51 protein-coding genes and 1 pseudogene are annotated in these 56980 nt (G+C 69.7%); 10 read left to right on the top strand and 42 right to left on the bottom strand.

Translation table 11 applies throughout. The features are described from left to right. Positions 1-84 precede the first annotated feature (84 nt). From FCK90_RS11685 to FCK90_RS11670, 4 genes and pseudogenes are all read left to right on the top strand, one after another. Positions 85-1485, top strand: a pseudogene (locus tag FCK90_RS11685) (oligosaccharide MFS transporter). 114 nt (positions 1486-1599) lie between these two features. Further along, positions 1600-3111: a glycoside hydrolase family 32 protein gene (locus tag FCK90_RS11680; RefSeq protein WP_158034478.1), complete on the top strand. Its 1512-nt coding sequence runs from the start codon at positions 1600-1602 to the stop codon at positions 3109-3111. A 102-nt stretch (positions 3112-3213) separates the two neighbouring features. Beyond that, complete coding sequence (locus FCK90_RS11675) at positions 3214-3549, top strand: MmcQ/YjbR family DNA-binding protein (RefSeq protein ID WP_158034477.1); 336 nt, start codon at positions 3214-3216, stop codon at positions 3547-3549. A gap of 299 nt (positions 3550-3848) precedes the next feature. Then, positions 3849-5387: an NCS1 family nucleobase:cation symporter-1 gene (locus FCK90_RS11670; RefSeq protein ID WP_158034476.1), complete on the top strand. Its 1539-nt coding sequence runs from the start codon at positions 3849-3851 to the stop codon at positions 5385-5387. A gap of 38 nt (positions 5388-5425) precedes the next feature. Here the strand turns inward: FCK90_RS11670 and FCK90_RS11665 are convergent, their stop codons facing one another. The 6 genes from FCK90_RS11665 to argC form a co-directional block, all read right to left on the bottom strand. After that, positions 5426-5929, bottom strand: a complete 504-nt coding sequence (locus FCK90_RS11665) for an arginine repressor (protein ID WP_158034475.1) — start codon at positions 5927-5929, stop codon at positions 5426-5428. Beyond that, entirely contained in the window at positions 5926-6882 is a 957-nt protein-coding gene (argF, locus tag FCK90_RS11660) for an ornithine carbamoyltransferase (RefSeq protein ID WP_158034474.1), read from the bottom strand. Before argF ends, FCK90_RS11665 begins: the two co-directional genes overlap by 4 nt. Positions 6883-6891: 9 nt before the next feature. Then, positions 6892-8163, bottom strand: coding sequence for an acetylornithine transaminase (locus FCK90_RS11655; protein WP_158034473.1), 1272 nt, complete (start codon positions 8161-8163; stop codon positions 6892-6894). Next, positions 8160-9098, bottom strand: a complete 939-nt coding sequence (gene argB, locus FCK90_RS11650; protein ID WP_158034490.1) for an acetylglutamate kinase — start codon at positions 9096-9098, stop codon at positions 8160-8162. Before argB ends, FCK90_RS11655 begins: the two co-directional genes overlap by 4 nt. A 67-nt stretch (positions 9099-9165) precedes the next feature. Next, complete coding sequence (gene argJ / locus FCK90_RS11645; RefSeq protein ID WP_158034472.1) at positions 9166-10389, bottom strand: bifunctional glutamate N-acetyltransferase/amino-acid acetyltransferase ArgJ; 1224 nt, start codon at positions 10387-10389, stop codon at positions 9166-9168. Then, positions 10386-11438 carry an N-acetyl-gamma-glutamyl-phosphate reductase gene (gene argC, locus FCK90_RS11640; RefSeq protein WP_158034471.1) on the bottom strand — a complete coding sequence of 351 codons (1053 nt, stop codon included), beginning with the start codon at positions 11436-11438 and terminating at the stop codon, positions 10386-10388. Before argC ends, argJ begins: the two co-directional genes overlap by 4 nt. A 140-nt stretch (positions 11439-11578) precedes the next feature. On the opposite strand from argC, the gene FCK90_RS11635 reads away from it, so the two are divergent. After that, entirely contained in the window at positions 11579-12538 is a 960-nt protein-coding gene (locus tag FCK90_RS11635) for a quinone oxidoreductase family protein (RefSeq protein WP_158034470.1), read from the top strand. Here the strand turns inward: FCK90_RS11635 and FCK90_RS11630 are convergent. The 3 genes from FCK90_RS11630 to pheS form a co-directional block, all read right to left on the bottom strand. Then, positions 12528-13268, bottom strand: a complete 741-nt coding sequence (locus FCK90_RS11630) for a hypothetical protein (protein ID WP_158034469.1) — start codon at positions 13266-13268, stop codon at positions 12528-12530. The genes FCK90_RS11635 and FCK90_RS11630 overlap by 11 nt on opposite strands. 229 nt (positions 13269-13497) lie before the next feature. Next, positions 13498-16077, bottom strand: coding sequence for a phenylalanine--tRNA ligase subunit beta (gene pheT / locus FCK90_RS11625; protein ID WP_158034468.1), 2580 nt, complete (start codon positions 16075-16077; stop codon positions 13498-13500). A gap of 1 nt (position 16078) precedes the next feature. Continuing rightward, a complete protein-coding gene (gene pheS / locus FCK90_RS11620; protein ID WP_158034467.1) occupies positions 16079-17200 on the bottom strand; it encodes a phenylalanine--tRNA ligase subunit alpha in 1122 nt (373 codons plus the stop codon). 473 nt (positions 17201-17673) lie between these two features. Between pheS and FCK90_RS11615 the strand changes: the two genes are divergently transcribed. Further along, entirely contained in the window at positions 17674-18747 is a 1074-nt protein-coding gene (locus tag FCK90_RS11615) for a hypothetical protein (RefSeq protein WP_158034466.1), read from the top strand. 4 nt (positions 18748-18751) lie between these two features. Here the strand turns inward: FCK90_RS11615 and FCK90_RS11610 are convergent, their stop codons facing one another. The 5 genes from FCK90_RS11610 to infC form a co-directional block, all read right to left on the bottom strand. Continuing rightward, entirely contained in the window at positions 18752-19243 is a 492-nt protein-coding gene (locus tag FCK90_RS11610; RefSeq protein WP_158034465.1) for a (deoxy)nucleoside triphosphate pyrophosphohydrolase, read from the bottom strand. Positions 19244-19286: 43 nt separating this feature from the next. Further along, positions 19287-20213: a TrmH family RNA methyltransferase gene (locus FCK90_RS11605; protein ID WP_158034464.1), complete on the bottom strand. Its 927-nt coding sequence runs from the start codon at positions 20211-20213 to the stop codon at positions 19287-19289. 11 nt (positions 20214-20224) lie between these two features. After that, positions 20225-20611, bottom strand: a complete 387-nt coding sequence (gene rplT / locus FCK90_RS11600; protein WP_158034463.1) for a 50S ribosomal protein L20 — start codon at positions 20609-20611, stop codon at positions 20225-20227. A gap of 101 nt (positions 20612-20712) precedes the next feature. Then, positions 20713-20907, bottom strand: coding sequence for a 50S ribosomal protein L35 (rpmI, locus tag FCK90_RS11595; RefSeq protein ID WP_047692783.1), 195 nt, complete (start codon positions 20905-20907; stop codon positions 20713-20715). A 154-nt stretch (positions 20908-21061) separates the two neighbouring features. Then, complete coding sequence (gene infC / locus FCK90_RS11590; RefSeq protein WP_246180225.1) at positions 21062-22225, bottom strand: translation initiation factor IF-3; 1164 nt, start codon at positions 22223-22225, stop codon at positions 21062-21064. Positions 22226-22665: 440 nt separating this feature from the next. Here infC and FCK90_RS11585 point away from each other — a divergent pair, with 440 nt between their 5' ends. Beyond that, positions 22666-23145 (top strand): DUF1844 domain-containing protein, encoded by a 480-nt coding sequence (locus FCK90_RS11585; RefSeq protein ID WP_181954303.1) that lies wholly within the window; start codon positions 22666-22668, stop codon positions 23143-23145. On the opposite strand, the gene FCK90_RS11580 is transcribed toward FCK90_RS11585, so the two are convergent. The 7 genes from FCK90_RS11580 to FCK90_RS11555 form a co-directional block, all read right to left on the bottom strand. Beyond that, positions 23142-24011, bottom strand: coding sequence for an SseB family protein (locus tag FCK90_RS11580; protein WP_158034461.1), 870 nt, complete (start codon positions 24009-24011; stop codon positions 23142-23144). The genes FCK90_RS11585 and FCK90_RS11580 overlap by 4 nt on opposite strands. After that, positions 24011-24799, bottom strand: a complete 789-nt coding sequence (gene priA / locus FCK90_RS11575) for a bifunctional 1-(5-phosphoribosyl)-5-((5-phosphoribosylamino)methylideneamino)imidazole-4-carboxamide isomerase/phosphoribosylanthranilate isomerase PriA (RefSeq protein ID WP_158034460.1) — start codon at positions 24797-24799, stop codon at positions 24011-24013. The genes FCK90_RS11580 and priA overlap by 1 nt, the downstream gene beginning before the upstream one ends. A 58-nt stretch (positions 24800-24857) precedes the next feature. Then, positions 24858-25025, bottom strand: a complete 168-nt coding sequence (locus FCK90_RS15425; protein WP_181954302.1) for a hypothetical protein — start codon at positions 25023-25025, stop codon at positions 24858-24860. Beyond that, positions 25022-25861, bottom strand: coding sequence for an imidazole glycerol phosphate synthase subunit HisH (gene hisH / locus FCK90_RS11570; protein ID WP_158034459.1), 840 nt, complete (start codon positions 25859-25861; stop codon positions 25022-25024). Before hisH ends, FCK90_RS15425 begins: the two co-directional genes overlap by 4 nt. Further along, complete coding sequence (hisB, locus tag FCK90_RS11565; RefSeq protein WP_425481704.1) at positions 25861-26517, bottom strand: imidazoleglycerol-phosphate dehydratase HisB; 657 nt, start codon at positions 26515-26517, stop codon at positions 25861-25863. The genes hisH and hisB overlap by 1 nt, the downstream gene beginning before the upstream one ends. A 107-nt stretch (positions 26518-26624) precedes the next feature. Beyond that, complete coding sequence (locus FCK90_RS11560) at positions 26625-27752, bottom strand: histidinol-phosphate transaminase (RefSeq protein WP_158034457.1); 1128 nt, start codon at positions 27750-27752, stop codon at positions 26625-26627. A 155-nt stretch (positions 27753-27907) separates the two neighbouring features. Next, on the bottom strand, positions 27908-28393 hold the full coding sequence (locus tag FCK90_RS11555) for a LysM peptidoglycan-binding domain-containing protein (protein ID WP_158034456.1): 486 nt from the start codon (positions 28391-28393) through the stop codon (positions 27908-27910). Between the two features lie 320 nt (positions 28394-28713). Between FCK90_RS11555 and lexA the strand changes: the two genes are divergently transcribed. Next, positions 28714-29550: a transcriptional repressor LexA gene (gene lexA, locus FCK90_RS11550; protein ID WP_158034455.1), complete on the top strand. Its 837-nt coding sequence runs from the start codon at positions 28714-28716 to the stop codon at positions 29548-29550. Positions 29551-29575: 25 nt separating this feature from the next. Here lexA and FCK90_RS11545 read toward each other — a convergent pair whose 3' ends face one another. After that, complete coding sequence (locus FCK90_RS11545; protein WP_158034454.1) at positions 29576-31675, bottom strand: ATP-dependent DNA helicase; 2100 nt, start codon at positions 31673-31675, stop codon at positions 29576-29578. 15 nt (positions 31676-31690) lie between these two features. After that, a complete protein-coding gene (gene hflX, locus FCK90_RS11540; RefSeq protein ID WP_158034453.1) occupies positions 31691-33412 on the bottom strand; it encodes a GTPase HflX in 1722 nt (573 codons plus the stop codon). Positions 33413-33555: 143 nt separating this feature from the next. On the opposite strand from hflX, the gene FCK90_RS11535 reads away from it, so the two are divergent. Next, positions 33556-34257, top strand: a complete 702-nt coding sequence (locus FCK90_RS11535; RefSeq protein WP_158034452.1) for a class I SAM-dependent methyltransferase — start codon at positions 33556-33558, stop codon at positions 34255-34257. Here the strand turns inward: FCK90_RS11535 and dapF are convergent. The 18 genes from dapF to rpsO form a co-directional block, all read right to left on the bottom strand. After that, complete coding sequence (gene dapF, locus FCK90_RS11530) at positions 34238-35167, bottom strand: diaminopimelate epimerase (RefSeq protein WP_158034488.1); 930 nt, start codon at positions 35165-35167, stop codon at positions 34238-34240. The genes FCK90_RS11535 and dapF overlap by 20 nt on opposite strands. A gap of 90 nt (positions 35168-35257) precedes the next feature. Continuing rightward, the gene (gene miaA / locus FCK90_RS11525; protein ID WP_158034451.1) at positions 35258-36214 is read right to left on the bottom strand and encodes a tRNA (adenosine(37)-N6)-dimethylallyltransferase MiaA; all 957 of its coding nucleotides are present in this window, start codon (positions 36212-36214) and stop codon (positions 35258-35260) included. Positions 36215-36236: 22 nt separating this feature from the next. Beyond that, positions 36237-37775, bottom strand: coding sequence for a tRNA (N6-isopentenyl adenosine(37)-C2)-methylthiotransferase MiaB (gene miaB, locus FCK90_RS11520; protein WP_246180246.1), 1539 nt, complete (start codon positions 37773-37775; stop codon positions 36237-36239). Between the two features lie 89 nt (positions 37776-37864). Further along, the gene (locus FCK90_RS11515) at positions 37865-38530 is read right to left on the bottom strand and encodes a regulatory protein RecX (protein WP_158034450.1); all 666 of its coding nucleotides are present in this window, start codon (positions 38528-38530) and stop codon (positions 37865-37867) included. Between the two features lie 128 nt (positions 38531-38658). Further along, positions 38659-39756, bottom strand: coding sequence for a recombinase RecA (gene recA, locus FCK90_RS11510; protein ID WP_158034449.1), 1098 nt, complete (start codon positions 39754-39756; stop codon positions 38659-38661). Between the two features lie 278 nt (positions 39757-40034). Continuing rightward, positions 40035-40256: a DUF3046 domain-containing protein gene (locus FCK90_RS11505; RefSeq protein WP_158034448.1), complete on the bottom strand. Its 222-nt coding sequence runs from the start codon at positions 40254-40256 to the stop codon at positions 40035-40037. Between the two features lie 182 nt (positions 40257-40438). Further along, complete coding sequence (locus tag FCK90_RS11500; protein ID WP_181954301.1) at positions 40439-40828, bottom strand: helix-turn-helix domain-containing protein; 390 nt, start codon at positions 40826-40828, stop codon at positions 40439-40441. Positions 40829-40990: 162 nt separating this feature from the next. Further along, a complete protein-coding gene (locus FCK90_RS11495) occupies positions 40991-41509 on the bottom strand; it encodes a CinA family protein (protein WP_158034446.1) in 519 nt (172 codons plus the stop codon). 14 nt (positions 41510-41523) lie between these two features. Then, complete coding sequence (gene pgsA / locus FCK90_RS11490) at positions 41524-42150, bottom strand: CDP-diacylglycerol--glycerol-3-phosphate 3-phosphatidyltransferase (RefSeq protein WP_158034445.1); 627 nt, start codon at positions 42148-42150, stop codon at positions 41524-41526. A gap of 4 nt (positions 42151-42154) precedes the next feature. After that, complete coding sequence (locus FCK90_RS11485) at positions 42155-45106, bottom strand: FtsK/SpoIIIE family DNA translocase (RefSeq protein ID WP_158034444.1); 2952 nt, start codon at positions 45104-45106, stop codon at positions 42155-42157. A gap of 51 nt (positions 45107-45157) precedes the next feature. Then, on the bottom strand, positions 45158-45481 hold the full coding sequence (locus FCK90_RS11480; RefSeq protein ID WP_158034443.1) for a hypothetical protein: 324 nt from the start codon (positions 45479-45481) through the stop codon (positions 45158-45160). A gap of 156 nt (positions 45482-45637) precedes the next feature. Beyond that, positions 45638-47338, bottom strand: coding sequence for a ribonuclease J (locus FCK90_RS11475; RefSeq protein WP_158034442.1), 1701 nt, complete (start codon positions 47336-47338; stop codon positions 45638-45640). Between the two features lie 42 nt (positions 47339-47380). Further along, entirely contained in the window at positions 47381-48295 is a 915-nt protein-coding gene (gene dapA, locus FCK90_RS11470; protein WP_158034441.1) for a 4-hydroxy-tetrahydrodipicolinate synthase, read from the bottom strand. Between the two features lie 9 nt (positions 48296-48304). Beyond that, positions 48305-48988 (bottom strand): hypothetical protein, encoded by a 684-nt coding sequence (locus FCK90_RS11465; protein WP_246180223.1) that lies wholly within the window; start codon positions 48986-48988, stop codon positions 48305-48307. Beyond that, the gene (gene dapB, locus FCK90_RS11460; protein WP_158034440.1) at positions 48985-49785 is read right to left on the bottom strand and encodes a 4-hydroxy-tetrahydrodipicolinate reductase; all 801 of its coding nucleotides are present in this window, start codon (positions 49783-49785) and stop codon (positions 48985-48987) included. Before dapB ends, FCK90_RS11465 begins: the two co-directional genes overlap by 4 nt. 60 nt (positions 49786-49845) lie before the next feature. Then, positions 49846-51243, bottom strand: coding sequence for a M16 family metallopeptidase (locus tag FCK90_RS11455; protein WP_158034439.1), 1398 nt, complete (start codon positions 51241-51243; stop codon positions 49846-49848). 158 nt (positions 51244-51401) lie between these two features. After that, on the bottom strand, positions 51402-53660 hold the full coding sequence (locus tag FCK90_RS11450) for a polyribonucleotide nucleotidyltransferase (RefSeq protein ID WP_158034438.1): 2259 nt from the start codon (positions 53658-53660) through the stop codon (positions 51402-51404). A 377-nt stretch (positions 53661-54037) separates the two neighbouring features. After that, positions 54038-54307, bottom strand: a complete 270-nt coding sequence (gene rpsO, locus FCK90_RS11445) for a 30S ribosomal protein S15 (RefSeq protein ID WP_158034437.1) — start codon at positions 54305-54307, stop codon at positions 54038-54040. Positions 54308-54590: 283 nt separating this feature from the next. On the opposite strand from rpsO, the gene FCK90_RS11440 reads away from it, so the two are divergent. Next, the gene (locus FCK90_RS11440) at positions 54591-55559 is read left to right on the top strand and encodes an aldo/keto reductase (protein WP_343029897.1); all 969 of its coding nucleotides are present in this window, start codon (positions 54591-54593) and stop codon (positions 55557-55559) included. A 66-nt stretch (positions 55560-55625) separates the two neighbouring features. Here FCK90_RS11440 and FCK90_RS11435 read toward each other — a convergent pair whose 3' ends face one another. Next, on the bottom strand, positions 55626-56594 hold the full coding sequence (locus tag FCK90_RS11435; protein ID WP_158034436.1) for a bifunctional riboflavin kinase/FAD synthetase: 969 nt from the start codon (positions 56592-56594) through the stop codon (positions 55626-55628). Positions 56595-56980 lie beyond the last annotated feature (386 nt).

The raw sequence follows: 56980 nt of genomic DNA, 5'->3' as shown, positions 1-56980 counted from the left end.
CTCCGCGGGACTGCGCGAGGCCTCCGACCTCTTCAGAAAAATGATGGACCGGACATCCGGGCCATGCTAACTTGCACGTGCTAAATGCATTTAGCACTTCACTATCTCGAACGGGTTTCGGCAGAGGTTTCCAAGCGGCGCTGCCAGGATTCGCCGGACCGGTTCCCGAAGGCCAATGGAGGTCTTGGTATGGCAATCAGCGGGCGGCTGTTGAAGAACGGCGCGTACTTGCAGAGTTCGACGACCCTGTTCGTCTTCTTCGCCGGCTGGGGTATCTGGTGGTCCTTCTTCGCGGTCTGGCTCGAGCACGGTCTCGGGCTCAGCGGCGGCCAGATCGGCACCGTCTACTCGGTGAACTCGTTCACGACGATCGTGGCACTCCTGTTCTAGGGCATGATGCAGGACCGCCTGGTCCTGAAGCGGAATCTCGTCATCGTGGCCTCGTCGGTCATGGCGTGCCTGGCTCCGTTCGTCCTCTTCATCTATCAGCCGCTGCTGCAGAACGCGTTCGGCTGGGGCGTGCTGGCCGGGGCCATCTACCTGCCGTTCGGCTACACGGCCGCGGTCGGGCTGCTCGAGGCCTTCTCGGAGCGCATGAGCCGCACCTACGGCTTCGCCTACGGTCAGGCGCGCGGCTGGGGATCCCTCGGCTACGGCGTGGCTGCGCTCTTCACGGGCTTCATCTTCACCGTCAACCCGGCGATCAACTTCTTCCTCGGCTCGGCGCTCGGCGTTCTCTGCCTGCTCGTGCAGATCTTCTGGAAGACCGACCACGTTCCCCTGGCACCGGGTCACACCGAGCACCCGCCTGCGCCGACCCTGCGCGAGATGGCCGACGTCCTGAAGCTCAAGGGTCTCTGGGTGGTCATCGGCTTCGTGATCTTCAGCTGGACGTTCTACAACCTCTACGACAACCAGATGTTCCCCAACTTCTACGCGGGCCTGTTCGAGAACGAGGACGTGGGCATCCACACCTACGGCATCCTGAACTCCGTGCAGGTCTTCGCAGAGGCCGGCTGCATGATGCTCGTCCCGCTGATCATGCGCAGGGTCGGGGTGCGCAACATCCTGCTCATGGGCGTCTCCTTGATGTGCCTGCGCATCCTCGGCTCGGCGGTCTTCGACGATCCCGTGGTCATCTCCTGCGTGAAGATGCTGCACGCGATCGAGGTGCCGCTGTTCGTGCTCGGCATCTTCCGCTACCTCACGCTGCACTTCCCCGCCGCGCTCTCGGCCACGCTGTACATGGTCGGCTTCGAGATCGCCGCGCAGCTCGGCAACGTGTTCTTCGCGACCCCGTTCGGATACATCCGCGACGCCATCGGCTTCCAGTCCACGTTCCTGGTGATCGCCGGCGTGGTCGCCTGTGCGGGTCTCTGGGCGTTCTTCGCCCTGAAGAAGGACGATCAGGACGTCGAGGGCGATCCGTTCATCCGCTCCGGCCGTTCCGGCGTGACCGGCGTCGTCAAGACAGTGCGACAGTGACATCCGGGATCCCCCGTCGAGTTCGCCCCGCGGGCGAACTCGACGGGGGATCCCGCATTCCGGGGCGGAATCCTCGTCGCCCCGGCCCGCTTCTTCGTCCCGGAACCTGGAGCCATGAACAGCCTGCACTTCTCCCCGCGCCGCAACTGGATGAACGACCCGAACGGGCTCCTCTTCCACGGCGGCCGCTACCACCTCTACTTCCAGTACAACCCTCTCGGTGTGGGGCATGGGAACCTCAGCTGGGGGCACGCCTCGAGCAAGGATCTCGTGGTCTGGGAGGAGCACCCCGTGGCCATCCGGTTCGACGATGACGAGGAGATCTTCTCCGGCTCGATCGTGGTCGACGCCGAGAACACCACGGGATTCGGCTCGGTCGAGGCGCCGGCCCTCGTGGCCTGCTACACCTCGGAGTCGAAGCACGCCGCCCATCAGGCGCAGTCGCTCGCCTACAGCCTCGACGGCGGACTGAGCTGGACCAAGCACGCCGGGAATCCCGTGCTCGACCGCCGCTCGACGGACTTCCGGGATCCGAAGATCATCCGGTGGGACGGCGGGCCGGAGGGAGCCGAGGGCTCCTACTGGGTCATGGTGGCGGTGGAGGCGAAGCAGCAGGAGGTCGTGCTGTACCGCTCGGACGATCTGCTCTCCTGGACCTACCTGTCCTCCTTCGGTCCCGCCGGCGCCGTGGGAGGGGTGTGGGAGTGCCCGGATATCTTCCCCTTGCGCCTCGAGGGGACCGACGAGGTGCGCTGGGTCCTGCTCGTCAGCCTCTGGCCGGGCGGGATCGCGGGCGGTTCGGGGACCCAGTATTTCGTGGGCGGGTTCGACGGGCGGACGTTCACGCCCGATGTCCACCGGGAGCCCGTCGAGGTCTCGGATGAAGCGGGCCTGGCCGGACTCGACTGGTTCGACTACGGTCGCGACTGCTACGCCGGCGTGACCTTCGCGGGACTCCCCGACGATCAGCGCACTCTCATCGCATGGATGGGCAACTGGGAGTACGCCAAGCAGATGCCCGTCGACGCCGAGGCGCCCAGGCGCGGGAGCATGACGCTGGCCCGCCGCCTGTCGCTGACCACGGTCGACGGGCGCCCGCGCCTGCGCCAGAGCCCCGTCGGGCCGGCGCTGACCCCGTCGGGCCATGCGGAAGACGTCGTCGTCACGGAGCCGGAGGGGTTCTCGACGCCGGTGCCGTCCCGAGGGCGCATCGATCTGGCGATCGCCCTGCAGGAGGCGGAGGGCGTCTCGCTCCGGCTCGAGGGCGACGAGGGCCATGCGGTGGTGATCGGCTACGACAGGGCCACCGCGGAGCTCAGCTGCGACCGGCGCGAGGCTGCTGTGGGGTATCCCGAGGGCTTCGCGAGCGTTCAGCGTATGCCGCTCGAGACCACCCCGACGCTCGAGCTGACCCTCTGGCTGGACGAGGAGTCGATCGAGATCTTCGCCGCGGGGGGCACACGGGTCCTCACGGACCTGATCGGGCCGCTCCGCTCGCCGGACCTTCGCGTCACGGGTATCGACGGTGCTGTGAGCCTCGTGCGCCTCTCCACCAGGGCCGCGTGCGACGGCGAGGGTGAGCGGGGCGCAGAGACAGCGCGCACCGCCGAGACTATGCTCCGATAGACGGGCGGGCTCGATGCCCGGCGTTCTGCGCTGGCAGGGGCCGAGCATCCGGCCGCCGTCGTCAAGAGGCGACCGCGCCTTCACCGCAGGGAGGAGAGGCCGATGAGCACCGAGGACGACGTCCGCCGGCTGGCCACCGCCCTGCCCGAGGTCGCCGAACGAACCTCCTACGGCACGCCGGCCTTCTACGTCGCGGGCAAGATCTTCGCCCGGATCCACGAGGAACCCGATGTCCTGATCTGCTGGCGCGAGAGCGTGGATGAACGCCAGGCGCTGCTCGCCGCGGACCCGGAGAAGTTCTTCACGACCCCCCACTACTCGGGACACGCCAGCGTCCTGGTCCGCCTCGACCGGATCGGCGCCGAAGAGCTCTCCGAGCTCCTCACCGAGGCCTGGGAGGCACGCGCCCCCGGGCGGCTCACCAGAGCACCCGAATAGGCCGCCCAGCACTCCGCAGCTCTACTCCGCAGCTCCACTCCGCAGCGCTGAGGGAACCCGGGGATACCCCCGGCAACCCGTTGCATCCCCTCATAGACGGCCGGCTGTCTCACCAAGGCGCCGCATCCTGGCAACCCCGCATGAGGAAACGCTGCTTTTACACAGCGGCAATCCCCCGTCCCACCCCGCCGGATAGCTTCGTGTCACGTTGCGGTCCGAAGCGGCACCACCCGCTTTCGCGACGCCGTGATCACACAGTTCCGGGCTGCGGAGCTGCCATCGAGAGCTGGAGCGCACCCATGACCGTCTCCCTTCCGGGCGCCCCCGCGGGCCTTCCCGATCCCGACTCCTTCGCGGGCACCGCCCCGCATCCGTCCCTCCACAACGAAGACCTGGCCCCGCTGCCGAAGGACAGACGCCGCTGGGGAGCCTTCGAGATCTTCAACGTGTGGACCAATGACGTGCAGAGCCTGGCGGGCTACACGCTGGCGGCCAGTCTCTTCATCACCGCCGGCATCAGCGGCTGGTGGGTGTTCGCCGCCATCGTCCTGGCGGGGCTGATCGTGAACTGGCTGGTGAACCTCATCGGCCGGCCGAGCGTGAAGTACGGCATCCCGTACGCGCCGATGGCCCGCGCGGGCATGGGCGTTCGGGGTGCTCAGCTGCCCGCACTCGTTCGCGGCATCGTCGGGATCTTCTGGTACGGCGCGCAGACCTACTTCGCCTCGACCGCCGTGGCCATGGCGCTGAATGCGATCCTGGGCGATCCCGTCACCCCCGCATTCCTCGAGATGGACCTCATCGACTGGGTCTCCTACGCGATCGTCGCGGGCCTGCAGATCCTGTTGTTCGTACGGGGCATCGTCTGGATCGAGAGATTCCTGAACTTCGCCGGCCCTGCCGTGTACGTCGTCATGGTCGTCCTGCTCATCGCCATCTGGTTCCAGGCCGGTGACCGGCTGCTGCCCGCCGTCGGCGGCCTCTTCGCGAACGACGACCGGACCGGGTGGGGCGCCGTCGTCGCCTTCATCGGCGTCGTCGGCACCATGATCGCGTACTTCGCGGCCGTCATCATCAACTTCGGCGACTTCGCACGGTACTCCAGGAGCGAGCGCTCGATGAAGCTCGGCAACTTCACCGGTCTTCCGGTGAGCCTGACCTTCTTCACCTTCCTGGCGCTGTTCATCACGGCGGGGGCCTACATCGTGCTGCAGGACGGTCAGGGCGAACCGCTGACCAACCCGGCGGATATCGTCGGGCTCGTCGGCAACACGGCACTGACCGTGGTCGCAGCGATCACCTTCCTCCTGGCCACCGTCGGCATCAACCTCGTGGCGAACTTCATCCCGCCCGCCTACGACCTGTCGAACCTGGCTCCCCAGCGGATCAGCTTCAAGATGGGCGGGTACCTGACCGCGGCCATCGGTTTCGTGGTCGGGGCCCTGTGGGTGGCCACGATCAGCAATATCGGCCTGCCGGCTTTCGTGGACACGCTCGGCGCGATCCTCGCACCCCTCTATGGCGTTCTCGTGGCCGACTACTACGTCATCCGGCGCCAGCGGATCAAGGTCGAAGACCTGTTCACGATGAACCCCGAGGCTCGCTACTACTACGAGAGTGGCTGGAACAGGAGAGCGATCATCGCCGTCGCGGTGGCCGCGGTGTTCGCGGTCGCGGCCGTCTGGGTGCCCGTGCTCACCGGCCTGAGCGGGTTCGCCTGGCTGATCGGCGCCGCACTGGGCGGGGGCCTCTACATCGCGCTGATGTGGCGGCATCGCCCCGAGCCGACGGACGACGCCGCGGTGCCCGTCGCCGTCCGCGAGCAGCAGCCCGCCTGAGGATCCGCCGTCCTCGGCGACCTGCACGGCCTCGTCCGTCAGTCTTTCGTGGTCAGGGCCAGGAACCGGTCGGCCAGCTCCTGGCCGCCGGCGGGGTCGCGTGAGACCACCATGATGGTGTCGTCACCCGCGATGGTGCCCAGCACCTGCGGGATCGTGGACTGGTCGATCACGGAGGCGAAGTACTGGGCGGCGCCGGGCGGGGTGCGGAGCATGACCAGGTTGCCCGAGGCCTCGGCCGTGACCAGCAGTTCCTTGCACAGACTGCCGAGACGGGCGTCCAGGGACTCCGCGATCTCCTCGCCGCCCACCACGACGTCATGCGTACCCGGCTGGGGAACCGCGTAGACCAGCGAGCCGGAGTTGTTGCGCACTCGCACCGCCCCGAGTTCCACCAGGTCCCGTGACAGGGTGGCCTGCGTGACCTGCAGGCCGTCCTCGGCCAGCAGCTCGGCCAGCTCGGCCTGCGAGTGCACCGCCCCCGTGGTCACCAGGGCGACGATGCGGGCCTGACGGGCGGTCTTGGTGGCGGGAATGCTCATGAGATCCGCCCGGTATCCAGGTCGTATCGGTCCGCCTGGGCCAGAAGCCAGATCATCAGCGCCTTCTGGGCGTGCAGCCGGTTCTCCGCTTCGTCGAAGACCACCGACTGCGGCCCGTCGATCACCTCCGCCGTGACCTCGCAGCCCCGGTAGGCCGGGAGGCAGTGCATGAAGACGGCGTCCGGTTCGGCGCGTTCCATAGCGGCCCGGTCGACGGTATAGGGCTTGAAGACCTCCGCGCGGTCGCCTTTCTCGTCCTCCTGGCCCATCGAGATCCAGGTGTCCGTGCACACCACGTCGGCGCCCTCCAGGGCCAGGGCCGGATCCGTGGTGACCAGGACCGCCGCACCGGTCTGCTCCGCCCGCTTCTCCGCGGCCTCCACCACGGCGGGGTCCGGCAGGTAGCCCTCGGGACCGGCGATCCGGACATCCATCCCGGCCGTGACCATACCGAGCAGGTAGGAGTTGGCCATGTTGTTGGCGGCGTCCCCCAGGTAGGCGAAGGACAGACCCCGGGTGTCTCCCTTGTGCTCCCGAATGGTCATCAGGTCCGCGAGGATCTGGCACGGATGGTATTCGTCGGAGAGGGCGTTGATCACGGGGACGGTGGCGTGCTCGGCCATCTCGTCCACCCCGGACTGGGCGAAGGTCCGCCACACGATCAGGGAGACCATGCGCGAGAGCACTTTCGCGGTGTCGGAGATGGACTCCTTGACCCCCAGCTGCGCCTCCCCCGGATTGACCACCAGCGGTTGACCGCCCAGATCGGCGATCCCCGCCGCGAAGGAGAACCGCGTCCGGGTGGAGGTCTTGTCGAAGATCACCGTGGCGGTCTGCGGTCCGGCCAGCGGCCGGTGGGCCCAGCGGTCGGCCTTGACCCGGTCCGCGAGGCCCAGGACCTCGGACTGCTCGGACGGCGTGAGGTCGGTGTCCCTCAGGAAATGGCGCAGCACATGCACTCCTTAGGCGTTCGCGGCCTGGCGGGCCTGGTCGAGGATCTCGGGAAGGGCGGCCAGCAGGTCCTCCGCCTGGGCCTGGCTGACGATCAGAGGCGGCGCCAGCCTGATCGTGGTGGGCCCCGTGGCGTTGAGGAGGAACCCGGCCGACCGGGCCGCCGCGACCACGGCGGCACCGAGCGGCGCCGAGGCCTGCGCCTCGGCGTCCCGCTCGTCGGTGACGTCGAATCCGATCAGGAAGCCGTGCGCCCGCACCGTGGTCACGTCCTGCATTCCGGTCAGCCCGTCCGTCAGGACCTTGCTCACAGAACGAACATTCGACATCAGATCGTCGTCCTCGATGATCTGCAGAGTCGCCAGAGCGGCGGCGGTGGCCAGGGGGTTTCCCCCGAAGGTCGTCCCGTGCTGTCCAGCGCTCAGCAGGCCCGAGACCTCGGAGCCGACGGTGATCATGGCGCCGATGGGGAAGCCTGCGCCCAGCCCCTTGGCCAGGGTGATGGCATCGGGCAGTTCCCCGGGGGCCAGCTGCTCGGTGAACGCGAACCACTGCCCGGTGCGGCCGATGCCGGTCTGCACCTCGTCGAGGATCAGGAGGGCACCGTGCTCGCGGGTCAGCTCCCGGGCGCGCTGCAGCCAGCCGTCGGGGAGGGCGTGAACCCCCTGCTCGCCGCGCACGGGTTCGACGATCAGCGCGGAGACGCCGTCGTCGATGGCCCCCTCGAGCGCCTCGACCGTGGGCGCGATATGGACGACGCCGCCGGGCAGCGGCTCGAACGGCTCGCGGTAGGCCGCCTTGGCCGTCAGCGCGAGGGAACCCATCGTCCGCCCGTGGAAGGAGCCGTCCACGGCGACCACCGTGGACCTGGGGCCGAGCGGGCCGGGGTTCTCCCGGCCCTGGCGGCGCGCCAGCTTGAACGCGGCCTCGTTGGCCTCGGAGCCGGAGTTGGCGAAGAAGACGCGTGATCCCCCCGGGGCGCCGGCCAGTTCGAGCAGCTTCTCCGCGAGCGCGATCTGCTGCGGCGAGGTGAACAGGTTGGAGATATGCCCCAGGGTCTGTGCCTGTTCGCTGACCGCCTGGACCCACCGCGGATGGGCGTGGCCCAGGGCGTTGACCGCGATGCCGCCCAGGAAGTCCAGGTAGGCGTTGCCGTCGGCGTCCCATACACGCGCCCCCTCACCGCGGACCAGGACCGCCTGAGGGGTCCCGAAGACCCCGAGCAGGTGTTCCTGGTACTCCCGCAGAAGGCTGGTCTGAGCGGATTGCGGTAAGGCCGTCATGAGTTCGCTTTCGGGGTGTTGAAGGACAGGGGATGCTCCAGCCGGGGTGAGAGCACCGCCGGGGGCTGGGCCGGGGCGGTGCCGTCCGGGCGGACCTCGGTGCCGAAACCACGGTCGGTGAAGATCTCCAGGAGCACGGAGTGGGCTTCGCGTCCGTCCACGATGGTCGCCCTGCTCACGCCTCCCTGCACCGCCCTCAGGGCGGCCTCCATCTTGGGGATCATCCCGGACTGCAATGCCGGCAGGAGGCTGTGGAGCTCCGAGACGGTGAGCGACTCGATCAGGGAGCCGCGATCGGGCCAGTTCGCGTACAGGCCCTCGACGTCCGTGAGGGCCACGAACTTCTCGGCTTTCAGCGCGACGGCGACGGCGGCCGCGGCGGTGTCGGCGTTGATGTTCAGCACCTCGCCGGTCACGGCGCCGTCGGCGTCCACCTCCGGGGCGATGGAGGAGATCACGGGGATATTGCCCGACTCGATCAGGCGGTGCAGCGGCTCGGGGTTCACCGAGACCACCTCACCCACATGGCCCAGGTCCACTTCGGCGCCCTCGACCACGGTGCCGCGGCGCACCGCGTTGAAAAGGGATGCATCCTCGCCCGAGAGGCCGACCGCGAACGGTCCGGTGGAGTTGATCAGGTAGACCAGCTCCCGCTGCACCTGGCCGGTGAGCACCATGCGGATGGCGTCGACCGCCTCTCTCGACGTGACCCGCAGGCCTCCCCGGAACTCCGAGGGGATGCCGAGGCGTTCGAGCATGGCGGTGATCTGCGGGCCGCCTCCGTGCACGACGACGGGGCGGATGCCCACCGACCGGAGGAAGACCATGTCCGCGGCGAAGGCGCGGCGCAGCTCGTCGGAGACCATGGCGTTGCCGCCGTACTTGAACACCATGATGCTGCCCGTGTACCGCGTGATCCACGGCAGGGCTTCCATGAGCACACCGGCTTTGACCTTGGCCGTCTCGAACCGGTCAATGGGTGAGGACACTGGGGACTCCTGATCAGGTCGAGTAGGCGCTGTTTTCTTCGACGTAGTCGTGGGTGAGGTCGTTGGTCCAGATCGTGGCCTCGTGCTCGCCCACCTTGAGGTCGATGAGCACCTCGATCTCCCGGCCCGCCGAGAGGTCCACGCCGTCGCGGGGGTCGCCGATCATGCCGTCGCGGCACACGGTGACCCCATTGATGGTCACGTCCAGTTCGTCGGGGTCGAAGACCGCCTGCGTGGTGCCGACGGCGGAGAGCACCCGGCCCCAGTTGGGGTCGTTGCCGTAGACCGCGGTCTTGAACAGGTTGGAGCGCGCCACGGCCCGGGAGACCTCCTCGGCGTCGGCCTCGCTGACCGCGTTGCAGGTGGTGATCGTGATGTCGTGCGCAGCGCCCTCGGCGTCGCGGATGAGCTGCTGGGCCAGGCTGTGGCACACGGCCGTCAGCGCCTGGACGAACTCGGGTTCGTCCGGGCTGATCCCGGAGGCGCCGGATCCCATCAGGACCACGGTGTCGTTGGTGGACATGCATCCGTCGGAGTCGGCGCGGTCGAAGGTGCGGCTGCAGGCCTCGATCAGGCACTGCCGTAGAAGGCCGGCGTCCGAGACGGCGTCCGTGGTGATCACCACGAGCATCGTGGCCAGCCCCGGCGCGAGCATGCCGGCGCCCTTGGCCATGCCGCCGAGACTCCATCCCTCGGGACTGGTATAGGAGGCCTGCTTGGGCACGGTGTCCGTGGTCATGATGGCCGTGGCGGCGGCCAGCCCGGCGTCTTCACCGGCACCCAGGGCGGAGACCACGGGGGCGATCCCGTCGCGGATCGTGTCCAGCGGGAGCTGCTCACCGATCAGGCCGGTGGAGCACACGACGACGTCCCCCGCCCCGATCTCCAGGGCCTCCCCCACCATCTCGGCCGTGGTGTGCGAGGTCTGGAATCCCTGGGCTCCGGTGCACGCGTTGGCGCCGCCGGAGTTGAGGATCACGGCGCGCGCAGCGCCGTCGGCCACGACCTGACGGGACCAGTGCACGGGTGCCGCGGCCACGCGGTTGGAGGTGAACACCGCACCCACGGAGGCCTGCGGGCCGTCGTTGACCACGAGCGCGAGGTCCGGCTTCCCCGACGGCTTGAACCCCGCCGTCACACCGGCCGCGCGGAAGCCCGCGGCCGCGGTGACGCCCCGGCCGGTGTCGACGGCGAAACCCTGGCCGGGGTGCTGGGACGGGTGGGCGGATGCGGTCACGGTGCGACTCCTTGCTGTGTCAGGCCGGTCTGCTCGGGCAGTCCCAGGGCGATGTTCATGGACTGGACTGCTCCCCCGGCGGTGCCCTTGGTCAGGTTGTCCAGGGCCGCGACGACGATCATGCGGCCGGCCCGTTCGTCCACGACCACCTGGAGCTGGACGTGGTTGGAGCCGAGCACGGCCTGGGTGGTGGGCATCCGCCCCTCGGGAAGCACGTGCACGAACGGCTCGGCGGCGTAGGCGTCCTGGTAGAGCTCGCGGAGCTGCCCGGCGGGGAGGGCTCCAGAGAGGCGGGCGGTCGCTGTGGTCAGGATGCCCCGGGGCATGGGCGCCAGCGTGGGGGTGAAGGAGACCGTGACCTCCTGCCCGCCCGAGGCCCAGCCCAGGCCCTGTTCGATCTCGGGGGTGTGCCGGTGCACGCCGCCCACTCCGTAGGCGGTCATGCTGCCCATGACCTCGGCGCCGAGGAGATGGGGCTTGAGCGCTTTACCCGCCCCGGAGGTCCCGGAGGCGGCCACGATCACGATGTCCTGGGGTTCGATGGCGCCGGCGGCGATCGCGGGGGCGAGGGCCAGCTGTGATCCCGTGGGGTAGCAGCCGGGGACCGCGATGCGCGTCTGGCCCTCCAGCCGGGACCGCTGCCGGGTGCCGTAGCGGTCCACCAGCATCTCGGGCAGCCCGTAGGGCCAGGTCCCCGCGTGTTCGGAGCCGTAGAACCGCTCCCAGGCCTCGGCGGATTCCAGGCGATGGTCGGCGGCGGCGTCGATCACGACCGTCCCTGCGGGAAGCTGCGCGGCGATCTCACCGGACTTGCCGTGGGGAAGGGCCAGGAAGACGACGTCGTGTCCGGTCAGGGACTCCACCGTGGAATCCACCAGGGTCCGGTCTGCGAGCCCGTGCAGATGGGGCTGGAGATCCCCCAGACGCTGCCCGGCATTGGAGTGGGCGGCCACCGTGGTGATCTCTGCCTCGGGGTGCCCGGCCAGCAGGCGCAGGACCTCCCCGCCCGCATATCCGGTGGCTCCCGAGACGGCTACGGAAAATGTCATGAGCACCACCCTACGCAATTTTATGCACTGATGTCGATATTTATGCAGGTGTGGTGGCGCCCACTCGGCGATAGGCTCGTGATGTACGCCATGTCCGTGGGACATGTCTTCGAGGAGACCCGAGAGCGAGGAGTGTTTTCATGCGCGCCATCCGAATTCACAGTCACGGCGGACCGGAGGTCCTGACCTCCGAGGAGATCGGCTCCCCCTCCCCCGGGCCGGGCCAGGTGCTGGTGGCGACCAGCAGGACCGGCGTGAACTTCATCGAGACCTACCAGCGCGAGGGGGTCTACGACGTCGAGCTGCCCTTCCTCCCCGGGTCCGAGGGCACCGGAGAGGTCATCGCGGTGGGCGACGGCGTGGGCCACGTATCCGTCGGCCAGCGCGTGATGACCTCCCAGGGTGTCGGCACCTACGCCGAGGAGTTCCTGGTCAGCGCGGATCAGGCCGTGGTGGTGCCCGACTCGGTCAGCGACGACGACGCCGGGGCGCTCCCGCTGCAGGGTTTCACCGCGCACTATCTGACCCGCTCGACCTACGAGGTCGGCCCCGAGACCACCGCCGTGATCACGGCCGCCGCCGGGGGCGTGGGCGGGCTGGCGATTCAGCTCATGAAGCAGCGCGGAGCGACGGTGATCGGCCTGACCTCCAGCCAGGAGAAGGCGGACACGGCACGTGAGCTGGGCGCCGATCACGTCCTGCCGTACGAGGGCTTCGCCGATGCGGTCCTCGAGCTCACGGGGGGCGAGGGCGCCGACGTCGTCTACGACTCCGTGGGGAAGACGACCTTCGACGAGTCCCTGGCGGCGGTGCGCACCCGGGGCATGGTGGTGCTCTTCGGAGGGGCCTCCGGTCAGGTGCCGCCCTTCGACCTCCAGCGGCTGAACACGATGGGCTCCCTGTACGTCACCCGCCCGTCGCTCAATGCCTATCTGCGTTCCTCGGAGGAACTGCAGTGGCGGGCCCGGGATCTGTTCGAGGCCATCGAGGGCGGACTGAGGGTCCGGGTCGGCGGTACCTATGCCCTGGCCGATGCCGCCTCCGCGCACACGGCGCTGGAGTCCCGCGGCACGCAGGGAAAGCTGCTGCTCACCCCTTGAGGGCGGCCGGGCCCCGGCGCCTGAGCCAGATCGCCCCGCCGATGCCCAGCCCCAGGGCCACCACACCGCTTCCCGCCAGCAGCCAGCCCTTGAGCACCTGCCGGGACACGGACTGATCGGTCACTCCCCCGCTCAGGCTGCCCTCGTCCTCCGTGGCGAACACCTGCAGGGTGCCGTCCTCGATTCCCAGGACGACGTCCGCGCGCTGGTCGAAGTCGTCGGTGACCTCACCGGTCGCCGAGCCGCGGATCTCGACCGCCTGGCCCGGACGGGGGACGAGGGGGTCGGACATGCCGGAGTCGAATCGCTGAGCGCCGATCACGGGGTCCTCGGGCAGGGCGATCTGGTAGACGGGGTTGTACTCCGTGCCCTCCAGGGCATTGGTCATGTTTGAGTACTGGCCCGTGACCACCCAGGTGTCATTGGCCCAGCCGCGCAGTTGGTCGGCCCGCTGGAAGGACGAGTAGGAGAAGGCCACCAGCAGGACGGCCAGGAGCAGGCCTGCGACGGCGACGGCCACGGACGACCAGGTCACCGACGACGTGGGGGCGTGCTCCGCGTCCATCCGCTGGAAGCCCTGCAGCGGATCCGGGTCGTGGTGCTGGGCAGGAGCGTTCCCCATGGTCTCGGGAGCGCCTCCTGGAGCCTCCCCTTCACGAGCCGGCACTGCCTCTCCGCCCAGCAGGTCTGACTCTTCGCTGCCGTCGTCGAAGAGATTGTGCTTGTCCATTCCGTAGCTCCTGCCGGGGTCGACGAGCGTGACCGGATGTGACTGACGGTCCCGCCCGCGGGTGTCTTCGTGATCGGTCGGGGAGGCCTTGCCGCCGGCGACCCTCACTGGTCCCACGCTATCGCGACCCTCAGCCGGGGTCCGGCACTTCGCCGCGCGCTGTGGTGACGATCTCATGCAGCGGCCCCGTCCGGGCGCCATGTGGCCGCCCGGACGGGGCCTTCGGTCCTCAACCGCGCAGGACGGCTGCGTGTCGCTGCACCGCGAGATCCACGGCGGCCTGCCGTGACGCGGAGGCCTCGTCGGCGGTCAGCGTGCGGTCCGCGGCGCGGAACCGCATGGCAAGGGCCACGGACTTCTTGCCCGGCTCGACGCGGTCTCCTTGATAGACGTCGAAGACCCGGATCTCCTCGAGCAGCTCGCCGGCGCCCTCGGCCAGGGTCTCCGTGAGCGTCGAGGCCGGCAGATCCGCATCGACGAGCAGGGCGACGTCCTGGGTGGCGGGGGTCTGCACCGACAGGTCCTGGGCCTGGACGCCGTCGGGGCGGGCGTCCAGGATCGCGGTCAGGTCCAGCTCCGCCGCGCAGGTCCTCTCGGGCAGGTTCTGCCCGGCCACCAGCTGGGGATGGAGCTCCCCCGCCCAGCCGGCGGAGTCGCCGTCGGCGGTGAACAGTTCCGCGGTCCGCCCCGGGTGGAAGGCCTGGTGCTTGCCCTGCCGGACCGTGAGCTGGACGCCCACGCTCTGAGCGGCCAGGAGGACCGCGTCCAGGGCGTCCTGCCAGTCGTAGGCGCGGCCCGCGACCCCCGGAGCGGTGGGGGCGTCCTGACCCGCGAACACCATGCCCAGGTGCCACGGCTGCGCCGGGATGCCCGCGTTGAGCTCCTCCAGGACCTCCGGGGGAAGCGCAACGGCTCCCGGCGGCACGTGGGCGGAGCCCAGCTTCTCACCGGGCAGGAAGACGGCACCTGCCTCGTAGAGGGCCAGGTCCCTGAAACCGCGGGCGTGGTTGCGCCGCAGGGTCTCGAGCAGCCCGGGCAGGATGGAGGCCCTCAAGCGCCCCCTGGCCTCGGAGATGGGGTTGGCCAGGGAGACGCTGGGGACGGCGGTACCCTCGGCGGCCGCGCCCCACAGGTCGTTCTCCTCCTGGGAGACGAAGGGGTAGTTCAGCACCTCGGTCAGACCGGCCGCGGCGAGGCTCGCCAGCACCCGGTTGCGTCCGGTCTGCGCCTCCGTCAGTCCTCGCCCGGGAGGTGCGATCGGCAGGCGCGAGGGGATCTTGTCGTAGCCGTCCAGCCGGGCGATCTCCTCGGCCAGGTCCTCCGGGGCGCTGAGATCCGAGCGCCAGGACGGCGGGGTGACCAGCCAGCCGGGGGCGCCGTCGCCGGTCGCCGGGAGCGGGCGGACCTCGCACCCGATCATGGTCAGCACCTGCTCGATGCGCTCGGGGGCGTAGTCCACCCCCACGCGCTCCGATGCGTAGGACTCGGGGAGGAGCACGGGCGCCGCGGCGGGCGCCGCGCCCGAGCGGACGTCACCGGCGCCCGGCTGAACCGTGCCGCCGGCCAGCTCGGTGAGCAGCTCGACGGCGCGCTGCGCGGCAGCGGCCTGGATCCTGGGATCCACGGAGCGCTCGAAGCGCTTGGAGGCCTCGGAGGGCAGCCGGTGACGGCGGGCCGAGCGGGCGATCGTGATGGGGTCGAAATGGGCGGCTTCGACCAGCACGTCCACGGTCTCCTGCTTGACCTCGGTCGAGGCGCCGCCCATCACGCCGGCGATGCCGATGGGTCCCGTGGCGTCCGTGATCAGCAGGTCCTCGGGATCGAGCTTCCGCTGCTTGTCGTCCAGCGTGGTCAGGGTCTCCCCCGGCTCGGCGCGGCGCACCACGATCTTCTCCGCGACCTCGTCGAGGTCGTAGAAATGCAGGGGCTGGCCGTACTCGAGCATCACGTAGTTGGAGATGTCCACGGGCAGGTTCAGGGACCGGATCCCCGCCAGCCTCAGCCGGGAGGACATCCACGCCGGCGTGGGTGCGGCGGGATCGATGGCCTTCACCACGCGGGTGACGAAACGATCGCAGCCGGGAACCCCGTTGATGGGTGCCGCGTCGGCCAGCTCGACCGGGAACCCGCCGTCGTCGGTGGCCTCCGGGGCCCGCTCGGCGGCATCGAGGACGAAATCGTGGAAGGGCTGCCCCACGGCGTGGCCGTATTCACGGGCGACCCCCCGGATGGAGAAGCCGTAACCGCGGTCCGGGGTCACGTTGATCTCGGCGGCCTCATCGTCGAGGCCCAGCAGCTCGAGGGCGTCCGCGCCGAGCTCGGGGTCCAGGCCGATCCGGGAGAGCACCAGGATGCCGTCGTGGTCGTCCCCGATGCCGAGCTCCCGTACGGAGGCGATCATGCCGGCCGAGGTATGGCCGTAGGTCTTACGCGGGGTGATCCGGAAATCCCCGGGCAGGACGGAACCGGGCAGGGTCACGACCACCTTGTCCCCCACCTCGAAGTTGTGGGCGCCGCACACGATCCCCTGGATGCCGGAGGGGTCGATGCCCTTGCCGGTCAGCGTCTGCTCCTGGCCCTCCGGGACCACCCGGACCTGGCACCAGTTGACGGTCTTGCCGTTGGAGTGCTCCTCGGGCTCGCGGGAGAGCACCTGGCCGACGACGATCGGGCCGCTGATCTCGTCCGAGGGCCGGTGCACCTCTTCCTCTTCGAAACCGACCGAGACCATGGTCGCCAGGACCTGCTCCGCCGTCGCGTCCTGCGGGACCGGCGCGTACTCACGCAGCCATGACAAAGGAACTCGCATGTCAGACCTCCATTCCGAAGTGCTGGCTGAAACGGATGTCGCCCTCCACGATGTCGTGCATGTCCGGCACGTTGTTGCGGAACATCAGGGTGCGGTCGATGCCCATCCCGAAGGCGAAGCCCGAGTAGACCTCGGGGTCCACGCCCGCCGAGCGCAGGACGTTGGGGTGGACCATGCCGCAGCCTCCCCATTCGATCCAGCGCGGTCCGCCTTTGGCGTTCGGATGCCACACGTCCATCTCGGCGGACGGCTCGGTGAACGGGAAGTAGTTCGGGCGCAGCCTGATCCTGGCCTCGGGCCCCAGCATCTGGCGGGCGAAGTGCTCCAGGGTGCCCTTCAGATCGGACATGGCCAACCCCTTGTCGACCGCCAGGCCCTCGATCTGGTGGAACACGGGTGTGTGGGTGGCGTCGAGCTCGTCGGTACGGAAGACCCGGCCGGGGGCCACGACGTAGACCGGCAGGTCGCGCGAGAGCAGCGAGCGCATCTGCACGGGAGAGGTGTGGGTGCGCAGCACCAGGTGGGACTCCGGCGGGGCGACGAAGAACGTGTCCTGCAGCTGACGGGCGGGGTGGTCCGGCTTGAAGTTCAGGGAGTCGAAGTTGTACCACTCGGACTCGACCTCGGGCCCCTCGGCGACCTCCCAGCCCATGCCCACGAAGATCTCCGCTGACCGCTCCATGAGCAGGCTGATGGGGTGGCGCCCCCCGATCCGGCGACGACGGCCGGCCGCCGTGACGTCCACGGCCTCCTCGACCAGGATGCGCTCGGCGTGCTCGGCCTCGAGCACCTCCTGGCGCTGGGCGACGGCCTTGTTCACGCGTCCGCGGGCCTGCCCCATGAGCTTGCCCGCGACGGCCTTCTGCTCCTTCGGGAGCTTGCCGATCTTGCGGTTGCCCAGGGCCAGCGGGGACTTCTCCCCCGTGTGGGCCAGGCGGACGGTCTTGAGCCGCTCGAGGTCCGCGGCGGCGGCGATATCGGCCAGGGCCTGCTCGACGGCGGCGTTGACGGCGGCCTGGTCCGTGGGCTGCACCCCGTCCTCCGGTCGACCGTCCACTGCGGGGCCGGTCTGCGAGGGGGGCTGCGCCTCCCCGCCTGTCTGCGCGGGTGTGCTGTCGGACATGCGGCTTCTCAACCTCTGCTCTCGGGTACGTGCATGCTCCAGGCGGACCGGTCCGGCGTCGTCGGGGCTCGTGCCCTCGGTCCGTGGACGGATGCCGCGCGTGGAAATACCCGGGCTCGCGCCACGGGCGGGATCTAGTCTAGCGAGTTCACGGCGCCCGCCGTTCATGGGGCCCGCAGCGCCTGTTCTCGGCGAGTTCTCACGGTCTGGGTGAGATCACACGCTGNTGTTCTCGGCGAGTTCTCACGGTCTGGGTGAGATCACACGCTGCTCCGTGTGATCTCACCCAGACCGTGAGAACTCGCGGGCGGACGCCCTCGATGCCTCTTGATGATCCCCCTCGCCCGTTCCTGACCACGCGCATCCGGCGATCTGGGCATCTTTTCCCTGTGGGTCCCTCAGGCACCCGCCGTTCTCCCCAGGTCACCGGCAGAGCGACGACGGCGGATACCCGCCCCGGCCATGCTGGGGCCATGGTCCGCACTGGAGCCGGCCCGGGCACCGGCACGAACGTCCCGCAGGGATCCTTCGACCCGCGAGCGATTCTGACGACCCGAGAGGTGCAGGAGCGTTTCGGCGGGCAGCCACGGGCCGGCACCGCGGGCCTGGACGAACGTATGGGTCTCCATCGGCTGGCCCGGGGTGCATGGATGGACCACGAGCAGTGGGCAGCGCTGCCCCGGTGGTCCCGCGCCCGCGCTTTTCATCATGCGATCGCACGGACGATGCCAGGCTCACCGATATTCTGCGGACCTTCCGCAGCGCTGCTGTGGGGCCTGCCCGTCCTCGGGACGCCGGATCGCCCGCACGTGATCGGCGGGCTGCCGGGGTACGGTAGCCGCCGCTCCGGACGGCGGGTCCAGACCCACGCATGGCCTCTGGAGGCGTCCGAGGTATCCCGGGTGGACGGCCTCCTGGTGACCTCCCTGCCCAGGACCGCCGTCGACTGCGCGAGAGAACTCGATCTCAGGCAAGCCCTGGTGATCGTGGATGGTTTCCTGCGCCGCGGCGGCACGCACGACCTGCTGGCCGATGCTCTGGCGGGTGCCACCACCGGCCGGGGCACAGCCCGCGCTCGCCGGGTCCTCGACCTGGCGGACAGCGGAAGCGACTCAGCGGGCGAGACCCTGACCCGCTTGGTGCTCAGGCAGCACGGGCTCAGCGGTTTCACCACTCAGCTCGAGGTCGTGGTCGACGGCGAGCTCTTTCGGCTGGACTTCGCGTGGGAGGCGGAGAGGCTCGCGCTGGAATTCGACGGCGAGGTCAAGTACTCCGGTCGTTATGGAGATCCCACGGAGGTGATCCGCGCCGAACGCCGTCGCGAGAAGCTCCTTCTCAACGCGGGGTGGCGGGTTATCAGAACGTCGTGGGCGGTCGTCAACCGCACGCCGCAGGATCTCGCGGAACTCGTCTCCACCGAGTTGCAGCTTCTCAGGCGGGGCGGGCACCGGGGAGGGGAAAACCCGATCGGGGGCGCCTTGCCCCGTGAGTTCTCACCCGCTGGGCGAGACCACACGCTGCTGCGTGTGAACTCGCCCAGGAAGTGAGAAGTCACACGTGGAGACGGGCGAGCAGGGCGTCGACGATGGGGAGGTCGGCGGGAATCCATTCCAGGTCCCGGGCCGCGTCTCCGCGGTCGTCCAGCGGGATCCAGCGCAGCTCCAGGTGATCGGAGCCGTCGTACTGGGGGCCCAGCATGAGCTCGCCGTCGACCACCGAGGCCGTCCAGACGCGCATGGCGGCGGTCTCCTTGAGCGGCCAGCCCTGCGGGTGGGGGCCGGGGATCTCGTCGTGCAGCTCGATGTCCACATCGAGCTCCTCGGAGCATTCCCGGATCAGCGCGGACTGGCAGGAGCTGTCCTCCGGATCCGTCTTGCCCCCGGGGAACTCCCACATGCCGCGCAGGAACTCCGGGTAGGCGCGTTGAGCGGCCAGGAAGTGCGTCGGCCGGCGGGGATCGTTCAGGACGGCTGCACCCACGACCTGGGTGCGGAACTCGTATTCATGCGGGTATTGCTGGGGACTGTCACTGTCGGCGGTCACCGCACCAGCTTAGCGAAGATGTCCTGTGCGAAGACGCCGCATCTCATCGTCGCTGCGCCCGGGCGGACGCGTACAGGCACAGGGTGGCCGCAGTGCCCACGTTCAGGGATTCGGCGGCCCCGTAGAGGGGCACCGCCACGCGGTGCGCCGCTGCCGACTTCTCCCGGTCCGACAGGCCCTGGGCCTCGTTGCCGAACAGCCAGGCCGTCGGTGCGCCCAGATCGCATTCCGCGGGTTGCTCGCGCACCGCCGCGTCCTGGAGGGCGTCAAGATCTGCGGCGCCGTAGCCGTCGGCGGCGAGAACCTGGATTCCCGCCGATACGGCGGCCTCGACAGCCTCGGAGAAGACGACGGAGGGGATGACCGGCAGATGGAACAACGATCCGGCCGTGGAGCGCACCGTCTTGGGGTTGTACAGGTCCACTGAGCCCTCGGTCAGGAGGACCGCGTCGGCTCCCGCAGCGTCCGCGGCCCGGATCACAGTACCTGCGTTACCCGGGTCCTGGACCCGGCATAGTACGGCGAGCAGACGCGCGGACCCGGTCACCCAGGGCCACCCTGCCGACGGCATCCGGCACACTGCGAGCGCCCCCTGCGGGCTCCGGGTGTCCGACATGGCCCTGAGGACCTCCTCGGTCACGACCCGTACGAACACGCGGTGGGGGCCTTCTCCGTCGAGCAGCCTTCTCAGCAGCCCGGCGATGTCCTCATGTCGTTCGAGGCAGCCCTCGGTCACGTACAGGGCGTCGAGGGAAGGCAGATCCGTGGACGAGGGCCGACCGGAGCTCGCCGTCGCGGCATCCGCCGCCACGTGCGCCGTCAGTGCCTCCCGCACGTTCTGCGGGCCCTCGGCCAGGAAGAGACCTTGCCGCAGACGCGCGGAACGCCTCGCCAGACCCGCTACGGCCCGCACCCGATCGGCTCGGGGGTTGGACAGGACGGATTCGGCGAGGCGTTCCGGAATGCTCACGTGAGCAGGGCTCAGGCGGCGTCGCGCGGAGCCGAGGTGTCGGCCGGCAGCGCGTTCTTGGCGACCTCGACCAGGGCCACGAAGGCAGCGTTGTCGTTGACGGCCAGCTCGGCGAGCATACGACGATCAACGTCGACCTCGGCCAGCTTGAGGCCCTGGATGAACCGGTTGTAGGTCAGGCCGTTGGCGCGGGCAGCCGCGTTGATGCGCTGGATCCACAGACGACGGAAGTCGCCCTTGCGGGCACGACGGTGGTCGTAGTTGTAGACGTACGAGTGGATGACCTGTTCCTTGGCCTTGCGGTACAGGCGCGAGCGCTGTCCGCGGTAGCCGGAGGCGGCCTCCAGGGTAGTCCGGCGCTTCTTGTGGGCGTTGACCGCCCGCTTCACACGTGCCACGTGTGTACTCCTTAGATCTCGGGCCGGTCGGTGGACCGGCGTCGTGCTTGCAAGTCGGGGGTGCGAACCGGTCGGGTCCGCAAGAGCTCAGTGAGCCGGGATCACTTACCCAGCATCTTCTTGACGACCTTCGCCTCACCCGGGGTGACGATCTTGTCGCCGGCCAGGCGGCGGGTCAGGCGCGAGGACTTGTGCTCCAGGTAGTGGCGGCGGTTGGCCTGCTGGCGCTTGACCTTGCCCGACCCCGTGATCTTGAAGCGCTTCTTGGCACCCGAGTGGGTCTTCATCTTCGGCATGTCAGCCGTCTCCTTGTTGTCTCTCACCGAGTTCACGGTGCGTCACCGGTATGGCGACCTGGTCTGTGCTGTGCCGCGCTGGGTTCGCGCGGCACAGCGGATTCGCTCGATCCGTCGCCGCCGGCCTTGCGGCCGACGCGACGGTTGAGTTTTCTCAGCCCTGGCCCGGCTTGGGACCGGGCTTCGGGGCTGCACCGGGCTTCGGTGCGGGCTTGGCGGAGGCTCCGGGCTTCGGTGCCGCTCCGGGCTTGGGCGCGGAGCCGGGTGCCGGTGCCGGACGCGGAGCCGGGCGCGGTGCGGAACCAGCCGGGCGCGGGGCTCCCGCGGGACGCGGGGCCGACGACGGACGCGGGCTCCCCTGACGGGCCGGTGCGGCCGGACGCTGTCCGGAACCCTGCGGCCGGGCACCGTCGGGGCGGCCGGAACCTGCGGGACGGCTCGAAGGCCTGCTGCCGCGCTCCGGGCGCTCTCCGCGCTCCGCATTGCGGTCACCGCCGCGATCGCCACGATCCCCGCCACGGGGGCCGCCGCGCTCGGGGCCGCGGCCTCGGCCGCCACCGGTGCGCTCGCGGCGCTCTTCCTTCGGGGCGATCACCGGCGGCTGGTCCTCGGAGACCTTGAGCGGCGGGGCGCCCTCGGGAACCTCGAACTTCTGCTCCGCCATCCTGCGCAACTCGTCGGGGATGGCCTCTCCGATGCTGTTGCCGCCCACGGGCAGGGCCGACTCGGTGTCGATCGTACCGGCCGCGCGGGCCTCCCGCTCGCGGTCGCGGCGCGAGGACTTGGTCTTCTGGGGCAGGCGCTGCTCTTCGACGTCGTCGGCGGCCTTGGCGCGACGCGCTGCGGCACGGGCCTCGGACTTGTTCTTGAGCGGGCCCAGGACCATGACCATGTTGCGGCCGTCCTGGCGCGGGTTGGACTCGACCTGGCCGAACTCCTCCAGGTCCTCGGCCAGCTTCTGCAGCAGGCGGACGCCCATCTCCGGGCGGGACTGCTCACGACCGCGGAACTGGATCATGGCCTTGACTTTGTCGCCCTCACCCAGGAAGCGGCGGGCATGGCCGACCTTGGTGTCGTAATCGTGGTCATCGATCTTCAGACGGAAACGGACCTCTTTGAGGTTGGTGTTCGTCTGGTTCTTGCGGGACTCACGAGCCTTGACGGCAGCCTCGTACTTGTACTTGCCGAAGTCCATGAGCTTGGCCACAGGCGGCTTAGCGTTGGGAGCCACCTCGACCAGATCCAAGTCCGATTCGCGGGCAAGTCTCATGGCGTCCTCGACTCGGACGATACCGACCTGCTCGCCGCCGGGGCCCACAAGACGGACCTCGGGGACTCGGATTCTGTCATTGATGCGTGGATCGCTGATGCTTGACTCCTGATCTAGTGCCGGGTTCCACCCCGGCGACGTGGTGCTCTTCGAGTGCGGTGGCAACAAAAAAACCTCCGCTGCCACGGTGGCCAAGCGGAGGTCGCGGTGATCGTCGCCCGGGAACCCCGAGGGCTCCCACCGCATTCGCCATGCGGTGCCGGCTCGTTCGGAGCCGTGGCGGACGATCGTCGTCTCGTACCCGGGGACTCTCCGAGCAGTTCTTCCGACTCGGCGTCCGCGCGGGTGGGAGTTACCTCCACTTGCGCACTGCCGACCATCATACACGCCTGGCGTCCATGTCCACAGGGGCGCCGGCGTGATCCACCTCGCCGTCTCCGCGCGCCCGGGAGTCTCTGGGCGGGCGGCGCACCGCTTAGGGTGGTGGCATGACTTCCGAGAACACGTTCCGTTTCAACGGTTCCGCCGACGGCGCCCCGGCCGGCGACCAGGCCCAGGGGGACAGCGAGCAGGCGGGCGAGCACCTCGCGGCTCAGGCGGCCGAGACGGGGCTCAGCGCCGACACCAAGGCCGCCGTGGACGAGCAGATGCGTGACATCGCCGAGGTCCCAGCCATCGAGGTGATCACCACCTCCGCCGTCCACCTCATGTCCGCGGCCGCCGTGAAATGCGGTCTGGCCGACGGCCCTGACGCCGAGGAGCTCAAGGACCTGGACGAGGCTCGAAAGCTCATCACCGCCCTGGCCGGTTTCGTGTCCGCGGCCTCCCCGGAGATCGGCTCCCAGCACGCCGCTCCCTTGCGCGACGGGCTGCGGACCCTGCAGCTGGCCTTCCGCGAGGCTTCCCCGTACCCGGACCGGCCCGGGCAGGGCCCCGGGGAGAAGTTCACCGGCCCGGTCTACGGCTAGACCCGCGCGGTCTCCAGGGAGATCTCCAGGGAGTCGACGTTCTCCGCGAGCGCCTGCTCTTCGGCCAGCCGGGCCTGGAAGGCTCCCACGACCGTCTCGAGCTGCCCGCGGTCCATGCCCGGCAGCAGCTGCAGCACGACGGTCAGCTCCGGCCCGGTACCGCCGCCCTCCAGCGCCGCGCCGTCGACGGTGGTCGTGCCGACCCCCCTCCCGGTGCGCACGGAGGCTCCCGCAACGCCATCCAGACCGAGCGCCGCCTGCAGGACGGCACGGGATACCCCCGGGTCGGCGTACGACGGCACCCAGGTCTCCGCTTTCGCCACGGCCCACAGGGCCGGGCGGCGCACGACGAACGGCGCCTCGGAACCGGGATCGAGCACGAGCAGTTCCGTCCCGTCCTTGACCGCCGCGATGGCGATCTTCCTGATCTGCGCGGCCACCGGCCGAGCGGCGTGGTGCCACTTCGGGACGAGGGCGTCCGAGGTGAAGACCGGCTGGGCCTTCCGGCCGTCGGCGGCCTGGAGGGTCACCAGCGACATGTCGGCCTCCTTGTCCGCTACCAGCCCCTCGTCGGTGATCTCCGAACGGGTCACCTCGGCCATGACCGGGACGAAGAGCCTGGTATCGGCCAGGGCGGCCACCACGTCGGCCTCGGCCAGCTCGCCTGCCCGCCACCCGTCGAGGGCGCGGGCCAGGACGAGGTCCGCCGCGCCGTCGTCGGCGGAGAAGAGGTGGGAATGCCCCTGAGCCGGGTCCCGGCCCGCCCAGGGCTGGCCGCCGCTGTCCGTGGCGCCTCCGGCACCGCGCAGCTGCGCCGCCATGTGGGGCGGCAGCTCACGACGAGCGGGCCTGTCGCGAGGGCTCATCAGGAGGCCGGCCGGCCGGCGACCTCGAGTGCCTGTTCGAGGGTGAACCGGCCCGCGTAGAGGGCCTTGCCCATGATCGCACCCTCGACCCCGGAGGGCACCAGCGACCGCAGCGCCGCGATGTCCTCGAGCGTCGCGATGCCGCCGGAGGCGACCACGGGCTTCTGGGTGCGCTGAGCCACCTGCTGCAGCAGCTCGACGTTCGGGCCCTTGAGCGTGCCGTCCTTGGTGACGTCGGTGACGACGTACCGGGAGCATCCGTCGGCCTCGAGACGGTCGAGGACCTCCCAGAGACCGCCGCCGTCCTTGGTCCAGCCGCGTGCGGCCAGGGTGGTGCCGCGGACGTCCAGGCCGACGGCGATCTTCTCCCCGTGCTCGGCGATGACCCGGCGGGTCCACTCGGGGTTCTCCAGGGCCGCGGTGCCCAGGTTCACCCTCGCGGGATTCAGCGACAGGGCGCGTTCGAGCGACGCGTCGTCGCGGATGCCGCCGGACATCTCGATCTTCAGGTCCAGTGCCTGCGCCACCCGGGTCAGGACGTCGATGTTCTCCCCCGTGCCGAAGGCGGCATCGAGGTCCACCAGGTGGAGCCATTCGGCCCCCGCATCCTGCCAGGCCTGCGCGGCTTCCAGGGGGTCGCCGTAACCGGTCTCGGAACCGGATTCTCCCTGCACCAGGCGGACCGCCTGCCCGTCCCGGACGTCGACGGCGGGCAGCAGTTCCAGCCGTGGCAGCCCCTGGCCGGCGTCGACCAGGGCGGTGAAGGATTCCGGGGTGTTCTCAGACATCAATTTCCTCGTGTGGTAGCTGGTTGTGGCTGTCGGTGCGGTGGGCGGGGCGGCGGGCTCAGGCGTTGAGCCCGACCAGCCAGGACCAGGCTCCGTAGAGGATCAAGGCTCCCGCGGCCACGGCCATCAGGGCGACCACCCATTTGGGGAAGCCCTGCTGGTAGAAGGAGATCACTCCGCCGATCAGGAAGGCCCCCAGGACCAGCAGGATGACGGACCATGTCATCGCGGATCGCCCCCGGACTCGTCCGCCGCCTGGCTAGGGGCCACCTGGGCGGCTTCCGTCAGGCCGTCGTCGTCATGACGGGCGTCGAGCACCTCGTCCAGCCGCCCGGTCCTCGGCAGTGTCGCGATCCAGTTGCGCAGCAGGCTCAGGCCCGCCTCGCCGGACTTCTCCGGGTGGAACTGGGTGGCCGACAGCGGTCCGTTCTCCACCGCCGCGATGAACCTGGCGCCGTGCTCGGCCCAGGTGACCTGCGGGGGGAGCATGTGGGCGCTGCCTGCTTCGAAGGGCCAGTGCTGCACCCCGTAGGAGTGCACGAAGTAGAACCGTTCGCCCTCGATGCCCTTGAACAGCTCCGTGCCCTCGGGCGTCTCGACCGTGTTCCACCCCATGTGCGGGACCACCGGGGCCTCCAGGCGTTCGACCACGCCCGGCCATTGCCCGAGTCCTTCGGTCTCGTCTCCGTGCTCCACACCGCGTTCGAACAGCACCTGCAGACCCACGCAGATGCCGAGCACGGGGCGCCCGCCCATCAGGCGGCGTTCGATCAGGGGCACGGCGCCGACGTCGCGCAGCCCCTCGACGACGGCGCGGAAGGCGCCGACGCCGGGGACGACCAGGCCGTCGGCGTCCAGGACATGCTGTTTCTCACGGCTCAGGAGCACCCGCGCGCCCGCCGCCTCCAGGGCGCGCACGGCTGAGCGGATATTGCCCGCCCCGTAGTCGAGGACGACGACCACGGGCGCCTCGTGCTGTGAGCCCGAGGGCCCCGCCCCGACCGTTTCGGGTACGGGGATGGTCTTCCCCTCGGGGTTCACGCCCTCCTCGGCCCCCCGCATCAGAGCGCACCCTTGGTCGAGGGGATCCCCGTGACACGGGGATCGGGCTCCACCGCCACGCGCAGCGCGCGGGCCAGGGCCTTGAACTGTGCTTCCGCGATGTGGTGCGGGTCGCGGCCCCGGATCAGTTCCATGTGCAGGCAGATCTCGGCGTGGAAGCTCAGGGACTCGAAGACGTGCTGGACCATCGAGCCGGTGAAGTGACCGCCGATCAGGTGGTACTGCTGCCCCTCGGGCTCGCCGACGTGGACGCAGTACGGGCGGCCGGAGACGTCGACCACCGCGTGCGCCAGGGCCTCGTCCAGGGGCACGGAGGCCTCGCCGAACCGGCGGATGCCGCGCTTGTCCCCCAGCGCCTCCTTGATGGCCTCTCCGATCACGATCGCGGTGTCCTCGACCACGTGGTGGACGTCGATGTGGGTGTCCCCGCTGGCCTGCACCTTGAGGTCGATCAGCGAGTGCTTGGACAGCGCCGTGAGCATGTGGTCGTAGAACGGCACGGTCGTGGAGATCTCGTTCTCACCGGTGCCGTCCAGATCGAGTTCCACCACGATCTGCGACTCGCTGGTGGCCCGCTCCACGCGGGCGGTGCGCTCCGGGCGGGTCGTGGGCTCGCCGGCTCCGGTCGATGTGGTCTTGTTCTCAGCGGGGCTCACGGGGTTCTCCATGGTCGGTTCGCGGTGGTCGGTTCGCGGTGGTCGTTTCACAGGGACCGCGGGTGTTCGGTGGCGGTCCGGGATCCGGCCCGGGACGGGCCCGGTGCTCAGGCCGGCGGGGCGGCTGCGCTCTCCAGGTAGGACTCCACGCCCTCCAGGAAGGCGGTCGTCTCCTCCTCCGTACCGGCGGTGACCCTCAGGTGCCCGTCGATCCCGACGTCGCGGATCAGCACGCCGCGTTCCAGCAGGTATTCCCACAGGGCGCGGGCATCGAAGGCTCCGCCGAAGAAGACGAAGTTGGAGTCGGACTCGGAGGGCCCCAGCCCCATGCGCTTGAGGTCGTCGACGATCCGGTCGCGTTGCATCTTGATCGACTCCACGTCCGCCAGCAGGGCCGTCCGGTGCCGCAGGGCGGCCAGTGCCGTGGCCTGGGACACCGCCGAGAGGTGGTAGGGCAGGCGCACGAGCCGCACGGCGTCGGCGATCTGGGGCGCTGCGGCGAAGTAGCCGATCCGGGCGCCGGCCAGGGCGAAGGCCTTGGACATGGTCCGGCTGACCACCAACCGGGGGCGCCCGTCGAGGAGCCTGATCGCGGTAGCGGCTGGATTGCGGGAGAACTCGGCATAGGCCTCGTCTACGACGACGATGCTGTTGCTCGCCTCGCTGGCCTGGTACACGGCGTCGACGACCTCGTCGTCGAGCGCAGTGCCCGTGGGGTTGTTGGGCGAGCAGAGGATCACGATGGACGGCTGGTGCTCGCGCACCTGCTCGGCCGCCGACTCCGGGGGGAGGGTGAAGTCCCGGGCACGCTGCCCGGGGATGAAGGCGGTGTTCGTTCCCGCCGACAGGATCGGGTACATCGAATAGGTCGGCACGAAGGACAGCACGGACCGTCCGGGGCCCCCGAAGGCCTGCATCAGCTGCTGCAGGATCTCGTTGGAGCCGTTGGCGGCCCAGATGTTCTCCGCCGTCAGGCCGTGCCCCAGGTACTGGGCCAGTTCCTCACGCAGGACGGTGAACTCCCGATCCGGGTACCGGTTGAGGCCGGCGGCGGCCCGGGAGACCTCCTGGACGATCGCGGCCTGGACGTCGTCGGGCACGGGATGGGTGTTCTCGTTGGTATTGAGGGTGACGGCGACGTCCAGCTGCGGGGCACCGTAGGGGGTTTTCCCGCGCAGGTCGTCGCGCAGCGGAAGGGCGTTGAGCAGGTCGGTGCGGTCGTTTGTCGCAGTCACCGCACCAGTCTACGAGGCTCGGGGCGCTGAGCCGATTCGGAGGCCTGTGCCGCCGCTCTCAGGACCGCGGTATCCGGGATTCCCGGTCCGGGCAGACCTCGGCATCTCGCCATGGCACCTCGCCGTTCCTCCGCGCTCGGCGCTGGAGCTGAGGGTCACCGGGCGGGAACCAGCAGCTGCTGGCCCGTGGTCACGGCCTGGGTCTCGAGGTCGTTGAGCTCGACGATATCGGAGACCACGATCCGCGTATCCCGCTCGGAGTCCGCCGCCAGGGCGATCTCCCACAGGGTGTCGCCGGAGCCGACGGTGACGATCTCCGTGCCGGGGCCCTCCACGGGATCGGTGCTCGCCGTCACGGTGGCCGGGGCGATCAGGATCACCAGGGCGACGGCGACCGCTGCCGTCGCCACCATGACGGGCAGACCGATGAACAGGAGACGGCCGCGGCGGGTCAGGTGAACCGGCGCGCGCCACGCGGCCCGCTCCTGCCGGTCGCTGCGACGCCGCAGGACCGGCACGGCGGCCACGACCTCTCCGGTGAAAGCCCGGCAGCCCGAACGCAGTCCCCGCAGCAGCGGGGCACGGGTGGGCCTGTCGGAAGAGGATCCGCGCAAGCGCGGGACAAAGCTGATGGCTGACATTGGAATGCACTCCCTCCTGCCGGGCTCCGATGGCCCGCGAGGGCTTCCCCGGGAGCGATCGGCACCATTCGAACAGGTATTCGATTCCGTTTCGAACATTTCTAGCACGCGTGTACGAGTGATGTCGACACGCGTTCGAACATATGTTTGGTCACATCCCTCGGCTCCCTTACCCTGAGAGGGTCCGGGTGCCGTGGTTCGTGAGGCCCCGTCACCGGGCACTGCCGGGACTCTCCGGCCGCTGGTCCTTCGGGGTCCAGTCAACAGAGGGGGTCGGACACCACAAGGATTCGACCGAGCGCGGGATGTGAAGGACGGCCATGGCACCGAGAGATCGAGATATCCCCTCCCAGGCCGAGGGCCGGAAGCGTTCGCCGCGTCAGGGGCTGTCAGCGCGGCAGCAGAAGATCCTCGAGGTGATCCGCGGCTCGATCGCGCAGCACGGCTATCCGCCCTCGATGCGCGAGATCGGCGATCTCGCCGGGCTGGCCTCGCTGTCGAGCGTGACCCATCAGCTCAACCAGCTGGAACGGCTGGGGCATATCCGCCGCGATCCCAAGCGGCCTCGCGCCATGGAGGTGCTGACCACCGGGCCCACCGGTGCCGCCGAGGCCTCGGCGGCCGACCCGGAGGACGCCCCGGCGCAGAACTCCCCCACGACGGCTCCCGGTTCATATGCCGTTGGGGAGGCCTCCCCCACGCCGCAGGGCTCCGCCCTGCCGGATAATGTACGGCGGCTTCCCACCCGCCCGCCGGTCCCGCAGGAGGCCGACCCGGACGCCGAGGTGCGTCTGGTCCCGTTGGTCGGCCGTATCGCGGCCGGCGTGCCGATCACCGCGGATCAGCAGGTGGAGCAGACCGTCGCCCTGCCGCGCCAGCTGACCGGCCACGGGGAGCTGTTCATGCTCCGCGTCCACGGCGACTCGATGATCGACGCCGCCATCTGCGACGGCGACTGGGTGGTCGTACGGCAGCAGAACACGGCCGAGAACGGGGACATCGTGGCCGCGCTGCTGGACGACGAGGCCACGGTCAAGACCTTCCGCCAGCGGGACGGCCATACCTGGCTGCTGCCGCAGAACACCCTGTACGAGCCGATCCTGGGCGACCATGCCACCGTGATGGGCAAGGTGGTCTCGGTCCTGCGCAGCCTCTGAGGAACCGCCGGCCCGCGGACTCGGGTCAGCCGCCCTGCCCGAGCCGGCGCAACGCCCCGATCACGGTCTTGCGATCGTCCGTGGTCCACAACGGCGGGAGGGTGGACCGCAGGAATCCCCCGTACCGGGCCGTGGCGATGCGCGAGTCCAGGACGGCCACCACGCCCCTGTCCGAGCCGGACCGGATCAGGCGTCCCGCCCCCTGAGCCAGCCGGATGGCCGCATGCGTCGCGGACACCGCCATGAAGCCGTTGCCGCCGGCCTCTGCCGTGGCGCGGCTGCGGGCCGTGGAGAGCGGGTCGTCGGGCCGCGGGAACGGGATCCGGTCGATGAGCACCAGCCGGCAGGAGTCGCCGGGGACGTCGACACCCTGCCACAGGCTCATGGTCCCGAACAGGCAGGTCTCCGGGTCCTCGGCGAACTCGTAAACCAGGGTATTCAGGGAGGCATCGCCCTGGCAGAGGATCGGGAGATCGGTGCGCGAGCGTACGTACTCCGCTGCTTCCTCGGCCGCCCTGCGCGAGGAGAACAGTCCCAGTGCGGCGCCGCCGGAGGCCTCGACCAGCTCAACGATCTCGTCGAGCGTGCCCTGCGACAACCGGCGCCCTGGTTTCTCGAGGTGCCGGGCGAGGTACAGGATCCCCTGCCGCCCGTAGTCGAAGGGGCTGCCGACGTCGACGCCCTCCCAGCGCGGCGCCCCGGGGCCTTGAAGACCGAGGTCTCCCGCAACGGAATCGAACGACTCCCCCACGGACAGCGTGGCCGAGGTCATGATCACGGTGCGGCCGTCGAACAGGCCTTCTCGCAGTTGCCCTGCGACGGAGAGGGGTGCGATGTGCAGGGTCGCGGGGTCGGTGTCATCGGCAGGCACATAGCCGCGGCCCGACTCCCATCCGCCGGCCCGAGAGATCCACAGCACCTCACGGTGCGCGTCGGCCTCGATCATCCGCTCGCACAGCTCCAGGACCTCGGTGACCCGTGATCTGGCCATCTGGCGTCCGCCGTCGGCGTCGCCGTCCTGTCCCGCGGAGCCCTTCTCGGGCTTGGAATCGGTCAGGGTTTGGCGCGCGGCATCCCGGATGCGGCCGACCGCGCCGGCCATGGCCTCGCTCAAACCCCGGGCCAGCAGTTCGGCGGGGACGCCCTCGAGGGCCTTCTCGAGATCGTCGGCACCGGCCTGCAGATCGTCGGACTTCGCGGAGGTGTGCTTGCGGATCGAGGAGGCCGCTGCGCGCACGGCGGCGCCCGACAGCGCTCCGGTGACCGCTCCCGTCACGCGGTCGCGCAGCTCGTGCGCCTCATCGATGATGGCGACGTCGTGATCGGGCAGCACCTGCAGGTCCTGGAAGGCGTTGATCGCCAGCAGGGCGTGGTTGGTGATCACCAGGTCCGCCTGCGCGGCCCTGGCCTTGGCCAGCTCGGCGAAGCACTCCTCGACGAACGGGCAGGACCGGCCCAGGCATTCGCGTGCGGTGACGGAGATCTGGCGCCAGGCGGCATCCGTGACGCCCGGCAGGACCTCGTCGCGATCGCCCGTCTCGGTGCTCCCGGCCCATTCCCGCAGCCGCTGCACCTCTTTGCCCAGCGAGGACACGGGCGCGGAGGAGGTGTGCGGGCCCTCGCCCGGGGCGGCGAACAGCGCACCGTCGTCGTCCGACGGGTAGCCGCCTTCCAGCTTGTGGAGGCACGCGTAGTTGCTGCGCCCTTTGAGCAGGGCCACCTCCATCCCCGAGGGAAGCTCGTCCTCGAGCGCGCCCAGCAGGCGCGGGAGATCCCGCCCCATCACCTGCGACTGCAGGGCCAGGGTGGCCGTGGCCACCACCACGGGCTTGGAATGGGAACCGTGCTGTGCCGCGGCGTACTGCAGCGCGGGCGTCAGGTAGGCCAGGGACTTGCCGGTGCCGGTGCCCGCCTGGACCAGCAGGTGGCGGCGCATCTCCAGGGACTCGGCCACCTTGGCGGCCATGAACCGCTGTCCGTCGCGTCGCTGCCCGCCCAGGGCCTCGACGGCGGTGTCCAGAAGGTGCAGCGCGTCGGCCGCCCCGGGAAGCGTCTCCGGGCGGTCGGACACGGGGCGGCCGCTGCCGTCGCGGATGCCCGCGGCGGGTGCTGCTGTCTTCGTCATCTGTCGGGTGTCGCCCTATCGCGCTGACGGTGAGTCGGTGAGCTCGGTGGCAGCGGGTGCCTCACCGGGGCCGGGGAGCTCGGCGGAACCGGATGCCGAGAATTCGGGCGGGTTCTCGGGAGCGTACTGCGCCAGCTCCCCCGCGAGGTCCTCCCGTACCTTGACCAGCAGGTGCGTACCCTCCGGCAGGTACTCGGTGCGCAGGATCTCGGCGTCCCAGCCGTGCAGGCGCGAGACGACGTCACCATCGCTGTAGGGCACCACCAGGTCCAGCACGTGGTCCGGACGCGGGATGGACCTGGAGATGAGCTCCTTGAGCTCCTCGATGCCCTGCCCGGTGTGCGCGGAGACCACGGCCACGTTCTGATGCGTGTTGCGCAGGCGCTCGACCACGTAGGGGTCCGCGGTATCGGCCTTGTTGACCACGATGACCTCGGGCAGGGTGGTCGCTCCGATATCGGCCAGGACCTCTCGCACCGCCCGGATCTGGCCCTCCGGATCCGGGTGCGCACCGTCCACGACGTGGAGGATGAGGTCAGCGTCGGCCACCTCCTCCAGGGTCGAGCGGAAGGCCTCCACCAGCTGGGTGGGCAGCGAGCGCACGAATCCCACGGTGTCGGAGAGCGTGTAGCCGATGCCGTCCGGGGTCACGGCCCGGCGGACGGTGGGGTCCAGGGTCGCGAACAGGGCGTTCTCCACCAGCACCCCGGCATCCGTGAGCCGGTTGAGCAGCGAGGACTTGCCCGCGTTGGTGTACCCCGCGATCGCCACGGAGGGCACCGAGTTACGACGGCGGTTGAGCCGCTTGGCCTCCCGGGCCGGTTTCATGCCCGCGATCTCGCGCTTGAGCTTGGCCATGCGCGCGCGGATGCGGCGGCGGTCCAGCTCGATCTTCGTCTCGCCGGGTCCACGGGAGCCGATGCCCTCACCCGAGGCGGCCCGGCCGCCCGCCTGGCGGGACAGGTTGCCGCCCCAGCCGCGCAGGCGCGGCAGCATGTACTCCAGCTGCGCCAGCTCGACCTGGGCCTTGCCCTCCTTCGACTTGGCGTGCTGGGCGAAGATGTCCAGGATCAGGCCGGTCCGGTCGATCACCTTGACCTTGACCACGTCCTCGAGCGCACGGCGCTGCGAGGGGGCGAGCTCCTCGTCCACGATCACGGTGTCCGCGCCCGTGGCCGAGACGATGTCCTTGAGCTCGAGCGCCTTGCCCGAGCCCAGGTAGGTCGCGGGGTCCGGGGTGGCACGGCGCTGGATCACGCCGTCGAGGACCTCGGAACCGGCGGTCTCCGCCAGTGCGGCGAGCTCGCGCAGGGAGTTCTCGGCCTCCTCCGCTTTCCCCGAGGTCCACAATCCCGCGAGGACGACCTTCTCCAGGCGCAGCTCGCGGTATTCGACCTCGGTGATGTCCTCGAGCTCGGTGGACAGGTTGGCCACGCGGCGCAGCGACTGCCGTGCGGCCAGGTCGTACTGGTCGCCGTCGGCGCTGGTGTGCACCGTGTGCTCGGCCAGCTCCCGGGCGGTGCCGCCCAGGACGTGGCCGGATTCCCCGGGGAATTCCGCGGAGGGACGATCCGCAGCCGCGTCATCGCCGACGGCTGCGGAACCGGGTGCTTCCCGCCCAGCGCGGGCACGCGAAAGGACGCGCCCGACGACGTCCTCAAGCTCGGCCTGGGACGGTTCGTGGCCGCGCGGGGTTCCGGCGGGGCCCTGGTGGGAGTTGGTGTGACTGTTGGTCATGAATCCTTTTCGGATGGAACTGAAGTACCCGCGGCCGACCCGGGAGGATCGGACCGTCGTGGCGTTCGGCAGGTCTGGCGCCCGCCGTAGGAAGGTCAACGACTCACCGGGGAGCGTTGTTCCCTGCGTCTAGGCTAGCGGGCATGACCGCGCACTACTTCACCACGCCCGAAGGCCCGGAGACCCGCTCCGAACTGGAGATCGAGCTGCGGGGCCGGTCGGTACGGGTAGCCACTTCCGCGGGGGTGTTCTCCCCCAGGGCCCTGGACAAGGGAACGGCGGTCCTCCTCGACGCCGTCCCCGCCCCGGAGGGGCACGAGTTCCTGGACCTGGGCTGCGGCTGGGGGCCGCTGACCCTGGCGATGGGCCTGGCAGCGCGCGATCGTCTGGCCTCGGGCTCGGGCTCGGCCTCGGCGGACGACGACGGCGCCGATGTCCCGCTGGGGATCCCGGGCGGGGAGGAAAGCGGTCCGAGGATCACCGCCGTCGACGTCAATGAACGCTCGCTGGCACTGACCCGCGACAATGCCGTGGCCGTGGGCCTGGCAGTGGAGGCGCTGCTGCCCGGAGAGGTGCCCGCGGACCGGCTCTTCGACACGATGTGGTCGAATCCGCCCATCCGGATCGGGAAGGAGGCCCTGCACGAGCTGCTGCTGCACTGGCTGCCCAGGCTCTCGCCCGCTGGTGCGGCCTGGATGGTGGTGCAGAAGAACCTCGGGGCCGACTCGCTGCAGAAATGGCTGCTCCAGGCACTGCCGGAGCGGACGGGCCAGGAATGGACGGTGGAGCGGATCTCCTCGTCCAGGGGCTTCCGGGTGCTGAAGGTCAGCCGAAGGTCCCCGTAGCCACCACGACCGCCGGGCCGGCCAGGACGATGTGCTCGGCGCCGTGCGGGCCCTCGACGAAGGTCGCCGACACCACACCGCCGGGAACCTCGATGAGCCATTCGTCGGGCGCGGTGTCCCCCGCCCAGAAACGGGTCGCGGCGACGGCGGCGCAGGCCCCGGTGCCGCACGACTGGGTCTCCCCTACGCCGCGTTCGTGCACGCGCATCCGGATGCGGCCGACGTCCTCCGTGGCTCCGCTCTCCTCGTCGAGGGGAACCACGAATTCCACGTTGGTTCCGTCCGGCGGCACCGGGCGCACATCGGGAGCGGTGAACAGCTGCAGCGAGTCGAGCTTCTCACCCTCGGCCAGGGCGACGACCGTGTGGGGATTGCCCATGGTGATCGACACCGCCGGCCGCGGTACGCGCAGGCCCTTGGCGGTGACCACGGCGTCGGATCCGCGGGAGCGCGCGGTGTCGCCGTCGATGAAACCCCAGGGGCCCATGTCCACGGCGTAGCCGTCGTCCGTGCGGGCCACGGTCTTCACCCCGGCACGGGTGCCGACGCGCACCACCTGACCCGGGGGCAGATCGACGAGCCCGTTGCGCAGCAGGACGTGGACGAAAGCGCGGACCCCGTTGCCGCACATCTCCGCGATGGAGCCGTCCCCGTTGCGGTAGTCCATGAACCATTCGGCCTCCGGCGCCTGCTCGAGCACCTCGCGGCCTTCGGGAAGGTGTTCCGAGCGGGCCACCCGGATGAACCCGTCGCCGCCGATGCCCTGGTGGCGGTCGCAGGCCAGGCGCACCGTGTCGTCGGCGAGCAGGAGCTCGGCTTCCGGGTCCACGACCACGACGAAGTCGTTGCCCGTACCGTGCGCCTTGAGGAAGGGGTATCCGCTCAGTTCGCCGAAGACCCCGTCGGCCAGGACGACGGCGTCATCCGTTTCGGCGGCGCCGTTCTCAGGGGCGATGGTGGCTGGGTGCTCTTCGGATCGCGAGGTGGTCACCGGACCATGCTAATCCGCTACGGCGTGGTCGCGGATGACTTCCAGGGCGTGCTTCTCCAGCAGCGGATCGGTGGCGTCCAGCCACGTGACCCGCGGGTCACCGCGGAACCAGGTGAGCTGGCGCTTGGCGAAGCGCCGCGTGGCGATCACGGTGGCCTCGATTGCCTCCTCCTGGGTCATGGTCTTATCGACGACGGCGAGGAACTGCCCGTAGCCCAGTGCCCTGGACGCCGTGCCGCCCTCGCGCAGACCGCGCGGGATCAGCTCCCGGACCTCCTGCTCCAGGCCTGCCGTGACCATCCGGTGCACCCGCTGTTCCAGGCGGCGATACAGGTCCGCACGATCCAGGTCCAGGGCGATCTGGACGGTCGGCTCGACGTAGGTGCGGCTGGGCATGAACGCCGTGAACGGTCGGCCGGTCACCTCGTAGACCTCGAGTGCCCGGATCAGGCGGCGATCGTCGGCCACGCGCGCCTCAGAGGCTGGGTCGACCTGCTTCAGCCTCTCGCGCAGCGCTCCCGGCCCGTGCTCGCGGAGTTCGGCCTCCAGACGCCGCCGCACCTCGGGGTCCGTGCCGGGGAACTCGATGCGGTCCAGGGCGGCACGGACGTAGAGCCCGGAGCCGCCGACCAGGACGGGCACTCGCCCGCGTTCGCGGATCTCGGCGAAGCACCGCCGGGCCTGCTCCTGGAACGCCGCCACGGAGGCCTCCTCGGAGACCTCCATGATGTCCAGGAGGTGGTGGGGCACGCCCTGGCGCTCCTGGACCGTGGCCTTGGCTGTTCCGATGTCCATACCCCGGTAGAACTGCAGGGCGTCGGCGTTGACGACCTCCCCGTCCACGGCCCGGGCAATAGCCACACCCAGTGCGGTCTTCCCCGTGCCGGTGGGACCGACGACGGCGATGACGGGCAGCTGCGGCGTCGTTCCCGTGGAGCGGTCCGCGGCTCCGGACGCAGACGGCATCCCGCTCTGCGGGAACGCCTGATCAGGCACCACTGACCGGTGCCGGGCCGACCGGGATCGCCGGCATGCCCAGGCTGACCTGCCCCGGTTTCCCGGGGGCACCGGTACCGCAGGAGGCCGCCTGCTCGCGCTCCCAGGCGTCCCCGCCTCGCGAGCGCCGCAGGCCGTACTGGTCCGCGCGGGGATCGGAGATGAGGTGATAGGCGGCTGCCCCGGTCACCGGGACGGTCACGAAATCGCCGGGCCTCGGCGCCTGGGCGCCTTCGGGCACGGAGAAGTGCACGAGACGCTGGTCCCGCGCCCGGCCGGACAGCCGGTGCGTCCGGCCGCTCTTCTTGCCCGAGTTCGCGGTGACCAGCAGTTCCACGGTGCGGCCGACGATCGCGGCGTTCTCCTCGGCCGCGATCCGGTCCTGCAGCGCCAGGAGCCGTTCGAACCGCTCCTGGACGACCGCCTTGGGCAGCTGGTCCTCGCGCTCTCCGGCCGGTGTCCCCAGGCGCACCGAGTACTGGAAGGTGAACGCCGAGGAGAAGCGGGAAGCCTCGACCACCCGCATGGTGTCCTGGAAGTCCTCCTCCGTCTCCCCGGGGAAACCCACGATGATGTCCGTGGTGATGGCGGCGTGCGGGATGCGCTCGCGCACCTTTTCCAGGATCCCCAGGAACTTCCTGGAACGGTAGGAGCGGCGCATCTCCCGCAGGACCCTGTCCGATCCGGACTGCAACGGCATGTGCAGCTGGGGCACGGCATTGGGGGTCTCGGCCATGGCGTCGATGACGTCGTCGGTGAATGCGGCCGGGTGCGGCGAGGTGAAACGCACCCGTTCCAGCCCCTCGATCTCACCGCACGCCCGCAGCAGCTTGGAGAACGCCTGCCGGTCGCCGAAGGAGACCCCGTAGGAGTTCACGTTCTGGCCCAGCAGGGTGACCTCGACGGCGCCCTGGTCCACGAGCGCCCGGATCTCGGCCAGGATCTCGCCGGGACGGCGGTCCTCCTCCTTGCCCCGCAGGGACGGCACGATGCAGAACGTGCAGGTGTTGTTGCAGCCCACGGAGATGGAGACCCATCCGGCGTAGGCCTGATCGCGTTTGGTGGGTAGCGCCGAGGGGAAGGTCTCGAGGGATTCGAGGATCTCGATCTCGGCTTCCTCGTTGTGGCGGGCGCGCTCGAGCAGCACCGGCAGGGAGCCGATGTTGTGAGTGCCGAAGACCACGTCGACCACGGGGGACTTCTCGAGGATGGTGTCCTGGTCCTTCTGGGCCAGGCACCCGCCCACGGCCACCTGGAAGTCCTTGTTCCGCTCCTTCTGGGGCACCAGCTGGGAGAGGTGCCCGTAGAGCTTGTTATCCGCGTTCTCCCGGACCGCGCAGGTGTTGAACACCACCAGGTCGGGGTCCGTGCCCTCCGGCGCCGGGAAATAGCCCGCGGTCTCGAGCAGGCCCGTGATCCGCTCGGAGTCGTGGACGTTCATCTGGCACCCGAAGGTTCGCACCTCGTAGGAGCGCGGAACGTCCAGGATGGGGATCTCAGGGGCCTCGGTCGAGGGGCGCGGCTTCGCCAGCCCGGCGTAGGTCTCGGGCAGGTCGGCGGCCTTGGCGGGGGTTCTCACGGGGGTCGTACTCACGCGACAAGGATAGTGGCAGGGTCAAATCACGGCGTATCCAGCCACAGGCCTTCGTCGTCGTCGGATTCAGCATCGGATTCAGCCCCGACGGCGGCCTCGGCCTCAGCGAGGACCTGCTTGACGACGTCGAAGGCGAGCCCAGGGGCGTAACCCTTGCGGGCGAGCATGGACACCAGCCGCCGGGTGAGCTTCTCCCGCGCCGCACGGTCGGCCAGCTGCTGGGTCAGCTGCCCGCCCGAGGGCGTCTTGCGCCGCACCAGTTCCAGGGCGTCTTCCCGCTCATCGTCGTCGGTGCGCTGCTCCAGGGCCTGCTCGGCCAGTTCCGGGTCGATCCCCTTGGCCTGCAGATCGCGCCGGAGCGCGGGGCGGGCCAGTTTCCGGGTCTCGGCCCGGGATCTCACGAAGGTCTCGGCGAACGCGGCATCGTCGACCAGACCGACCTCCTGGAACCTGTCCAGGACCGATGCCGCCACGTCCTCGGGGACCCCCCGATCCGCGAGCTTGTCCTCGAGCTGGCGCCGCGACTTGGCCGAGGCCGTGAGCTGCCGCAGCACGATATTGCGCGCCGATTCGTGGGCCTCCGCGTCCGAGTTCGCGGCGACGGTGTCCGAAGAGGGCTCCTCCGCCTTCCCCGACCGTCGGTACCGTTCCTGGGCACGCCGGCGCCGGCGTTCGTACGGTGACTCGGACAAGACTCTCAGCCTCCAGTTGCTCGGGCGCTCCGGTACGGACGACAGTGGAGGACTGCGCTCCGAGCCCTCATGCCGAGCGCCGTGGCCGGCCCCGGAGGAATGTGCCCCGGGGCCGGATCATGGACGCGTCAGAAGGCGGCTTTGGCCGAGGAGTCGTCCTGACCGAAGTCGGCCACCACTCCGTCCTCATCCGTTTCCGGCGCATCGCTTTCGATGATCTCGAGCTTGGTGAGGATCTTGTGCTCGATCTCCAGCGCGAGCTCCGGATTATCGCGCAGGAAGCGGCGGGCGTTCTCCTTGCCCTGTCCCAGCTGATCGCCTTCATAGGTGAACCAGGCACCGGACTTCTTGACGATGCCCTGCTCGACCCCCAGGTCGATGAGGCCGCCCTCCGTGGAGATGCCCTGGCCGTAGAGGATGTCGAACTCGGCCTGCTTGAACGGCGGGGCCATCTTGTTCTTGACGATCTTGGCGCGGGTCCGGTTGCCCACGGGGTTGGCGCCGTCCTTGAGCGTCTCGATGCGGCGCACGTCCACCCGCACGGAGGCGTAGAACTTGAGGGCCTTGCCGCCCGTGGTGGTCTCCGGGGAGCCGAAGAACACGCCGATCTTCTCGCGCAGCTGGTTGATGAAGATCGCCGTGGTCTGCGAGTGGGAGAGGCGCCCGGTGATCTTGCGCAGCGCCTGCGACATCAGACGCGCCTGCAGGCCCACATGGGAGTCGCCCATCTCCCCCTCGATCTCGGCCTTGGGCACCAGGGCGGCCACGGAGTCGATCACCACGATGTCGATGGAGCCCGAGCCCACCAGCATGTCCATGATCTCCAGGGCCTGCTCACCCGTATCCGGCTGGGAGACCAGCAGGTTGTCGATGTCCACCCCGAGCTTCTGGGCGTAGACGGGGTCCAGGGCGTGCTCCGCGTCGATGAAGGCCGCGATGCCGCCGTTCTTCTGCACATTGGCGACGGCGTGCAGCGCCACGGTGGTCTTACCCGATGATTCCGGGCCGTAGATCTCCACCACGCGGCCCCGCGGGAATCCGCCGGTGCCCAGGGCGACGTCCAGGGCGATCGAGCCGGTGGGGATGACCTCCACCTTCTGCACCGGACGTTCGCCCAGGCGCATGACAGAACCCTTGCCGTAGTTCTTGTCGATCTGGGCCAGGACGGTCTCGAGTGCCTTTTCGCGGTTGGAACCGCCTGCTGTGGAACTGGTCTTGGGGGCCATGGTTCACCTCGTATGCATATGGTGCGACCTCGATGGCCGCGGGTGTGGCGCGGTGCGTCTGTGGTGCTCGAGTCCTCATCACGCGCCCCGCTGAAGCTGTCATGGAAAACGCTATGCGAGGGGTCCGACAACACAAGGACGGGGCCGTTAGCCGAGGGAACGCATCCCGGCGGCGAAGCAGCGGCACCACCTGTGGAGTCACCTGGGCTGGCCTCGAGCACAACGAGATTCTACAGCAATCTTCGAACATTTATTCGATGGATGCCTCCGGGGGCGTGTCACCGGCGCGGCTCCCGGTCGGGGCCCCACCACCGCTCCCGGGGCACGTCCTGGTTCTTGCACAGGGCGAACCAGACGGTCTTGGGGTCCTCGCCGTCGTCGATGGCCTGGGCGGGGGTGCGATGCCCCAGGTCCCCCAGCACCGTCTGCTCGGCCAGCATCCGGCCCTGAGCGGCACCGAACTCGTGCTCGAGCATGTCGTAGAAGCGACTCAGTCGCACACGTCCTCCTCGTCATGGGGCTGCCACGGGACACGGACGGCCCGCGGCGGGCGGACCAGCGGCAGCGCGGTCCGGCAATGCGTCAGGGCCCGACAGCTTCGAAGCTGTCGGGCCCTGACGCGTCGTCCGGCTGTCCGGCTCAAGCCCGGGGGCAGGGCCGGTGCAGCCTGTCGTTCGGAAGATCAGTGGGCACGGACGCCGAATTCCTGCTGGTACTGCTCCCGCAGCTCAGCCGGAACGGTATCGGGTGCCAGGTTGCCCTCGACCTCTGCGACGCGGTCTGCGACCTCACGCAGCATGGTGGACACCGGGACATCGAGTGCGGCGCAGATCGATGCCAGCAATTCGGAGGAGGCCTCCTTCTGGCCTCGCTCGACCTCACTCAGGTAACCGAGCGAGACGCGTGCCGAGTGCGAGACCTCGCGCAGGGTGCGCTCCTGGCGCTGGCGCACGGAACGCAGTACCTCGCCGATTTCCTGGCGCAGCACGACCGGCTTGGGCTCCGCGTAGGCGGATTCATTGATGGTAGCGGTCTCGACGTCCTTCCAGCGGATGACGCCGTTAACGGACACGGGGGTCTTGGTCGTCGTGATGATTGGCTCCTCAATCGTGCGGACGGATGATCCGCTTGGCCCGTAGTCGGCTCTTGAGCCGGTTACGGATGGCCCTTCCCTGGGCCGTCGACGGGTACAACCGCCGAACGTGTTTCGATTGTTCCCGATCGATGCGGAGATTCACTGAGAGATTTCTGAGAGCCCGCAGTACGCCGTGAGTTCCCGTAGCGCCGCGACCACGGTCGAGGTGCGGATCTCATCGCGGTCGCCGTGCAGCTCCAGTCCCACGGTCCGGGTTCCCCGAGGCCCTGCCACCCCGATGTACACCGTTCCCACGGGTTTGCCGTCGTGGGGTTCCGGCCCGGCCACGCCCGTGGTCGAGACGCCGATGCCGACGCCCAGAGCCTCGCGCGCACCTTCGGCCATGAGCGCTGCGACCTGCGGATCCACCGCGCCGGTCCGCTCGAGCAAGGCCGCCGGAACACCGAGGACCCGGGTCTTGACCCCGTGGGAATACGAGACCACCCCGCCCTCGAAGACGGCCGACGCCCCGGGGACGGCGACCAGCGCGGCGGCCACCTTCCCTCCGGTGAGGGACTCGGCGGTCCCGATGCTGAGACGGGCGGCTACCGCCGCCGAGATGGCCTCCTCGGCCGCTTCGAACTCGTCTTCGCCGCCTAGCCGCTCGTTACTCCGCATGACTTCCCATGACGTCAGCTGTTGTCCACCGGGCGCCCGGCTGCCAGGGAGTCCCGCCGCAGCTGCCTGGCCTTGATGACGTAGTCGACGCCGGTGACGACCGTGGCGATGAGGGCCAGGGCCATGCAGAACCAGCCGAGCCACGCCCACCAAGCGCCCACGAGCGGGACCAGCGGCAGCAGCATGACCAGCAGGGCCACGGTCTGCAGCACGGTCTTGAGCTTCCCGCCCTTGGAGGCGGCCATCACGCCGTAGCGGATCACCACGAAGCGCATGAGGGTGATCCCCCACTCGCGCAACAGGATCACGATGGTCACCCACCACCACAGCTCGCCCAGGACGGAGAGCACCACGAACGCAGCACCCGTGAGCAGCTTGTCGGCGATCGGGTCGGCGATCTTGCCGAACGAGGTGATCAGCCCCCTCGCCCTGGCGATGTCGCCGTCGAGCTTGTCCGTGAGCATGGCCAGCCCGAAGACGACGAACGCCGCCCAGCGCATGGCCAGCGAGTCCTCCCCGAAAGGCCCGCCCGCCACCAGGAACCAGACGAAGAAGGGCACCATCAGGATGCGCAAAGTGGTCAGGGCGTTGGGAAGGTTCCAGTTGGATGCCTTCGGAGCCTGAGTCTCTGGGGATGTCATCGCATTACCGTCCCGTCAGCTGCCATGCGTCGTCGGATTCTGGGTCGTCGGCGTCGTCGTGGTAGTCCGTCGCCGCCGCCCCGGTGGGATCGGCGAGCGGGTCGGTGTCCAGGTCTCCGCCCGTGGTGCCGCCGGTGCCGGCATGCTCCTGAGCACCCGCGACGACGGCGGTCGGCGGCTCCTCGCCCCTGATCAGGGCCAGCGTAGCCGCAAGGTCGTCGGGTCGCACGAGCACGTCGCGGGCCTTGGAACCCTCGGAGGGGCCCACGACGCCGCGGGACTCCATCAGGTCCATCAGCCTCCCGGCCTTGGCGAAACCGACCCGCAGCTTGCGCTGCAGCATCGAGGTCGAGCCGAACTGCGTGGTGACCACCAGTTCGACCGCCTGCAGCAGGACGTCGAGATCGTCCCCGATGTCCTCGTCGATCTCCTTCTTGGGGGCCTCCTGGACCACGTCCTCGCGGTAGTTGGCCTTCATCTGGGACTTGACGTGCTCCACGACCTCGTGGATCTCCGACTCGGCCACCCACGCCCCCTGGACGCGCATGGGCTTGGAGGCGCCCATGGGCAGGAACAGGGCGTCGCCCTGGCCGATCAGCTTCTCGGCCCCGGGCTGATCCAGCACCACCCGGGAGTCGGTCACCGAGGAGGTCGCGAAGGCCATGCGCGAGGGCACGTTGGCCTTGATCAGGCCCGTCACCACGTCCACGGACGGGCGCTGGGTGGCCAGCACCAGATGAATACCCGCCGCACGGGCCAGCTGGGTGATGCGCACGATCGCGTCCTCGACGTCGCGCGGGGCGACCATCATGAGGTCCGCGAGCTCGTCGACGATCACCAGCAGGTACGGATACGGCTTGATCTTGCGCTTGGATCCCGGCTCGGGCTGCACCTTGCCGTTGCGCACGCCCTTGTTGAAGTCGTCGATGTGCTTGTAGCCGTAGTGGGACAGATCGTCGTAGCGGGCGTCCATCTCCCGCACCACCCACTGCAGGGCCTCGGCGGCCTTCTTGGGGTTGGTGATGATCGGCGTGATCAGATGCGGAACCCCCTCGTAGGCGGTCAGCTCCACGCGCTTGGGGTCGACCATGACCATCCGGACCTCGTCCGGGGTGGCTCGCATCAACAGCGAGACGATCATCGAGTTGACGAACGACGACTTACCGGCGCCCGTGGCACCGGCCACCAGCATGTGCGGCATCTTCGCGAGGTTCGCCACCACGAACCCGCCCTCGACGTCCTTGCCCACGCCCATGACCATGGGGTGGTCGTTCTTGCGGGCCGCCTGCGAGCGCAGGACATCGCCCAGCACGACCGTCTCGCGGTCCGTGTTGGGGATCTCGATGCCGATCGCCGACTTGCCCGGGATGGGCGAGAGGATGCGGACGTCGGAGGACGCCACCGCATAGGAGATGTTCTTCGACAGCGCGGTGACCTTCTCCACCTTGGTCCCGGGGGCCAGTTCGATCTCGTAGCGGGTCACCGTGGGCCCGCGGGAGAAGCCGGTGACCTCGGCGTCGACCTTGAACTGCCGGAGGGTGTCGGTCAGGGCGCCGACCACGGCGTCGTTGGCCTCGGAGCGCTCCTTGGCCGGGGGGCCCTGGATCAGCGACGTCGACGACGGCAGCGAGTACGCCACGTCCCCTTCCAGCTGCAGCTGCTCGGTGCGCCGCGGGATCGGGCTGGACTGCACGGGCGTGGGAATGACCGTGGTCTCGCCATCGGCTCCGTCCGGGTCGATCAGCGCCGCAGCGCCCGAACCGGCGGCGGTGTCCGCCGCTCCCGTGGAGGAGCCGTCCAGGCCCTGCTCGCGGCGCAGTTCGCGGGCCGCGAGCTGGTCCCGGGTGGGACGCTTCTGCCCCGGACGCAGGCCCGAAGACGCCTGCGAGGCCGCCTTGGACGGGGAAGCGCCTGAGGAGTCCCTGGCCTCGTCGCCGGACTCGACGTCGAAGACGCCGGCGCTCGGCGCACCCCGTGAGGCGCGTTCACCGACCGCGGGGACCTGGTCGGTGTCCTCGCCGATCACCGCGGTCTCGAAGGCCTCATCGCCGTGGTAGGCGTCCAGGCGCTCGCGTTCGGCGTCGCGCCGGTCCTTCTTGTCCTGTTTGTCCTGCTTGCGCGCGGCCCGGCGGGCGGCGCGATCCGATGCGGGCCGGGGGTCGCGGTCGTCGAGGTAGGAGCGGTCGTGCTCCGGGTCGGTGAGGTCGGTCGCCTTCCCGTCCCGGGGGCCTGTGCCCGCGATCGCCTGCCAGGCGCGCGCCAGGCGCGGGCCGATCTGGGAGAACGGCGTGCCGGTGACGATCAGCACGCACAGTGCGAGCACCACGCCGCACACCGCTGCGGCACCGCCCGGGGTCAGCACCGTGCCGAGCGGGCCGGCGGCCAGGTAGCCGAACGCACCGCCCGCGGTCAGCCGGGCGGCGAAGCTCTCCGTGACCCCGGGGGCTCCCCCGATCACGTGCGCGATGCCCGCCCCGGCCAGGATGGCGATGGTCAGACCCAGGGCGATGCGGTTGTTCGTCGTCGTCGGAACCGGCTTGCGGAAGAGCCGGACCGAGAAACCGAGCAGGCCGAGCGGCAGCACCAGGGCGGCCCAGCCGATCAGGCCCGCGACGAACCAGTGGATCCCGGACGCGATGGCCGAGACCCCGGGGATTCCGGCGTCGTACAGGCTCCACCACTCGACGACGGCGACGAGGAGGCCCGCGCACAGCAGCACCAGCGCACCGCCGTCCCTGCGGTCGTCGGGGTCGAGATCGGTGCGCAGCGTGCCGATGCGCCGGATCGCTCCGCCGATCAGGTGCGCGAACCAGAGCCAGGTGCCGATCAGGGCATGGACGGCGCGCTCACCGACCCCCGGGGCGGGGGTCTTCGAAGAGCCCCTCTTGGCCTTCGAGGTGCTGGTTCCGCGCGACGTCGATGCGCCCTTGCGGGCGGGGGAAGTACGAGTCGCCATATCCCTAGGGTAATGGACGGCGCAAATGCAGGTCCCTGCGGCGCACGCGGGCTATCGGCCCTCTTCCTCGAGTCCCCGGTAGCGCTCCCGGTCCCTGGCCGCGTCCTCACGGGCCCAGCGGCGGCGATTGGCGTCGTCGCGCAGGATCATGAACCAGATCAGGCTGAAGATCATGAGGACGGCGCCGATCAGGAAGCCGGCCGAGGCGAGGCCCATGGTCAGGATCTCCGGATCGGTGGGCATGCACGCCTCCGACAGGTCTCCGGCGGTGCAGTCCGACCACGGCCGCAGCAGGACCAGTCCGCCCGCCACGAGACTCGCCGCGGTGATCACACCCCCGAGGATCAGCATCGCCATGCGGGGCTTGCCAAACATGTCAGCCTCCTCACTCGTCAGCGTACTGACTTGCCAGCGTACTGATGAGAACGTCCCGTACGGCCGGGTTCATTCCGCATAGCGCCGCCGAGATGCGAGGTGACCCGCCCATCGGGGTCGATGGGCGGGTCAACTCGCATCTCGGCGGGAAAGGGCTCAGCTCGGGGAGCCGACCTCGATGACGACCGGCACGATCATCGGCTTGCGGCGGAGCTTGCGCCCCACCCACGGGCCGATGGTGCGGCGAACGGTCTGCTGGAGCTGATGCGTGGTGTACTGCTTCTGCTCGTGCAGCGCGTCCTCGATGGCGCCCGTGATCTTGGGGACGATGTCGTCGAAGACCCGGTCGTCCTCGGCCACGCCGCGGGCGTGGATGTCCGGGCCGTTGACCACTCGCTTGTTCTGGCGGTCGATCACGGTGACGACGGAGATGAAGCCCTCCTCGCCCAGCACGATCCGGTCGCGGAGGTCGTCCTCGGTGATCTCGCCGACCGAGGACCCGTCCACGTAGACGAACTTGATCTCGTGGCCGCCGACGATCCGCGCCTTGTGGTCCTTCATGTCCACGGCCGTGCCGTTCTCGGTGAGCAGCACGTTCTCCGGCGGAACGCCGGTGGCCTCGGCCAGTTCGCCGTTGGCCATCAGGTGCCGGACCTCGCCGTGCACCGGCATGACGTGCTCGGGCTCGACGATGTTGTAGCAGTACAGCAGCTCACCCGCAGAGGCGTGCCCGGAGACGTGGACCTTGGCGTTGGACTTGTGCACGACGTGCGCACCGAGCCGCATGAGACCGTTGATGATGCGGAACACCGAGTTCTCGTTGCCCGGGATCAGCGAGGACGCGAGGATCACGGTGTCGCCCTCCCGGACCTGGACCCGGTGGTCGCCGCGGGCCATGCGCGAGAGCGCCGCCATGGGCTCCCCCTGCGAACCGGTGCACATGATCACCAGCTCGTCGTCGCGGAACTGCTCGACCTTGCGCTGATCCACCAGCACGCCCTCGGGGACGTCCAGGTAGCCGAGCTCGGCCGCGATGCCCATGTTGCGTTCCATGGAACGGCCCATGAGGGCGACCTTGCGCCCCGAGGCGACGGCGGCATCGAGCACCTGCTGGACGCGGTGGACGTGCGAGGAGAAGGAGGCGACGACGACCTTCTGGCTGGACTTCTGGATCACGTCCACCAGGACGCCGCCGATGTCCTTCTCCGTGGGGGTGAAGCCCGGGACCTCGGCGTTGGTCGAGTCGGTGAGGAATAGGTCCACGCCCTCTTCGCCCAGCCGCGCGAAATGCCGCAGGTCGGTGATGCGCCCGTCCAGGGGAAGCTGGTCCATCTTGAAGTCGCCCGTGTGCAGGACCGTCCCGGCCTTCGTGCGCATGAAGACGGCCAGCGCGTCGGGGATGGAGTGGTTGACGGCCACGAACTCGCATTCGAACTCGCCGAGCTTCTCCACCTGTCCCTCGCGCACGGTGAGGGTGTAGGGCTTGATGCGGTGCTCGCGCAGCTTCGCCTCCACCAGGGCCAGCGTGAGCTGCGAGCCGAGCAGGGGGATGTCAGAGCGGCGCTTGAGCAGGTAGGGCACCGCGCCGATGTGATCCTCGTGGCCGTGCGTGAGCACGATCGCCACGATGTCGTCCAGACGGTCCTCGATGTGGGAGATGTCCGGGAGGATCAGGTCGACGCCGGGCTGGTTCTCCTCCGGGAAGAGCACGCCGCAGTCCACGACGAGCAGCTGACCGTTGATCTCGAACACGGTCATGTTGCGGCCGACCTCGCCCAGACCTCCGAGCGGGGTGACCCGCAAGGTGTCCTGGCCCAGGGCGGGCGGCTCGCTCAAGTTTTCAATCCAATGGGTCATGCAACCCCTTTCTGATGTCGGTGCTCTCGGGAGAGCTCTTGTTTAAAACGGTAGGGTCCCGGCCACCACGGACCCGGCCAGATCGGCCTTGATGGCGGCCTGCTCGGACTCGGTGGCCGCGACGTAGGGCAGCCGGACGGTGTGATTGGGCAGAACGGACTGCCAGTGCAGGATCTGCTTGGCGGAGACGGCTCCGGGGATGTGGGTCATGGTCGCGCGGACGACCGGCTCCAGCTCGTGGGCGATGGCCCGCGCCTCGTGCAGGTCCTCCGCTCGCATGGCGTCGATCAGGCGGCGGAATCGCGGGGTGTCCACATGGCTGGTCACACCGACCAGGCCGACGGCGCCGATGGACATCCACGGCACGGTGAGGCCGTCGTCGCCGGAATAGTAGAGCAGATCGGTCTCCGAGATCACCCGCATCCCGGCTGCCAGGTCCGCCTTGGCGTCCTTGACGGCGACGATCTTGGGGTGCTCGGCCAGCCGCAGCAGCGTCTCCACGGACAGCGGGATGCCCGTGCGCCCCGGGATGTCGTAGAGCATGATCGGCAGCTCCACCGCATCCGCCACGGTCTCGAAGTGGGCCACGACGCCGGTCTGGGTGGGCTTGTTGTAGTAGGGGGTGACGATCAGGAGACCGTCCATGCCGGCCTTCTCCGCCTGGGCCGAGAGGTGCATGGTGTGCTGGGTGTCGTTCGAGCCGGCACCGGCCACCAGGGCCACGCGGTCTCCGACGGCTTCCTTGACGGTGCGGAACACGGCCTCGTGCTCGTCGTCGGTCATGGTCGAGTACTCGCCGGTGGTGCCGCCGACCACCAGGCCGTCGCAGCCCTGGTCCGCCAGGCGGACGGCCAGGGCCTCGGTGGCAGCCAGGTCCACGGAGCCGTCTTCCGCGAACGGCGTGACCATGGCGGTGAGCAGGGTTCCGAACAGGGGCTTGTCCTGGTGCGCAGTCATGCCATAACCCTAACTCGCCGCGCTGCCCGGCTCGGGCCCGGACCCGTCCGGCCGCCGAGAAATTCGCACCGCCTGGCGCATCGCCCGCCGTGCCCTGCGGGTATCGCCCGAGGCGCTGTAGGCCAGGGACAACCGGTACCAGGTGCGCCAGTCCCCGGGCGCCCGTTCCACGTCGGCCTTCCACCGCGGGAACCGCTCGTCGGCGGTCTCGCGGACGATCCGCCCGGAGGGATGCCGGGGGAGGTCGTCCTCGGGCATCTCGCCCTCCTCGACGAGCCGCCTGCCCAGGCGTTCGATGCGGATCCCGAAGCTCAGTTCCCGCAGCAGCGCCCAGGCGCCCACGACGGGGAGCACGATCAGGGCGGAGCCCAGGAACTTGCTGATCCACAGCTCGGAGGTCATCAGGAGCCAGGCCCGCTGGAGGGTCAGCCCCAGGTAGAAGACCAGCAGAGCGATCATGGCCGCCGCCAGAGCCTTGCCCCGGTTCGTGGACTCCAGCAGCGTGAAGACGCCCGCGAAGGCGGCGACCACGAGGATGGTCAGCTTGGATCCCTGGGGCAGGGGCAGCAGCCACAGGGTCACGAGGGCCGCGAACAATGCGACCCATCCCAGGAGCCGGAGGGAGCCCAGGCCGGAGCCGCCCGCGCCGCGACCGGATCCCGTGCCCGGTGGCGGCGCGCTCCCGCCGCTCACGCGTCGAGGTCCATGAAGTGCTCCAGACCGTGGGTCAGACCGGGCCGGCTGCTCACCGTGCGCACCCCCAGCAGCACCCCGGACATGAAGGAGACGCGGTCGAAGGAGTCGTGGCGGATGGTGAGCATCTCGCCCACGTTGCCCAGCAGGGTCTCCTGGTGGGCGACGAGTCCGCGCAGCCGCACCGAGTGGACGCTCACCCCGTCGACCTTCGCCCCCCGGGCTCCGTCCGGGTCGGTCTGGGTGGCGTCCGGGGAGTCCTGCAGGCCGGCGGCCCGCCGCGCCTCCCCCACCATCGCCGCTGTGCGGGCGGCCGTGCCCGACGGTGCGTCCACCTTGTCCGGGTGGTGCAGTTCCACGATCTCGGTGGACTCGAAGAACCTGGCCGCCAGTGCGGAGAACCGCATGGCCAGGACGGCCCCGATGGAGAAGTTCGGGGCGATCAGGACGCCTACCTCGGGGTGCTCCCGGAGCAGCTCGGAGAGCCGGCTCAGCCGCTGCTCGTCCCATCCCGTGGTGCCGACGACGCAGTGGATCCCGTTCTCCACGCAGAACCGCACGTTCTCCTCCGTCGAGGCCGGGACCGTCAGGTCGATCGCGACCTCGGCGCCGGAGACCAGCAGCTGCCGCAGCGAGTCGCCGTGGCCGATCGTGCTGACGAGCTGGAGGTCGCGGGCGCCGTCGACGGCGCGCACGGCCTCCGCTCCCATGCGCCCGTGGGCGCCCAGGACGGCGACCTTGACGGGGGCATCGACGGTGGCGTTGACGGTGGCGTTGACGGTGGTCTCTTGGCTCATGGTCACTCCTGTTGTTCTTGCGGTCGGTTGATCCCTCGGCTGCGGGTGGGGCCGGAACGCTCAGTCCTGGCCGGGGGCCACGACCTGGACCACGGTGGGCCCGTCAGCCAGCTCCTGGGCCAGCTCCCGGACCTGTTCGGGAGTGACCGCCCGCACGCGGTCGAGCGTCTCCTCGAGATCGAGGAACTCCCCCGTGGTCAGCTCCGCCGTGCCCAGCCGGGACATGCGGGAGCCCGTGTCCTCCAGGGCCAGGACCGTTCCGCCGGCCAGCTGACCCACCACCTTGCGCAGTTCGGTCTCGCGGATACCGTCCTGGGCGAGCTTGTCCAGCTCGTCGGTCATCAGCTGCAGCACCTGCTCGGTCTTGCCCGGGGTGCAGCCCGCGTACATGCCGAAGTACCCGGCGTCCGAGTACGACCCTCCGAAGGAGAAGGTGTTGTAGGCGAGCCCTCGTTTCTCCCGGATCTCCTGGAAGAGGCGGGAGGACATGCCACCGCCGAGCGCCGCGTTGAGGACGGTCATGTGGTACCGGCGGTCGTCGCCGGCGACCAGACCGGGGCGGCCGATGACGATGTTGCTCTGCTCGACCTGCCGGTGCAGCAGGTGCCTGCCCCACTCGGGCTGCGGGGTGGTGGCATCCAGGGATCCCCGGGTGCGCCGCTGACGCGGAGCCGCGGGACGCTGGGCGTCCCAGCCCGCGGTGGCCATCGCCTCCACGACCATGTCCACGACCTCCTGATGGTCCAGCCCGCCGGCCGCGGTGACCACCAGGCCCTCCGGCCGGTAGTGCTCCCGGAAGTGCTCCCAGACGCGTTCGCGGCTGACGGACAGGATCTCCTCCGGGGTGCCGCCGATCGGGCGCGCCAGGGGGTTGCCGTGCAGTACGTGCTCGACGAAGTGCTCGAAGGCCACGTCCGTGGGATCGTCCTGGTCCATCGCCAGCTCTTCGAGGATGACCCCGCGTTCGCGTTCGAGTTCCTCGGGGTCGAGCACAGCGCCGGCGACCATGTCCATGAGCACGTCCACCGCCATCGGCAGCTGCTCGGAGAGCACACGCGCGAAGTAGCAGGTGTGCTCCTTGGCCGTGATCGCGTTGGACTCGCCCCCGACCTCATCGAAGGCCTCCGCGATCTGCAGGGCGTTGCGCTTGGCCGTGCCCTTGAACAGGAGATGCTCCAGGAAATGGGTGGAGCCCAGATGGCCCGGCTGCTCGTCGCGCGAGCCGACGCCCACCCAGAAGCCCACGGTGGCCGAGAGCAGGCCGGGCATGGACTCCGTCAGGATCCGCGTCCCGCACGGCAGGACGGTCCGGGTCACGACGGCGCCGCCGTCGCCGTCGTGGATCACGTGCGTGAAGCCGGGGTCACCGGTTGCACCGGGACGCAGAGCCGCATGGGCGCTGGCATCGTTCGCACCGCCGAGGCCGGCGGGAAGCAATGGTAGGTCGACAACCGTCATACGGCTACTTCAGTCTCCTGTCGAAGGGGAGGTCGCATCCGGTTCCGCGGGATGCCGGGCCGGATGCGGCCATTATGGCCGACATCCCCGGGACTCGCGTGCGCCCCGGGGATGTCGTCAGTCGTGGCCGGCCCCTTCACGGGGCCGGCGTGGCGGGATCAGTTCTCCTCGGATCCCTCGGCCTCGTCGCCGGAGTCGCCTGCCTCCAGCACCGGGGAGAGCGACAGCTTGCCGCGGTCGTCCACCTTGGTGATCTCCACCTGCACCTGCTGGCCGACGGAGACGACGTCCTCGACGTCGTTGACCCGCTCGCCGTTGTTGAGCTTGCGCAGCTCGGTGACATGCAGCAGGCCGTCGCGACCCGGGGTCAGGGACACGAAGGCACCGAAGGTGGTGGTCTTCACGACCGTGCCGAGGTAGCGCTCGCCCACCTCGGGGACCTGCGGGTTGGCGATCGCGTTGATCGCCGAGCGAGCGGCCTCCGCGGAGGGACCGTCGACGGCGCCGATGTAGACCGTGCCGTCGTCCTCGATCGAGATGTCGGCGCCGGTGTCCTCCTGGATCTGGTTGATCATCTTGCCCTTGGGGCCGATGACCTCGCCGATCTTGGAGACCGGGACGTTGACCGTGATGATCCGCGGAGCGTGCTCGGACATCTCGTCGGGAGCGTCGATCGCGGAGTTCAGCACGTCGAGGATGGCCAGGCGCGCATCGCGGGCCTGGGTCAGCGCGGCGGCCAGGACGTCGGCGGGGATGCCCTCGAGCTTGGTGTCCAGCTGGATCGCGGTGACGAACTCGGAGGTGCCGGCGACCTTGAAGTCCATGTCGCCCAGGGCGTCCTCGGCGCCGAGGATGTCGGTCAGGGCCACGTGGGCGTCCTGGCCGTCGACCTGGCCGGTGACCAGGCCCATCGCGATGCCGGCGACGGGCGCGCGCAGGGGCACGCCGGCGTTGAGCAGCGACAGGGTCGAGGCGCACACCGAGCCCATGGAGGTCGAGCCGTTGGAGCCCAGGGCCTCGGAGACCTGGCGGATCGCGTAGGGGAACTCCTCGCGCGACGGGATGACCGGCGTCAGGGCGCGCTCGGCGAGCGCACCGTGGCCGATCTCGCGGCGCTTGGGCGAGCCCACGCGGCCGGTCTCGCCGGTGGAGTACGGCGGGAAGTTGTAGTGGTGCAGGTACCGCTTGGACTTCACCGGCGACAGGGAGTCGATCTGCTGCTCGAGCTTGAGCATGTTCAGCGTGGTGACGCCCATGATCTGGGTCTCTCCGCGCTGGAAGATCGCCGAGCCGTGGACGCGCGGCAGGATCTCCACCATGGCGGTCAGCTCGCGGATGTCCTTGGGGCCGCGACCGTCGATGCGCACGCCGTCGCGCAGGATGCGCTGGCGCACGGTCTCCTTGGTCAGCTTCTGGTAGGCGTCGTTGACCTCGTTGAGACGGTCCTCGAACGGCTTGCCCTCACCGGCGAGCTCGGCCAGCACGGCCTGGTGCAGCTCGTCGGTGGCGTCCTCGCGCTCCTGCTTGCCGGCGATGGCGTACACCTCGGCCAGCCGGTCCCCGGCAGACTCCTTGACGGCCGCGGCGACGTCGTCGCCGTGCCCGCCGAAGTACGGCAGCTCCATGGCGGGCTTGCCGGCGCGGGCCTTGAGGTCCGCCTGGGCCTCGCACAGGGCCTTGATGAACGGCTTGGCGGCCTCCAGGCCCTCGGCCACGATCTCCTCGGACGGGGCGACGGCACCGCTGTGGATGAGGCTCCAGGAGTTGTCGGTGGCCTCGGCCTCGACCATCATGATCGCGACGTCCTCGGAGCCGTCGGCACCGGTCACGACGCGGCCGGCGACGGCCATGTCGAACACGGCGTTCTCCAGCTGGGAGTGCTTGGGGAAGCACACCCACTGGTGCGAGCCGTCGGCCTGGGCGATCAGCGCCAGGCGGACGCCGCCGACGGGACCGCCGAACGGGGCGCCGGAGAGGGTCGTGGACATCGAGGCGGCGTTGATCGCCACGGTGTTGTAGATCTCGTCCGGGTCGATCGCCAGGACGGTCACGACCACCTGGACCTCGTTGCGGATGCCCTTGTCGAAGCCGGGGCGCAGCGGACGGTCGATCAGGCGGCAGGCCAGGATCGCGTCGGTGGACGGACGTCCCTCACGGCGGAAGAAGGAGCCCGGGATGCGCCCGTCGGCGTACATCCGCTCCTCGACGTCCACGGTCAGCGGGAAGAAGTCGAAACCCTCGCGCGGCTTCTTGCCGATCGCGGTGGTGGACAGCAGGGTGGTGTCGTCGTCGATGGACACCAGGGTGGAACCGGCTGCCTGCTGTGCCAGCAGACCGGTCTCGAAGCGCACGACGCGCTTGCCGTAGCGGCCGTTGTCGATAACGGCCTCAGCGAACTGGATCTCGGGACCCTCCACGGGTCACCTCCATTTCATCGGATTCTTCTGTGGTCTGCCCAGAAGTCACCGCGCCCGCGTTCGGCCTTCGATCGAAGCCCACGGAGCCTGTGCGCGCCGCAGCGCGCAGCGGATCCGTGAGCCACTGTCGAGGACCGTCACCCGGGTCTCGGTGTCATCGGGGCGTCGGCGGTCACCGCGAGCGGGACCGCCGGAGTTCGCCTCGCATGGAGGCGAACGGTTCTAGTGCATCCCCAGCCTGTCAGGTGACCGGCGTGCGCGCCGGGATTTGCGGCTGGGAGTTTGGCCGGTACGGGATGCCGGTACCGGGATAGAGGTCGGGGCGGGGCCGTGGCCACCAGTGGCGGCCTCGGCTCCGCCCCGGCTCAAGACGTCGATCAGCGGCGCAGGCCGAGGCGCCCGATGAGCGCACGGTAGCGGGCGATGTCGGTGTCGCGCAGGTAGGTGAGCATACGACGACGGCGACCGACCAGGGCCATGAGGCCGCGGCGGGTGTGGTGGTCGTGCTTGTGCATCTTCAGGTGCTCGGTGAGATCCGAGATGCGGCGGGTCAGGACGGCGACCTGGACCTCGGGTGAACCGGTGTCACCCTCGTGGGTCGCGTATTCCTTGATGATCTCCTGCTTGACGGCGGGGTCAAGGGCCATGATGAACTCCTTGCGTTCAGTGCCGTGCGGCCCGTACGCGATTCTTCGCGCCGGGTCCCTGCCCGGCGAGCCGGTGAGAGGGGGTCCGTCCGCCACGGACTGCAGGCGGACCGCCGAACAGTCTAACAGGCCGCCTCTCTCTCCACGAGATGGCGGGGCAGGGCGCCACCGCCGGCCGGACGACCCGCGAACCCGTATCCGCGCGGTCACCCGTATTGACAGCATGCTGCTGGGAGAATGGGATGACGGTAACAGTCCGCGACCGGAGAGAAGGCAGAGAACAGTGAGCAATCAGCCGCAGGAAGCGCAGATCGAATACGACGAGGAGAAGATCGCCCGGGCCGGCGCAGAGGCCGAGAAGGGCGAGGACTTCTTCGACGACCACGAGTTCGACGCCGGGCTGACCGATCAGGCGGGGGTGGCCGGACGCCGTCATACCCTGCACGACGGAACCCGGATTCCCCAGATCGGCCTGGGTACCGCGCGCATGGACGACGCCGAGGCGGAGGCCGTGGTGTACGAGGCGCTCTCCACCGGCTTCCGCCTGATCGACACGGCGGTCAACTACGAGAACGAGACCGGGGTCGGCCGGGCCATCAAGGATTCCCTGCTGCCGCGCGACGAGGTCTTCGTGACCACCAAGCTGCCCGGACGCGATCACGGCACGGATTCGGTGCGCCGCTCCCTGGAGGGCTCCCTCGGCCGTCTCGGCCTGGACAGGGTGGATCTCTACCTCATCCACTGGCCCAACCCGAAGCACGGCCTGTACGTGGACTCGTTCCGGACGATGCTGGAGCTGCGGGACGAGGGCCTGGTGGGTTCGGTGGGCGTCTCGAACTTCACGCCCGAGATGGTTGACGAGCTCATCGCCAAGGTGGGCGAGGCGCCGACGGTCAACCAGGTGGAACTGCAGCCTCAGTATCAGCAGGAACAGCTGCGCGCCCATCATCACGGGCATCGCATCCTGGTCGAGGCGTGGGCTCCCCTGGGCTACGACTCGAAGATGCTGGAGCACGAGTGGGTCCAGGAGATCGCCGCCGACCAGGGCCGCACACCGGCCCAGGTCATCCTGCGCTGGCACGTCCAGTCGGGCGTGCTCCCGATCCCGAAGACCTCCAAGGCCAAGCGCATGGCCGAGAACCTGGATGTCTTCGGATGGGAGCTGACCTCCCGGCAGATGAGCCGGATGAAGATGCTGCACACCGGTCTGTCGGCCTCCGGTTTCGACCCGTGGGAGCACGAAGAGATGTGACCGCGCCGCAGGCGACGGGGCCCCGGTCTCGGACCGGGCAGGACCGGGCGAGGAACATCGGGCGGGTCAGTGCGATCGAAGGATCTCGCGGGTCCGGTCGACGTCCTTCGTCATCTGGGACACGAGCTTCTCCACGCCCTCGTAGGCCACCATGCCGCGCAGGCGCTGCACGAACTCGACCACGACCTCCTGGGCGTAGAGGTCGAAATCCTCGACCCGCTCGACCGGGCGGTCGATGACGTGGGCCTCGACCACCCGTGACACGCCGTCGAAGGTGGGGTTCGAGCCCACGGAAACGGCCACGGGCCACCGGCGGTCCCGCGCGTCGATGAGCCAGCCGGCGTACACGCCGTCAGCGGGCACGTAGCCGTCGGATGCGGAGTCGAGATTGGCCGTCGGGAAGCCCAGCTCGCGTCCGCGCGCCGCCCCGTGCACCACGGTGCCGCGCACGCGATGAGGCCTGCCCAGCATGATCGCGGCCTCGGCCACGTCGCCCTGGTTGAGCAGCTCCCGGATCCAGGTGGAGGAGATCCGGCGGTCGACGTGGTGGCCGACCATGTCGCCTTCGAGATCCTCGACCACCACCACCTCGAAACCATGCCGCTCCCCCAGCTCCTGGAGGACCTTGACGTCGCCGGAGTTGCCCCTGCCGAACCGGGCGTCCGCACCGACCACCACGCAGTGCGCGTTCAGCCCGGCGCACAGGTAGTCGGCGACGAACTCCTCGGGCGCCTGCGCCGAGAAGTCCAGGTCGTAGTGCTGCACGAGCACCGCGTCCAGGCCGATGGCCTCCATGGCGTCGAGCTTGTCGCGGGTGCCCATGATCTTGCCGCGGTGCGTCTCCGGGCGGTGGACCTCGGCCGGGTGGGGGTCGAAGGTCAGCACGACCGCTTGCAGCCCCGCGGCTCGGGCACGCCCCACCAGCTTCCTGAGGACCTCCTGGTGACCGCGGTGGACCCCGTCGAAGTTCCCGACGGTTACCACGGACGGCCCGAAATCACGGGGGACCTCGGTCAGGGCGTGGAAACGGTGCACAGTGCTCCTTGGCGGCGGCGGTTCATCCTGAGGCAGGGCGTCGGTGGCTGCCCGATCCGCGGATCCTGGCAGCCGGGTCGTTCCCCGTCCCACAGGGTAGCCGCTCGAATCGATTCGGGCGGACTCACGACGACGGTACCCGCCAGGCGTTGGCGGGCTCCCTGGGGTCCCCGGCCTTGATCGAGGCCATCCAGCAGTCCACGAGCGCCCCGCGCTGCTCGCCGAAGCCCGGGACGAAGACGGGCTCGCCGAAACCCAGCTTCCAGGCCGTCTTGACCGATGCCCAGTTCCCGTCGAAGGCGATCCAGTGGAGATGAGTGAAACCCAGCGTGCCGAAGGCCTAGTCCATCAGCAGCCGGCACGCCGCCTGTGCGGCCCCCGTCCCA

The sequence above is a fragment of the Kocuria coralli genome (assembly GCF_008831305.1).
Classification (GTDB): domain Bacteria; phylum Actinomycetota; class Actinomycetes; order Actinomycetales; family Micrococcaceae; genus Kocuria; species Kocuria coralli.
This window is presented reverse-complemented; position numbering and strand designations above follow the sequence as displayed.

Bases quoted from the DNA above. Each gene is read 5' to 3' on its own strand.
- FCK90_RS11630 (WP_158034469.1), bottom strand. From the start codon at position 13,268: ATGGACAAGCACAATCTCTTCGACGACGGCAGCGAAGAGTCAGACCTG.
- FCK90_RS15425 (WP_181954302.1), bottom strand. From the start codon at position 25,025: ATGACATGGTCCGTCATCCTGCTGGTCCTGGGGGCCTTCCTGATCGGC.
- FCK90_RS11665 (WP_158034475.1), bottom strand. From the start codon at position 5,929: ATGAGCATTCCCGCCACCAAGACCGCCCGTCAGGCCCGCATCGTCGCC.
- FCK90_RS11455 (WP_158034439.1), bottom strand. From the start codon at position 51,243: ATGACGGTTGTCGACCTACCATTGCTTCCCGCCGGCCTCGGCGGTGCG.
- recA (WP_158034449.1), bottom strand. From the start codon at position 39,756: ATGGCCCCCAAGACCAGTTCCACAGCAGGCGGTTCCAACCGCGAAAAG.
- FCK90_RS11580 (WP_158034461.1), bottom strand. From the start codon at position 24,011: ATGAGCCCTCGCGACAGGCCCGCTCGTCGTGAGCTGCCGCCCCACATG.
- FCK90_RS11585 (WP_181954303.1), top strand. From the start codon at position 22,666: ATGACTTCCGAGAACACGTTCCGTTTCAACGGTTCCGCCGACGGCGCC.
- rpsO (WP_158034437.1), bottom strand. From the start codon at position 54,307: ATGGCCCTTGACCCCGCCGTCAAGCAGGAGATCATCAAGGAATACGCG.
- FCK90_RS11495 (WP_158034446.1), bottom strand. From the start codon at position 41,509: ATGCGGAGTAACGAGCGGCTAGGCGGCGAAGACGAGTTCGAAGCGGCC.
- pgsA (WP_158034445.1), bottom strand. From the start codon at position 42,150: ATGACATCCCCAGAGACTCAGGCTCCGAAGGCATCCAACTGGAACCTT.
- FCK90_RS11675 (WP_158034477.1), top strand. From the start codon at position 3,214: ATGAGCACCGAGGACGACGTCCGCCGGCTGGCCACCGCCCTGCCCGAG.
- FCK90_RS11615 (WP_158034466.1), top strand. From the start codon at position 17,674: ATGGTCCGCACTGGAGCCGGCCCGGGCACCGGCACGAACGTCCCGCAG.
- lexA (WP_158034455.1), top strand. From the start codon at position 28,714: ATGGCACCGAGAGATCGAGATATCCCCTCCCAGGCCGAGGGCCGGAAG.
- FCK90_RS11670 (WP_158034476.1), top strand. From the start codon at position 3,849: ATGACCGTCTCCCTTCCGGGCGCCCCCGCGGGCCTTCCCGATCCCGAC.
- rpmI (WP_047692783.1), bottom strand. From the start codon at position 20,907: ATGCCGAAGATGAAGACCCACTCGGGTGCCAAGAAGCGCTTCAAGATC.
- FCK90_RS11545 (WP_158034454.1), bottom strand. From the start codon at position 31,675: ATGACGAAGACAGCAGCACCCGCCGCGGGCATCCGCGACGGCAGCGGC.
- FCK90_RS11680 (WP_158034478.1), top strand. From the start codon at position 1,600: ATGAACAGCCTGCACTTCTCCCCGCGCCGCAACTGGATGAACGACCCG.
- pheT (WP_158034468.1), bottom strand. From the start codon at position 16,077: ATGCGAGTTCCTTTGTCATGGCTGCGTGAGTACGCGCCGGTCCCGCAG.
- FCK90_RS11655 (WP_158034473.1), bottom strand. From the start codon at position 8,163: ATGACGGCCTTACCGCAATCCGCTCAGACCAGCCTTCTGCGGGAGTAC.
- pheS (WP_158034467.1), bottom strand. From the start codon at position 17,200: ATGTCCGACAGCACACCCGCGCAGACAGGCGGGGAGGCGCAGCCCCCC.
- hisH (WP_158034459.1), bottom strand. From the start codon at position 25,861: ATGCGGGGGGCCGAGGAGGGCGTGAACCCCGAGGGGAAGACCATCCCC.
- priA (WP_158034460.1), bottom strand. From the start codon at position 24,799: ATGTCTGAGAACACCCCGGAATCCTTCACCGCCCTGGTCGACGCCGGC.
- dapB (WP_158034440.1), bottom strand. From the start codon at position 49,785: ATGAGCCAAGAGACCACCGTCAACGCCACCGTCAACGCCACCGTCGAT.
- argB (WP_158034490.1), bottom strand. From the start codon at position 9,098: ATGGAAGCCCTGCCGTGGATCACGCGGTACACGGGCAGCATCATGGTG.
- FCK90_RS11480 (WP_158034443.1), bottom strand. From the start codon at position 45,481: ATGTTTGGCAAGCCCCGCATGGCGATGCTGATCCTCGGGGGTGTGATC.
- FCK90_RS11475 (WP_158034442.1), bottom strand. From the start codon at position 47,338: ATGACCCATTGGATTGAAAACTTGAGCGAGCCGCCCGCCCTGGGCCAG.
- FCK90_RS11555 (WP_158034456.1), bottom strand. From the start codon at position 28,393: ATGTCAGCCATCAGCTTTGTCCCGCGCTTGCGCGGATCCTCTTCCGAC.
- hflX (WP_158034453.1), bottom strand. From the start codon at position 33,412: ATGACCAACAGTCACACCAACTCCCACCAGGGCCCCGCCGGAACCCCG.
- dapA (WP_158034441.1), bottom strand. From the start codon at position 48,295: ATGACTGCGCACCAGGACAAGCCCCTGTTCGGAACCCTGCTCACCGCC.
- FCK90_RS11485 (WP_158034444.1), bottom strand. From the start codon at position 45,106: ATGGCGACTCGTACTTCCCCCGCCCGCAAGGGCGCATCGACGTCGCGC.
- FCK90_RS11635 (WP_158034470.1), top strand. From the start codon at position 11,579: ATGCGCGCCATCCGAATTCACAGTCACGGCGGACCGGAGGTCCTGACC.
- argC (WP_158034471.1), bottom strand. From the start codon at position 11,438: ATGACATTTTCCGTAGCCGTCTCGGGAGCCACCGGATATGCGGGCGGG.
- miaA (WP_158034451.1), bottom strand. From the start codon at position 36,214: ATGCCGTCTGCGTCCGGAGCCGCGGACCGCTCCACGGGAACGACGCCG.
- FCK90_RS11535 (WP_158034452.1), top strand. From the start codon at position 33,556: ATGACCGCGCACTACTTCACCACGCCCGAAGGCCCGGAGACCCGCTCC.